The sequence below is a fragment of the Microbacterium sp. 01T413_2 genome (genome assembly GCF_056398985.1).
In genome coordinates this window covers 1-56,989 of sequence record NZ_JBFTQL010000014.1, presented here as the reverse complement: position 1 = coordinate 56,989, position 56,989 = coordinate 1, and the positions used below count along the sequence as shown (strand labels likewise).

56 protein-coding genes (1 of these 56 cut by a window edge) are annotated in these 56,989 nt (G+C 70.6%); 25 read left to right on the top strand and 31 right to left on the bottom strand.

Annotated elements, in window-relative coordinates; genetic code table 11:
* Both AC1DMN_RS09495 and purU read left to right on the top strand, forming a co-directional pair.
* A protein-coding gene (locus AC1DMN_RS09495) for a discoidin domain-containing protein (RefSeq protein ID WP_477384150.1) crosses the window boundary here: on the top strand, positions 1-811 show its end. It extends 1,586 nt beyond the left edge of the window; 811 of the gene's 2,397 nt are visible here — the last part of the coding sequence; its start codon lies off the left edge, out of view; the stop codon is at positions 809-811.
* Positions 812-988: 177 nt separating this feature from the next.
* Complete coding sequence (gene purU / locus AC1DMN_RS09490) at positions 989-1,852, top strand: formyltetrahydrofolate deformylase (RefSeq protein WP_440734918.1); 864 nt, start codon at positions 989-991, stop codon at positions 1,850-1,852.
* A gap of 15 nt (positions 1,853-1,867) precedes the next feature.
* On the opposite strand, the gene AC1DMN_RS09485 is transcribed toward purU, so the two are convergent.
* From AC1DMN_RS09485 to AC1DMN_RS09450, 8 genes are all read right to left on the bottom strand, one after another.
* Entirely contained in the window at positions 1,868-2,911 is a 1,044-nt protein-coding gene (locus AC1DMN_RS09485) for an NAD(P)H-dependent flavin oxidoreductase (protein ID WP_477230383.1), read from the bottom strand.
* 157 nt (positions 2,912-3,068) lie between these two features.
* Positions 3,069-4,001, bottom strand: a complete 933-nt coding sequence (locus AC1DMN_RS09480; RefSeq protein ID WP_440734916.1) for an EamA family transporter — start codon at positions 3,999-4,001, stop codon at positions 3,069-3,071.
* Between the two features lie 123 nt (positions 4,002-4,124).
* A complete protein-coding gene (locus tag AC1DMN_RS09475) occupies positions 4,125-5,282 on the bottom strand; it encodes an alcohol dehydrogenase catalytic domain-containing protein (RefSeq protein WP_477230384.1) in 1,158 nt (385 codons plus the stop codon).
* A 1-nt stretch (position 5,283) separates the two neighbouring features.
* Complete coding sequence (locus AC1DMN_RS09470) at positions 5,284-6,006, bottom strand: phosphonatase-like hydrolase (RefSeq protein WP_477384148.1); 723 nt, start codon at positions 6,004-6,006, stop codon at positions 5,284-5,286.
* Positions 6,003-7,274, bottom strand: coding sequence for a TIGR03364 family FAD-dependent oxidoreductase (locus AC1DMN_RS09465; RefSeq protein WP_441975676.1), 1,272 nt, complete (start codon positions 7,272-7,274; stop codon positions 6,003-6,005). The genes AC1DMN_RS09470 and AC1DMN_RS09465 overlap by 4 nt, the downstream gene beginning before the upstream one ends.
* Positions 7,271-9,010 carry a phosphonate ABC transporter, permease protein PhnE gene (phnE, locus tag AC1DMN_RS09460; RefSeq protein WP_477230385.1) on the bottom strand — a complete coding sequence of 580 codons (1,740 nt, stop codon included), beginning with the start codon at positions 9,008-9,010 and terminating at the stop codon, positions 7,271-7,273. Before phnE ends, AC1DMN_RS09465 begins: the two co-directional genes overlap by 4 nt.
* Complete coding sequence (phnC, locus tag AC1DMN_RS09455) at positions 9,007-9,858, bottom strand: phosphonate ABC transporter ATP-binding protein (RefSeq protein ID WP_477230386.1); 852 nt, start codon at positions 9,856-9,858, stop codon at positions 9,007-9,009. Before phnC ends, phnE begins: the two co-directional genes overlap by 4 nt.
* A 75-nt stretch (positions 9,859-9,933) precedes the next feature.
* Positions 9,934-10,860: a phosphate/phosphite/phosphonate ABC transporter substrate-binding protein gene (locus AC1DMN_RS09450; RefSeq protein WP_477230387.1), complete on the bottom strand. Its 927-nt coding sequence runs from the start codon at positions 10,858-10,860 to the stop codon at positions 9,934-9,936.
* A gap of 173 nt (positions 10,861-11,033) precedes the next feature.
* Between AC1DMN_RS09450 and AC1DMN_RS09445 the strand changes: the two genes are divergently transcribed.
* Positions 11,034-11,780 carry a GntR family transcriptional regulator gene (locus AC1DMN_RS09445; RefSeq protein ID WP_477230388.1) on the top strand — a complete coding sequence of 249 codons (747 nt, stop codon included), beginning with the start codon at positions 11,034-11,036 and terminating at the stop codon, positions 11,778-11,780.
* 31 nt (positions 11,781-11,811) lie between these two features.
* On the opposite strand, the gene AC1DMN_RS09440 is transcribed toward AC1DMN_RS09445, so the two are convergent.
* A complete protein-coding gene (locus tag AC1DMN_RS09440; protein WP_477230389.1) occupies positions 11,812-12,702 on the bottom strand; it encodes an EamA family transporter in 891 nt (296 codons plus the stop codon).
* A gap of 235 nt (positions 12,703-12,937) precedes the next feature.
* Here AC1DMN_RS09440 and kynA point away from each other — a divergent pair, with 235 nt between their 5' ends.
* Complete coding sequence (kynA, locus tag AC1DMN_RS09435; protein WP_441975670.1) at positions 12,938-13,801, top strand: tryptophan 2,3-dioxygenase; 864 nt, start codon at positions 12,938-12,940, stop codon at positions 13,799-13,801.
* Complete coding sequence (locus AC1DMN_RS09430) at positions 13,798-14,706, top strand: hydrolase (protein WP_441975669.1); 909 nt, start codon at positions 13,798-13,800, stop codon at positions 14,704-14,706. The genes kynA and AC1DMN_RS09430 overlap by 4 nt, the downstream gene beginning before the upstream one ends.
* 39 nt (positions 14,707-14,745) lie before the next feature.
* Here AC1DMN_RS09430 and AC1DMN_RS09425 read toward each other — a convergent pair whose 3' ends face one another.
* Together AC1DMN_RS09425 and AC1DMN_RS09420 are read right to left on the bottom strand one after the other, a co-directional pair.
* On the bottom strand, positions 14,746-15,369 hold the full coding sequence (locus AC1DMN_RS09425; protein ID WP_441975668.1) for a histidine phosphatase family protein: 624 nt from the start codon (positions 15,367-15,369) through the stop codon (positions 14,746-14,748).
* A gap of 19 nt (positions 15,370-15,388) precedes the next feature.
* Positions 15,389-15,784: a DUF5684 domain-containing protein gene (locus AC1DMN_RS09420; RefSeq protein ID WP_440734904.1), complete on the bottom strand. Its 396-nt coding sequence runs from the start codon at positions 15,782-15,784 to the stop codon at positions 15,389-15,391.
* 137 nt (positions 15,785-15,921) lie between these two features.
* Here AC1DMN_RS09420 and aspS point away from each other — a divergent pair, with 137 nt between their 5' ends.
* Complete coding sequence (gene aspS, locus AC1DMN_RS09415) at positions 15,922-17,721, top strand: aspartate--tRNA ligase (RefSeq protein ID WP_441975667.1); 1,800 nt, start codon at positions 15,922-15,924, stop codon at positions 17,719-17,721.
* A gap of 117 nt (positions 17,722-17,838) precedes the next feature.
* Positions 17,839-18,357 (top strand): GNAT family N-acetyltransferase, encoded by a 519-nt coding sequence (locus AC1DMN_RS09410; RefSeq protein WP_440734902.1) that lies wholly within the window; start codon positions 17,839-17,841, stop codon positions 18,355-18,357.
* A gap of 16 nt (positions 18,358-18,373) precedes the next feature.
* Here the strand turns inward: AC1DMN_RS09410 and AC1DMN_RS09405 are convergent, their stop codons facing one another.
* A complete protein-coding gene (locus AC1DMN_RS09405; RefSeq protein WP_477384146.1) occupies positions 18,374-18,835 on the bottom strand; it encodes a hypothetical protein in 462 nt (153 codons plus the stop codon).
* Between the two features lie 257 nt (positions 18,836-19,092).
* Between AC1DMN_RS09405 and AC1DMN_RS09400 the strand changes: the two genes are divergently transcribed.
* Genes AC1DMN_RS09400 through AC1DMN_RS09385 form a run of 4 tightly spaced genes read left to right on the top strand, consistent with a single transcriptional unit; the run spans position 19,093 to position 23,064 of the window.
* Complete coding sequence (locus tag AC1DMN_RS09400) at positions 19,093-20,238, top strand: ABC transporter substrate-binding protein (RefSeq protein WP_441975665.1); 1,146 nt, start codon at positions 19,093-19,095, stop codon at positions 20,236-20,238.
* Positions 20,235-21,185, top strand: a complete 951-nt coding sequence (locus AC1DMN_RS09395; RefSeq protein WP_441975664.1) for an ABC transporter permease — start codon at positions 20,235-20,237, stop codon at positions 21,183-21,185. The genes AC1DMN_RS09400 and AC1DMN_RS09395 overlap by 4 nt, the downstream gene beginning before the upstream one ends.
* Entirely contained in the window at positions 21,182-21,979 is a 798-nt protein-coding gene (locus tag AC1DMN_RS09390; RefSeq protein WP_441975663.1) for an ABC transporter permease, read from the top strand. Before AC1DMN_RS09395 ends, AC1DMN_RS09390 begins: the two co-directional genes overlap by 4 nt.
* Positions 21,976-23,064, top strand: a complete 1,089-nt coding sequence (locus AC1DMN_RS09385) for an ABC transporter ATP-binding protein (RefSeq protein ID WP_440734897.1) — start codon at positions 21,976-21,978, stop codon at positions 23,062-23,064. The genes AC1DMN_RS09390 and AC1DMN_RS09385 overlap by 4 nt, the downstream gene beginning before the upstream one ends.
* A gap of 128 nt (positions 23,065-23,192) precedes the next feature.
* On the opposite strand, the gene AC1DMN_RS09380 is transcribed toward AC1DMN_RS09385, so the two are convergent.
* From AC1DMN_RS09380 to AC1DMN_RS09330, 11 genes are all read right to left on the bottom strand, one after another.
* The gene (locus AC1DMN_RS09380) at positions 23,193-25,655 is read right to left on the bottom strand and encodes a bifunctional lysylphosphatidylglycerol flippase/synthetase MprF (RefSeq protein WP_477384144.1); all 2,463 of its coding nucleotides are present in this window, start codon (positions 25,653-25,655) and stop codon (positions 23,193-23,195) included.
* Positions 25,652-26,953 (bottom strand): alpha/beta hydrolase, encoded by a 1,302-nt coding sequence (locus AC1DMN_RS09375; protein WP_441975661.1) that lies wholly within the window; start codon positions 26,951-26,953, stop codon positions 25,652-25,654. Before AC1DMN_RS09375 ends, AC1DMN_RS09380 begins: the two co-directional genes overlap by 4 nt.
* A 194-nt stretch (positions 26,954-27,147) precedes the next feature.
* Positions 27,148-27,903, bottom strand: a complete 756-nt coding sequence (locus tag AC1DMN_RS09370; protein ID WP_440734894.1) for an amino acid ABC transporter ATP-binding protein — start codon at positions 27,901-27,903, stop codon at positions 27,148-27,150.
* A complete protein-coding gene (locus tag AC1DMN_RS09365; protein WP_477230390.1) occupies positions 27,900-28,697 on the bottom strand; it encodes an amino acid ABC transporter permease in 798 nt (265 codons plus the stop codon). The genes AC1DMN_RS09370 and AC1DMN_RS09365 overlap by 4 nt, the downstream gene beginning before the upstream one ends.
* A gap of 34 nt (positions 28,698-28,731) precedes the next feature.
* A complete protein-coding gene (locus tag AC1DMN_RS09360) occupies positions 28,732-29,553 on the bottom strand; it encodes a basic amino acid ABC transporter substrate-binding protein (protein ID WP_440734892.1) in 822 nt (273 codons plus the stop codon).
* 233 nt (positions 29,554-29,786) lie between these two features.
* On the bottom strand, positions 29,787-30,089 hold the full coding sequence (locus tag AC1DMN_RS09355; RefSeq protein WP_477230391.1) for a Dabb family protein: 303 nt from the start codon (positions 30,087-30,089) through the stop codon (positions 29,787-29,789).
* The gene (locus AC1DMN_RS09350; RefSeq protein ID WP_477230392.1) at positions 30,086-30,400 is read right to left on the bottom strand and encodes a glutaredoxin family protein; all 315 of its coding nucleotides are present in this window, start codon (positions 30,398-30,400) and stop codon (positions 30,086-30,088) included. The genes AC1DMN_RS09355 and AC1DMN_RS09350 overlap by 4 nt, the downstream gene beginning before the upstream one ends.
* Positions 30,397-30,699, bottom strand: a complete 303-nt coding sequence (locus AC1DMN_RS09345; protein ID WP_440734889.1) for a rhodanese-like domain-containing protein — start codon at positions 30,697-30,699, stop codon at positions 30,397-30,399. The genes AC1DMN_RS09350 and AC1DMN_RS09345 overlap by 4 nt, the downstream gene beginning before the upstream one ends.
* Positions 30,700-30,825: 126 nt before the next feature.
* A complete protein-coding gene (locus tag AC1DMN_RS09340) occupies positions 30,826-30,924 on the bottom strand; it encodes a 30S ribosomal protein bS22 (protein WP_003792170.1) in 99 nt (32 codons plus the stop codon).
* Between the two features lie 160 nt (positions 30,925-31,084).
* The gene (locus AC1DMN_RS09335) at positions 31,085-31,279 is read right to left on the bottom strand and encodes a helix-turn-helix domain-containing protein (RefSeq protein WP_440734888.1); all 195 of its coding nucleotides are present in this window, start codon (positions 31,277-31,279) and stop codon (positions 31,085-31,087) included.
* 107 nt (positions 31,280-31,386) lie between these two features.
* Positions 31,387-32,337: a TetR/AcrR family transcriptional regulator gene (locus AC1DMN_RS09330; protein ID WP_477230393.1), complete on the bottom strand. Its 951-nt coding sequence runs from the start codon at positions 32,335-32,337 to the stop codon at positions 31,387-31,389.
* Positions 32,338-32,419: 82 nt separating this feature from the next.
* Here AC1DMN_RS09330 and AC1DMN_RS09325 point away from each other — a divergent pair, with 82 nt between their 5' ends.
* Positions 32,420-33,316, top strand: coding sequence for an ATP-binding cassette domain-containing protein (locus AC1DMN_RS09325; RefSeq protein ID WP_477230394.1), 897 nt, complete (start codon positions 32,420-32,422; stop codon positions 33,314-33,316).
* Complete coding sequence (locus AC1DMN_RS09320; RefSeq protein ID WP_477230395.1) at positions 33,313-34,143, top strand: ABC transporter permease; 831 nt, start codon at positions 33,313-33,315, stop codon at positions 34,141-34,143. The genes AC1DMN_RS09325 and AC1DMN_RS09320 overlap by 4 nt, the downstream gene beginning before the upstream one ends.
* A 70-nt stretch (positions 34,144-34,213) precedes the next feature.
* Here the strand turns inward: AC1DMN_RS09320 and AC1DMN_RS09315 are convergent, their stop codons facing one another.
* On the bottom strand, positions 34,214-34,636 hold the full coding sequence (locus tag AC1DMN_RS09315; RefSeq protein ID WP_477384142.1) for an ArsR/SmtB family transcription factor: 423 nt from the start codon (positions 34,634-34,636) through the stop codon (positions 34,214-34,216).
* Positions 34,637-34,712: 76 nt separating this feature from the next.
* On the opposite strand from AC1DMN_RS09315, the gene AC1DMN_RS09310 reads away from it, so the two are divergent.
* The 4 genes from AC1DMN_RS09310 to AC1DMN_RS09295 all read left to right on the top strand — a co-directional run bounded on the left by AC1DMN_RS09310 (position 34,713) and on the right by AC1DMN_RS09295 (position 39,472).
* Positions 34,713-36,143, top strand: coding sequence for a TrkH family potassium uptake protein (locus AC1DMN_RS09310; RefSeq protein WP_441975654.1), 1,431 nt, complete (start codon positions 34,713-34,715; stop codon positions 36,141-36,143).
* A 100-nt stretch (positions 36,144-36,243) separates the two neighbouring features.
* Positions 36,244-36,915 (top strand): potassium channel family protein, encoded by a 672-nt coding sequence (locus AC1DMN_RS09305; protein ID WP_045272962.1) that lies wholly within the window; start codon positions 36,244-36,246, stop codon positions 36,913-36,915.
* Between the two features lie 194 nt (positions 36,916-37,109).
* Positions 37,110-37,898 (top strand): ABC transporter ATP-binding protein, encoded by a 789-nt coding sequence (locus AC1DMN_RS09300; RefSeq protein WP_440734882.1) that lies wholly within the window; start codon positions 37,110-37,112, stop codon positions 37,896-37,898.
* Positions 37,880-39,472 (top strand): hypothetical protein, encoded by a 1,593-nt coding sequence (locus AC1DMN_RS09295; protein WP_477230396.1) that lies wholly within the window; start codon positions 37,880-37,882, stop codon positions 39,470-39,472. Before AC1DMN_RS09300 ends, AC1DMN_RS09295 begins: the two co-directional genes overlap by 19 nt.
* Before the next feature lie 33 nt (positions 39,473-39,505).
* On the opposite strand, the gene proC is transcribed toward AC1DMN_RS09295, so the two are convergent.
* Positions 39,506-40,342: a pyrroline-5-carboxylate reductase gene (proC, locus tag AC1DMN_RS09290; protein ID WP_477230397.1), complete on the bottom strand. Its 837-nt coding sequence runs from the start codon at positions 40,340-40,342 to the stop codon at positions 39,506-39,508.
* A 107-nt stretch (positions 40,343-40,449) separates the two neighbouring features.
* On the opposite strand from proC, the gene AC1DMN_RS09285 reads away from it, so the two are divergent.
* Both AC1DMN_RS09285 and AC1DMN_RS09280 read left to right on the top strand, forming a co-directional pair.
* Positions 40,450-41,421 (top strand): cation diffusion facilitator family transporter, encoded by a 972-nt coding sequence (locus tag AC1DMN_RS09285; protein ID WP_477384140.1) that lies wholly within the window; start codon positions 40,450-40,452, stop codon positions 41,419-41,421.
* Positions 41,422-41,436: 15 nt separating this feature from the next.
* Positions 41,437-42,327: an alpha/beta hydrolase gene (locus AC1DMN_RS09280; protein WP_477230399.1), complete on the top strand. Its 891-nt coding sequence runs from the start codon at positions 41,437-41,439 to the stop codon at positions 42,325-42,327.
* Positions 42,328-42,360: 33 nt separating this feature from the next.
* On the opposite strand, the gene AC1DMN_RS09275 is transcribed toward AC1DMN_RS09280, so the two are convergent.
* Positions 42,361-42,810: a nucleoside deaminase gene (locus tag AC1DMN_RS09275; protein WP_477384138.1), complete on the bottom strand. Its 450-nt coding sequence runs from the start codon at positions 42,808-42,810 to the stop codon at positions 42,361-42,363.
* Positions 42,811-42,884: 74 nt separating this feature from the next.
* Between AC1DMN_RS09275 and upp the strand changes: the two genes are divergently transcribed.
* Entirely contained in the window at positions 42,885-43,517 is a 633-nt protein-coding gene (gene upp, locus AC1DMN_RS09270) for a uracil phosphoribosyltransferase (protein ID WP_440734876.1), read from the top strand.
* Positions 43,518-43,526: 9 nt separating this feature from the next.
* Here upp and AC1DMN_RS09265 read toward each other — a convergent pair whose 3' ends face one another.
* From AC1DMN_RS09265 to nadE, 3 genes are all read right to left on the bottom strand, one after another.
* Positions 43,527-44,300 carry a GNAT family N-acetyltransferase gene (locus AC1DMN_RS09265; RefSeq protein ID WP_477230401.1) on the bottom strand — a complete coding sequence of 258 codons (774 nt, stop codon included), beginning with the start codon at positions 44,298-44,300 and terminating at the stop codon, positions 43,527-43,529.
* A complete protein-coding gene (locus AC1DMN_RS09260) occupies positions 44,284-48,042 on the bottom strand; it encodes a TM0106 family RecB-like putative nuclease (RefSeq protein ID WP_477230402.1) in 3,759 nt (1,252 codons plus the stop codon). Before AC1DMN_RS09260 ends, AC1DMN_RS09265 begins: the two co-directional genes overlap by 17 nt.
* Before the next feature lie 80 nt (positions 48,043-48,122).
* Complete coding sequence (gene nadE / locus AC1DMN_RS09255; RefSeq protein WP_477230403.1) at positions 48,123-48,941, bottom strand: ammonia-dependent NAD(+) synthetase; 819 nt, start codon at positions 48,939-48,941, stop codon at positions 48,123-48,125.
* Between the two features lie 94 nt (positions 48,942-49,035).
* On the opposite strand from nadE, the gene AC1DMN_RS09250 reads away from it, so the two are divergent.
* From AC1DMN_RS09250 to AC1DMN_RS09230, 5 genes are all read left to right on the top strand, one after another.
* The gene (locus AC1DMN_RS09250; RefSeq protein WP_477230404.1) at positions 49,036-49,593 is read left to right on the top strand and encodes a phosphorylase family protein; all 558 of its coding nucleotides are present in this window, start codon (positions 49,036-49,038) and stop codon (positions 49,591-49,593) included.
* 100 nt (positions 49,594-49,693) lie between these two features.
* A complete protein-coding gene (locus AC1DMN_RS09245) occupies positions 49,694-51,319 on the top strand; it encodes a carboxyl transferase domain-containing protein (protein ID WP_477384136.1) in 1,626 nt (541 codons plus the stop codon).
* A gap of 5 nt (positions 51,320-51,324) precedes the next feature.
* Positions 51,325-53,388, top strand: a complete 2,064-nt coding sequence (locus AC1DMN_RS09240; RefSeq protein ID WP_477384134.1) for an ATP-binding protein — start codon at positions 51,325-51,327, stop codon at positions 53,386-53,388.
* Complete coding sequence (locus tag AC1DMN_RS09235; RefSeq protein ID WP_477230407.1) at positions 53,385-53,870, top strand: MaoC family dehydratase; 486 nt, start codon at positions 53,385-53,387, stop codon at positions 53,868-53,870. The genes AC1DMN_RS09240 and AC1DMN_RS09235 overlap by 4 nt, the downstream gene beginning before the upstream one ends.
* Positions 53,867-54,682 carry an HpcH/HpaI aldolase/citrate lyase family protein gene (locus AC1DMN_RS09230; protein ID WP_477230408.1) on the top strand — a complete coding sequence of 272 codons (816 nt, stop codon included), beginning with the start codon at positions 53,867-53,869 and terminating at the stop codon, positions 54,680-54,682. The genes AC1DMN_RS09235 and AC1DMN_RS09230 overlap by 4 nt, the downstream gene beginning before the upstream one ends.
* A gap of 44 nt (positions 54,683-54,726) precedes the next feature.
* Here AC1DMN_RS09230 and AC1DMN_RS09225 read toward each other — a convergent pair whose 3' ends face one another.
* Together AC1DMN_RS09225 and AC1DMN_RS09220 are read right to left on the bottom strand one after the other, a co-directional pair.
* Entirely contained in the window at positions 54,727-55,881 is a 1,155-nt protein-coding gene (locus AC1DMN_RS09225) for a DmpA family aminopeptidase (protein WP_477230409.1), read from the bottom strand.
* The coding region (locus tag AC1DMN_RS09220) for an APC family permease (protein ID WP_477384132.1) at positions 55,878-56,989 on the bottom strand (1,112 nt) is incomplete at its 5' end. The genes AC1DMN_RS09220 and AC1DMN_RS09225, both read right to left, overlap by 4 nt.

Below are 56,989 nucleotides of genomic sequence, written 5' to 3'. Positions count from 1 at the left end.
CTACGACGCCTACCTCGGGCTGTACATCGGACAGCCGCAGAACCCCGACCAGTCGGGCAACGCACCGCAGGAGTTCTACGCCACGAAGAATCTGGCGACGCAGAAGTGGTTCCGCCTCGGCGACACCGGATCCGCGTACACCACGGCCTCCTGGTACCGATGGTTCGTGGATCCTGCCAACAAGACGAGCTCGGCGATCGTGGGCAAGTCCTTCCGGTCGTACTGCTCGTTCGGGTGCATGGGCGATGCCTACGCACAGCTCGCCAACGTCACGATCGACGCCGGCTCCTCGGTCTCGCCTGCGTCTGCGGTCGACACGACGAAGGCGTACACGATCGCCAACGCGGACGGGCGCAAGCTCTCCGCGTCCGGCAACGGAAAGAAGGTGACGACGGCCGGATCCGTGAACCGCAAGAACGGCGCCTGGACCTTCACGGCGACCGGCGACGGCGCGTACACGATCGCGACGCAGGCAGGCTCGCTCCTGGGCGTCGATGCCTCCTCGACCGCCGGTCGCGCATGGGGCGCCGGGCTGACGCTCACCGACAAGGCGGCGGCCGGCGTCGGGCAGCAGTGGTTCGTCGTGCCGAGCACCGATCCGACCAGCGGAGAGGCGACCGGATCCGTCCGGCTCGTGAACCGCTACTCGGGGCTCGTGCTGGGCATCGACACCTCCGCCGCGGCGACGACCCCGGGCCGCACCTGGGACAAGCCGGCGTCGCACGGWGCCTCGAGCRCCGSGCAGGCSGGSCTGTTCACCCGCCCCGGMGACCAGACGCTGAGCCTGGCCGAGTTCGGCGGCGGGAACTGATCAGCGAGGTGCTCTGACGAAGGATCCTCGACGGAGGGGGCCCGGGCCATGCGCTCGGGCCCCCTCTGCGTCTGCGGATCCGCCCCGGCACTCGGCACGCGAAGGGCGGGCACGATTCGCCTCGCGCCCCGGGGCGCGGCAGAATCGACGCACACCCGCTTGCAAGGAGACGACGCCATGGCGCAGCCCGATACCGCACGACTGCTCATCGCGTGCGACGACCAGCCCGGAATCGTCGCCGCCGTCGCCGGAGTGCTCGCCGCGCATGAGGCGAACATCATCTCCCTGGACCAGCACTCGACAGACGCGGCCGGCGGACGCTTCTTCCAGCGCACCGTGATCCACCGCGACGGGCTCGCCGCCGCACGCCCGGCGCTCGAGGCGGACCTGGCTGCGGTCGCCGAGCGCTTCGGCATGGAGTGGTCGCTRCACGACGCCTCCAAGCGCAAGCGCGTCGCGATCTTCGTGTCCAAGTACGACCACTGCCTCATGGAGCTGCTCTGGCGCACGCAGCGCGGCCAGCTCGACATCGACGTCACCATGGTCGTCTCCAACCATCCGGATCTGGCCGAATCGGTGCGCTCGTTCGGCGTGCCGTTCGTGCACATCCCTTCCGGTTCGGGCGCCGAGGGCAAGGCCGAGATGGAGCGGCGCCAGCTCGAGCTGCTGCAGGGCAACGTGGATCTGGTCGTGCTCGCGCGCTACATGCAGATCCTCACCGACGACTTCATCGGGAGCCTCGGCGCCCCGGTGATCAACATCCATCACTCGTTCCTGCCGGCGTTCATCGGGGCGAACCCCTACGCGCGCGCCAAGGATCGCGGTGTGAAGCTCATCGGCGCCACCGCGCACTACGCCACGGCCGACCTCGACGAGGGGCCGATCATCGAGCAGGACGTCACCCGCGTGACCCACGCCGATTCGGCCGCCGAGCTGCAGGCCCGCGGCGCCGATGTGGAGCGCCTGGTGCTCGCGCGCGCCGTGCAGTGGCACGCCGACGATCGTGTCATCGTGCACGGCCGCTCGACCGTCATCCTCTGAGGCCGGACGCCCCGTTCAGACGCTCGGCACCCCTGCAGCCAGTTCGGCGAACGCCTCCGCGGCGGTCTCATAACGGGCCAGCGACGCCGACTGCCCCATCCACAGCGACTGCAGCTCTCCGTTGTTATGCTGCCCGGCAGCGGTGCGGAAGCGGCCGGTGATCCAGTTCTGCGCCGGGAACGGGGCGATCGATCCGGCGGCCTCGATCTCGGCGACCACCCTGTTGCGTGCGCCACGGGCGAGCCGGCCGCTCATCGCGCGGGTGAGCATGGTGCCCTCCGCGGGCGTCGCCCGGATCGCCGCCCGATGCGCCTCGTTCGCGGCCGACTCCGCCGTGCCGAGGAAGGCGGTGCCGACCTGCACGCCCTGTGCGCCGAGCGCGAAGGCGGCGGCGACACCGCGCCGATCCGAGATCCCGCCGGCGGCGATCACGGGCACGTCGACCGCGTCGACGACCTGCGGCAGCAGCGAGAACAGCCCGACCAGCGATTCCTCGGCCGGCCGCAGGAACGACACCCGGTGTCCCCCGGCCTCGGCGCCCGTGGCGACGATCGCGTCCACCCCGACCTCGGCGAGGGCGCGCGCCTCGGCGACCGTGGTCGCGGTGCCGACGACGCGGATCCCGCGGCCGTGCGCGTCGTCGACGAGCGACGCCGAGGGCACGCCGAACACGACGCTGAGCACGGCGGGGGCCGTCTCGAGGATCGCGCCGAGCTGCTCGTCGAGCGAGGGCAGATACGCCTCGGGACGGGCCGGAACCTCGACGCCGACCTCGGCGAAGAACGGAGCGAGCGCCGCCGCATAGTCGTCGTGCTCGGCACCGGGCTCGACCTCGTCGCCCCGGGGCAGCCAGATGTTCACCGCGAACGGCCGGCGGGTGGCCGCCCTGATCCCCGCGATGGTCGTGCGGATCCGCTCGCTGTCGTAGCCGTACAGCCCGTACGCTCCGAGGCCTCCCGCGGCGCTGACCGCCGCGACGAGCGGGATCGAGCTGAGCCCGCCGAACGGCCCGAGCAGGATGGGCGTGCGGATGCCGAGGACGTCGGTCAGGGAGGTCATGCTCCCGAGGCTACGCCTGGCCGTGGGCGCCTCGGCGAGTGTGACGGCACGGCGGCTTCCCCTCCGCTCACTGGTCGCGAAGTGCGGTCATCCGGCCGCCAGAACCGCATTCTGCGACCAGCGAGCGGACGGCGGCGATCGTCGCCGACGGGTCGGTTCAGTCCGGCACCACCGAGATGGATCCGGTCAGCGGCGACGGCGGCTCCTCGTCGGGTCCGGCGCCGCGACGACGCCGCGCACCCGCCGTGACCCCGATGCTCGCGACCACGACCAGCGCGATCGCGGCGAGCCGCAGCGGCGACGCCTGCTGGCCGAGCACGAGCAGCCCGGCGATCGTCGCGAAGACCGGCTCCAGGCTGAGCAGGATCCCGAACACCCGCTGCGGCAGCCGGCGCAGGGCCGCCAGCTCGAGGATGTACGGGATGACCGACGCCAGCAGCGCGGTGAGCGCGGCGAGGCCCAGCACCCGCGGATCGCCGACCGCGGTGACGGCAGCCGGCACGCCGAACGGCAGCAGCAGTACGGCGGCCACGGCGAGCGCGACCGCCAGCCCCTCGGTCCCTGTGGTGAGCGCGCCGACGCGGGTGCTCATCCGGATGTACATGATCCAGAACCCCGCCGCGATCAGGGCGAACAGCACGCCCCAGGGGTCCAGCGCCTCCGCGCCGGTGAGCCCGTCGACCCCGAGCAGCGCCATGCCGACCAGGGCGATCCCCACCCAGATCGCGTCGGCCAGGCGGCGCGTGAGAAGGGCGGCCAGCACGAGCGGGCCGAGGAACTCGATCGCGACCGCGGGCCCAAGCGGGATGCGGTCGATCGCSGCGTAGTAGGTGCCGTTCATGGCGGCGATCGAGACGCCGAACAGGACTGCGGCAGTCCATTGCGCGCGGTTCCACCGGCCCAGGCGCGGGCGCGCGATGATCCACACCACGACCGCGGCGATGAGCACGCGCAGGCCGGTGACACCCCAGGATCCGAGGGCGGGGAAGATGGTCGTGGCGACAGCCGCGCCGAACGGCAGGGAGAGGCAGGATCCGACGACCAGCAGCACGCCGAGCGCAGGCTGCTGCCGCGGTTCCGGGGAGTTCACCTCTCAAGCCTGGCACGGTCCGGGCCCGCACCACGCCGCCGCACCCGCCGCACCCGCCGAGTCGCCCGTGACGCCGCCCGCGATCGCCCGCCCGCAACCGGGAGCGGCGCAGCGAGCCGGCTCTCAGCGCGGAGTGAGCCCGACCCGCAGCGGAGCCCCCGGCGCAGCGGCCTGCACCAGGGCGGTGTCCACCGCGGCAAGCGGATGCACGACCCCCACGGCGTCGGCGAACGGGTGCGCGCGCCCGCGGCCCGCCATGAACGCAGCCGCGGCATGCAGCTCGGCACCGGTGTAGTTGTGCACCCCCGCCACCGTCACGAGCCCACGGACGATGCGCTCGGCGTCGAGCGGCACCGGGTCCGCGGGGAAGACGCTGCCCAGCAGCACCACGGCGCCGCCCACATCGACGGCGTCCAGCGCCGCCCCCACGGCGTGCCCCGAAGCCTCGATCACCAGATCGAACCCTTCCTCCGTGACATCGTCCGGGGCGAGCGCAGCGAGCGCGAACCGCTCGGCGAACGCGCGCCGAGCCGGATCCGGATCCGCGATCTGCACGCGGCCGCCCAGCTCCGCGGCGATCACCGCCGCGGTCAGCCCGACCAGGCCCGCACCGAGCACCAGCACCCGCTCGCACGCGAGCACCTCCGCGTCCTCCCCCGCGGTGGGGGACGGATCCGGCAGCCGGCGTCCGCGCAGCGCAGCCCCGCGCGCGACGCCCGCCCAGGCGGTCGCCGTGGCGCACGAGACCGGTGCGAGCGCGGCGGCCGGCAGCGCCTCCGGCACGCGCACGATCCCGGTGCCCGCGCGCAGGTGCACGTGCCCGGCGAACCCGCCGGTGAGCTCCCATCGCGGTTCGATGCGCGCGTGCCCGTACTTCGCGAGATGGCGGCACTTCTGCGTGACCCCCGCGAGGCAGCGGTCGCAGTGCCCGCACGAGACGGTCACCGACCAGACCACGCGATCGCCGACGTGCAGTTCCCCGCCGTCGACCGCGCGTGCGCCCTCGTCACCGATCGCGATGATGCGGCCGACGCTCTCGTGCCCGAGCACGAGGGGCGTCGGCGCATGGCGGCGGCCCTGCACGGTGTGGATGTCGGATCCGCAGATCGTCGACATCTCCACCGCCACGAGCACGTCGTGCGGTGCCAGGGCGACGCCGGGCACGGCCAGCGCCTCATGCGGGAGGCCGACGCCGAGCCAGGCCATCGCGACGGCGGCAGGGCGCAGCGGTACGTCGTGCCGATGCACCTCGTCGGCGGGGCGGACCAGCGCCGCACGCATGTCAGCCGGCCGCGATCGGCGCGAGAGCCGGGACGAGCCCGCGCTCGGTGAGCGCCGCGAGCAGCGTGGTCACGTCGGGTAGCACCGCATCCGGTTCGGCGCTCTCCAGCGCCACGGCGTCGTGCGCTCCGCTCAGCACGCCGGCCACGAAGCCGGCGCCGGCACGCCGACCCGACTGCACGTCGCTGACGGTGTCGCCGGCGACCGCGACGGCCTGCACCGAGGAGACGCCCGCGCGCAGCAGCGCGGTGAGCACCAGGTCGGGSGCGGGGCGWCCGCGGCCCGCRTCGAYCGGGCTCAGCACGCCGTCGACGAGGTCRTGCCAGSCCAGCGCRTCCAGGAKCGCRTCGCGGGTSACCGGGGCGAACCCGGTCGTCAGCCAGACCTTCAGGCCGGCGGCGCGCAGCGCGCGGATGGCGTCGGCCGCACCGGGAATCGCGGTCGCGCCCTGCTCGGTCACGATCTCGGCGTAGGCGGCCTCGAACTGGGCCGTGGCGCGCTCGGCGGACTCCACGTCACCGTCGGCGAGGTGCGTGAACACGTCGATCTTGGACTGCCCCATGGTGTCGCGCACGTACTGCAGCGCCTCGTCCCAGCCGATCCGCGCGGCCACCCCGGTGCGCTCGGCAGCGCGCTGGAACGCCTGCTCCACGACGCCGTCATCGAGCACGGTGGTCCCTGCCATGTCGAGCACGACCAGTTCGATCGGGGTGTGCGGGTTCATGCGTTCTCCTCCTGTGCGATGCCGCCGACGATGGCGGTCGTTCCTGCGCCGCCGACGATGGCGGGGGTCTGGGTGCCGCCGAGGGCGGACGTGCCGACATTCGCGGATCCGGATCCGCCCCAGCCGAAGACGCGGGCGGTCTCGATCTCGGCGAGGCCGAGCCCCGTGGTCATGCCGATGCCGGTGGTCGCGGCGAGCGCGAGCACGCGCGGTGCGACCTCCTCGATGAGGAACTCCTCGGCCGCGGCGGCGTACACCCCCTGCCAGCGTTCGAGCACGCGCATGCCGCCGACGTCCAAGAGCTCGCGCGCCTCCGCGAGGAACGCGTCGAACGCGGCCTCGGGCTGGAACGGATCCGGCTGCACGGCTTTGTGGTGCGAGTCGCCGAGCAGCAGCGTCCCGTCGGGCAGCTGGGTGTACATCTGGTTCAGATCGAGCGCGGCCAGCTCCGGGCGCTCGGCGTGCAGACGCTCGCGCAGCCCCGCCGCCGAACCCAGACCGGCGAAGCGGCGGTACCGCACGAGCGACCAGCCGGTGAGCAGAGGCGCCTGCAGCGGCGACGGCAGATCGGCCGAGACGCGCATCATGTCCAGCGCGCAGCGGACCACACCCGCGCGCTCGGCGAGAGCAGGCAGCAGCTGGTCGACGTCGTGGTTCACGGCCACGACCACGTCGGCCGCCGCGATGTCGCCGCGGGTCGTGCGCACGAGCCCTGTCTGCACCGCGGTGACCGCGGTACGGAAGCGGAACTCGACGCCGAGAGCGGCCAGGTGCCGCACGATCGCACCGGCGGCCTCACGCGGGTTCACCTGCAGATCGCCGGGCACGAGCGCACCACCGCGCACGACCTCCGGGCGCACGGGGGCGAGCGCGGTCACCTCGGCGGGCGAGAGCACGCGGATCCCCGCGGCCTCGTCATCCTCCGCCCGGGCGGCCTCCTCCAGCAGCGCCAGCTCGTCCTGCGCACGCGCGACGACCAGCGTTCCGCTCTCCCGCGCCCAGAAGCCGGCGTCGGCCGCGAGGCGCAACCAGATGCTGCGCGACGCCTCACCGTAGACGCGGGCGGGTCCGTCCTGCGCGCCGATGCAGAGGTGGCCGAAGTTGCGGATCGTGGCACCCACCGGCCGGTCGGTGCGGTCCACGACCACGACGCGCAACCCGCGACGCACCGCGGCATACGCCGCGCCGAGGCCCACGATGCCGGATCCGACGATCGCGACGTCGAACCGATCGTCCGGCGTGACGGTCATGGCCTTCACGTCCCTCATCGGAAGACCCGCCGCATCCACATCGCGAGGCCCTCGACCACGAGCACCGTGGCGAGGATCATCAGCACGATCGCCGTGACGACCTCGTAGCGCGAGCCCTGCCCGGCGTTCAGCAGGTAGTAGCCCACCCCGCCGCCGCCGACGATGCCGAGGATCGTCGCCGCGCGGATGTTCGTGTCGAGCATGTAGAAGCTGTGCCCGATGAGCGCGCGCGTGCCCTGCGGCACGGTCGCGGCGGCGTAGGTCTGCATCCGGGTCGCGCCGACCGCGCGGAGCGCGCGCTCGGGGCCGCGGTCGACCTCCTCGAACGAGTCGGCGACGAGCTTGCCGAGCAGGCCGATGCCACCGATCGCCAGCGCCACGATGCCCGCGGTCGGCCCGAGGCCGGTGACCACGATCAGCACGATCGCCAGGATGAGCTCGGGGATGCCGCGGATGCCGACGAGCAGGAACCGGGCGATGCCGCGCACGGTGCCATTCGGAGCGACGTTGCGGGCGGCGAAGGAGCCGAGCAGCAGGGAGGGCAGCAGCGTCAGCACGGTGGCGGCGAGCGCGATCGCGATCGTGTCCCGCATGGCGCCGAGCATCACGGCCGCGTCGTAGTTGCCGAAGTCCGGCGGCCAGAACTTCGCCGCGGTCTCGGGGATCTTCGCCCACACCGTGATCAGGTCGCCCCACTGGATCTGGCACACGATGAGGCTGCCGATCACGATCGCGACGGCGACCCAGCCGGCGACGGTGTTACGGCGGCGCTCACGCGTCCACGGGCGACGCACCGCAGTGGCGGGCGACAGGGCCCAGGACGGCTTCGCGTCCGCGAATGCGGTGCTCCGAGCGACTGCGCTGCGGCTCAGGCGCGGGTGCAGGATCCGGTCGATCCACGAACGCGTCTGCGCGGTCTCGCCGAGCATCGCGCCGCGCACGGCGCTGGAGACGATCTCCATGACGACGCAGAGCACGAAGATCACGAGCGCGATGCCCAGTCCGCGGCCGTAGTTGAGCGCCTTGAACGCGTACGACATCTCCAGGCCCAGGCCCGCGACGCCGACGTAACCGAGCACGACGCTGCCGCGCAGGTTGATGTCATTGCGGTGCAGCACGGTCGCGACCCAGCTGGGCAGCACCTGCGGCAGCACGCCCGCCGTGAACTGCTGCAGTTTCGTGCCTCCGGCGGCGCGGATCGCGAGGCGAGGGCCCTCGTCGATCTGCTCGATCGCGTCGGCGAACATCTTGGAGATCATCCCGATCGAGTGGATCCCGATCGCGAGGATGCCGGGCAGCGTGCCGAGCGAGAACATGAGCACGAAGGCCATCGCCAGCACCACGTCGGGGATCGAGCGCGTGAGCACGCCGATGAACCGGGCGATGCCGCGCCAGACGGGGCCGGGAGTGGTGTTCGAGGCGGCGAGATAGGCGATCGGCACCGAGAGCGCCGCGGCGACGAGCGTGCCGACCAGCACCAGGCCCACCGTGAGAGCGATCAGCCAGAGCAGGTCGAGCGGTGCGGGGAACGTCAGGGCCCCCACACGGGTCATGAAGCGCTGCGCATTCCCCCAGCTCGACAAGACGCCGGCGAGGGAGAAGCCGCTCTGCACCAGCGAGGCGATGCCGAGCCCGACCAGCACGATGAGTGTGAGCGCCGCCGCGATGCGCTCCGGCGACACCGGACGCTTCGGCGCGCGCGCCAGCAGGCCGCCGACATAGCCCTCGCGACGAGGGGCTGCGACTGCGGTCACGAGCGCGCTCCGGAAGGCGCAGCGGGCGTCGCGATCCCCTGCTCGATGAGCTCGGTGGTCACCGCGGTGAGGTCGGCGGTGGTCGTGGCGACCCGGCCGTAGATCTCCATGACCTCGGCCTTGCTGAGACCGTTGGTCGAGGTGTTCAGCACGACTTCGCCATGACGGAGGCCCACGATGCGGTCGGCCCAGCTGATCGCGAGGTCGACCTGGTGCAGGCTGCACACCACGGTGAGGCCCTGGTCGGCGGCGATCTCGCGGATGAGCGCCATGACCTGGTCGCTGGACTCKGGATCGAGCGAGGCGACCGGCTCGTCGGCGAGCAGGATCTCGGGACGCTGCATGAGGGCGCGAGCGATGGCCACACGCTGCTGCTGGCCGCCGGAGAGGGTATCGCTGCGCTGGTAGGCCCGATCGAGCAGGCCCACGCGCTCGAGGTGGCCGAGGGCGCGCAGCTTCGCATCCTTCGAATAACCCCAGAGGCCGAGACGCGGGCCGCGCACGGACGAGAGCGAGCCGGTCAGCACGTTCTCCAGCACCGTCAGCGAGGGCACCAGCTCGAACTGCTGGAAGATGAAGCCCACCCGGCTGCGCAGGCTCCGCAGCGCCTTGCCCTTGAGCGCGGGCACGGAGGATCCGAGCACCTCGACGGTGCCGGACGTCGGAGTCTCCAGGCCGTCGAGGTGCCGCAGCAGCGTCGACTTGCCGGATCCGGAGAGCCCGAGGAGCACGACGATCTCGCCGCGCGCGACCTCGAGGTCCGCACCCTTGAGGGCGGTGGTGGCGCCGAACTGCTTCGTGACGCCGGCGAGGTGGATGACCGGCTCGGACGAGGCGGGGGTGCTCATGATGTTGCGCTCCTGGTTCGGGGTAGGCAGGAGGGCCGCCGGACGATGCCGGCGGCCCGGGAAGGGATCCTCAGATCACTTCTTGCACTGGTCGGCCTTCGTCTTCTCGCAGATGTCGCGGATGATGTCGTAGTACTTGTCGTCGACCGGCTTGGTGGCGTAGAAGGTCGCCTTGAACGCGTCGCTGTCCGCGCCCTTGATCCCGGCCTTCACGATGTCGTCGATCGTGATCTCCTTGAGGGCGGTCACGACCTTGTCGGCGGTCTCCTTCGGCAGGGCCGAGTTGTAGACCAGCGGGGCGCCGGGGACCATCGTCTTGTCGACGACGGTGACCTTGTCGCTCTTGGCGACCTCGGAGTCTTCGGCGAAGCCCGCCTCGCACTCGGTGCCCTCGCCGACCTTCTGCACGCTGACGTCGTGCTTTCCGGCGAAGACCGGGGAGACGCCCGTCTTCGGGTCGATGCCGTCCTTGAGCAGGTTGTAGCTCGGGAACAGGTAGCCCGAGGTCGAGGACGGATCGACGAAGCAGACCTTCTTGCCCTTGAAGTCCTTGATCGAGGTGATCGAGGATCCCTTCGGCACGATCGCCTCGGAGTAGTAGCCCGGCTCCTGGCCCTGCTTGGTGACGATCGAGGAGATCGGGGTCAGCTTGGCGCCCGCGTTGGTGGCGGTGATGTAGGTGAAGCCGGAGAAGGACGCGACGTCGACTTTGCCGGCGACGGCGGCCTCGATGAGCGCGGCGTAGTCGGTCGACTCGTGGTACTCGACCTTCTTGCCGGTCTCCTTGGCGATGTAGTCCATGAGCGGCTGGTAATTGGTCTGCGTGTCGACCGAGTCGGGCACGACACCGAAGACGAGGGTGTTCGCGTCGACGGCGTAGCCGCCGTTCGCGGCGGCGGGCGCATCGGTGCCCGTGGCGGCGCCGGCGGTGCCGGAACACGCGGCGAGACCGAGAGCGAGCACGGCGGCGCCGGCCGCGACGGTGAGAGCGCGAAGCTTCATGAGGACCTTTCGGGTTCAGGTGCGGAGGGAATCCTCGAAGACTCTCTCAAGGCCGCGGTCGAGATGTATACCTACCTCGGCACTGTTCGCCGACTGTTCACCCGCGATTCGCTTGAATGAACACCACAGGAACAGGGGCGCGCCCGGCCAGTGCGACGAAGTAGTATGCCTACGTGCCCGAAGTTGTCTACACCCAGATCGCCGACGATCTGCGCGCCCGGATCGCGTCCGGTGCGCTGCGCCCCGGCGATGCCGTGCCGACCGAGGCCGAGCTCGCCGAGCGCTGGAGCACGTCGCGCGGCCCCATCCGCAACGCTCTCGCCGCTCTCCGCGCGGAGGGGCTCATCGAAACCGCCCGAGGAAGGCCCGCGCGCGTCGTGGAGCGCAAGGCGACGCAGGCCGTCGACGTGTCCGTGCCGTTCACGCGCTGGGCCCGCGAACTGGGCGCCCGGCCCGGAGCCCGCACCCAGGAGCTGAGTCTGCGGAGGGCGGGAACCGAGAAGGGCCAGGCCCTCGGCGTGGACCCCGGCGACACGATCGTGAGCGTCGTGCGGCTCCGTTTCCTCGACGACCGCCCCACGATGCTCGAGCGACTGTTCTACACCGAGGAGGTCGGCCGCCTGCTTTTCAGCGTCGACACCGATGCGATCTCGATCACGGAGTTCCTGGGTTCGCAGGGTCACCCGATCGTGGGCCTGCAGCACGAGATCGACGCCGTCGCCGCCGATGAACAGGACGCGGCGCTGCTCGAGGTGCCGCAGGGCACTCCGATCCTGCGCCTCAGCCGCACCTCGCGCGATGCGGAAGGCCGCATCTTCGAGGCCAGCGAGGACCGTTACCTCTCCAGCATCGTGCGGTTCACGGTCTCCGGATCCGGCATCTCCCCCGACGGCCAGTATCTCCGCGCGGTGGGTGGCTGAGCGCGTCGCCGACGGTCGAGACCGCGCGGCCTCACACGGCGAGCAGCGCGATCCCGGCGACGACGACGGCCGAGGCGCCGACCCGCCAACCCGGGCGTCCTTCGCGCAGCACGAACGCGCCGAACAGGCTCACCAGCACCACGCTCACCTCGCGCAGCGGTGCGACGAGGGCGACAGGGGCGATCCTGATCGCGTGGAGCACGAGGATGTAGGACAGCGGCGAGAGGATCCCGAAGGCCAGGATCCGGCGCCACTCCCTGCGCCCGAAGGCGGCGAGCGCCGCCCAGCGCCCGCGCACCGCCACCGTGTAGAACGGGATCTGCACGAGGGTGGTGCCGACCATGAAGGTCACCGGGTTCAGCGCCAGAGAGCGCACGACGAAGGCGTCCCAGATCGTGTAGACCGCGATCGCGACTCCAGTGAGCAGGCCGAACAGCAGCCCGGGATCGATCCGGCGGCGAGCCAAACGCACGCCCGAGTTGCCGAAGTCGGCCGATCCCGCCCGATCCACGAAGCCGATCGCGACGATCCCTGCGATGACCACGGCGACGCCGACCAGCGCGATCGGCGCGGGCCGCTCGCCGAACAGCACCATCGCGATGATGACCGACAGGAACGGCCCCGTCCCGCGCGCCGTGGCATAGACCGTCGAGAGGTTGCCGACGCGGTAGCCGTGCTGCAGCACGACCATGTAGGCCACGTGCAGCACGCTCGACACGAGTACGCCCCGCACGAACCCGCCGAGATCCCCCGTGCCGATGCCGCCGGTGAGCGGCACGGCGCCGAGCCAGACGAGGGTGCTGGAGACCGCGCCCCACCACAGGAACGGGTAGCCGGCGCGGCTCACGCCGTGGGCGAGCACGTTCCAGCTCGCGTGCGCGACAGCCGCGGAGAAGACGAGGACGAATGCGAGAAGAGACATGGGGGAACCTTCGGTCCGGCGCGGGCGCGACGGACGTGGTTCCTCCAGGCTTTTGTCCGTTCAGATGACGCCAGGCCCACGAAGGCCCGACGTGGCGCCGCTCGGACCAGTCGGGCGGACCCCGGAACCCTAGGCGCTGTCGAGATCAGCCTAGCCGCGCCGGAGGCACCGGTCACAGACGCTTCCGAACCGCCGGTGAAATACTGAACAGGTTCCACGACAAGGAGGTCGCCCTGTGCCGGACACGAGGACCGAGAACGAGCGCGCGCTCGAAGAGGGCATCGTCACCGATCTGAAGGATCGGATGACCTACGGGTCCTACCTCGACCTGGATCGCCTTCTCGGCGCGCAGCACCCGGTCAGCGTGCCCCAGCACCATGACGAGATGCTGTTCATCATCCAGCATCAGACCACCGAGCTGTGGCTGAAGCTCGTGCTGCACGAGCTCGGCACCGCGCGCGACCGGCTCGCCGAGGACGACCTGCGCTCGGCTCTCAAGCACATGGCGCGGGTGAAGCACATCCAAGAGGTGCTCACCCAGCAGTGGTCGGTGCTCGCGACGCTCACGCCCACCGAGTACGCGCAGTTCCGCGGCGACCTCGGCAACTCCTCGGGGTTCCAGTCCGTGCAGTACCGCGCCGTCGAGTTCGCGCTCGGCAACAAGAACGAGCGGATGCTGAGCGTGTTCCGCTCCCACCCCGAGAACCTCGCGATGCTCACCGCGGAGTTCGAGCGACCGACTCTGTACGACGAGTTCCTGCGGTTCGCCGCGCGCCGCGGCCTGCCGATCCCCACGGAGATCCTCGAYCGCGACGTGCGCCAGCCGTACCGCATGCACGATTCGCTGGTGCCGGTGCTCACCGAGATCTACGAGAACCCGCACGATCACTGGGATCTGTACGAGGCGTGCGAAGAGCTCGTCGATGTCGAGGACAACTTCCAGTTCTGGCGCTTCCGGCACTTGCGCACGGTGACCCGCACGATCGGACGCAAGGTCGGCACGGGCGGGTCCAGCGGCGTCGACTTCCTGCAGCGCGCCCTCGATCTGACGTTCTTCCCCGAGCTGTACGCGGTGCGCACAGAGATCAGGCAGCCGTGACCGAGGGCTCCTACATCGGCGGTTTCACCGACCACCACGTGCACCTGCAACTGGCCGATCACGAACGCCTCAGGGGCGGTCTGCTCGGCCGGGTGCTGGATCTCGGATCCGCTCCCGCGACGATCGCGTCGATCGCCGCCGATCCGCCGGGCGTCGCGGTCTCCTTCGCCGGAGCGTTCCTGACCCCGGTCGGCGGGTACCCCTCCGACCGGAGCTGGGCGCCGGAGGGATCCTTCCGCGAGATCGCCGACACCGACGCGGCCGAAGCCGCCGTCGTCGAGATGAAGGCGGCCGGAGCCTCCGTCATCAAGGTCGCCAGCAACAGCACGGCCGGCCCCGTCTTCGGCGATGACCTGCTCCAGACGATCGTGCGCATCGCCGATCGTCACGGCCTGCCGGTGGTCGCGCATGCCGAGGGCCCCGGCGAGGCGCAGCGCATGCCGCGGCTCGGCGTCAGAGCCCTCGCGCACACCCCGTTCACCGAGAGACTGAGCAACGCCGAGGTGTCCGCCCAGGCCGGCCGGATCGCGTGGATCTCCACACTCGCGATCCACGAGGGCGAGGCCCGCGCGATCGCCCTGGACAACCTGCGCCGCTTCCACGCGCACGGGGGCACGGTGCGCTACGGGACCGATCTCGGCAACGGCGATCAGCCGGTCGGCCTGAACCCCGCCGAGGTCGAGGCGCTGCGCGAGGCCGGCGTGCGCGGGGCTGCACTGATCCGCGCGCTCGTCCCGGTCGCGGCGACCACGGAACGCCGGTTCCTGCTTCCCGCCCGCGACGCGGATCCGTTCGGTCTCGAGCCCGTGCCGCACCCGCACGGGGCGGCGCGCCCGCACGGGCGCCCCCACGCGTACGGACCTACGCGGTCCGAGCATCTGACATCGCCTGAGGGCGCCCGATAGGCGCCCAGCCCGCGCTTCGGGCGACGCCGCAGGCGTGGGTCAGACCGCCCCCAGGTCGATGCCGGCCGCGGCCGGCTCCGCGTAGGCGACTTCGCGCCACACGTCGCCGACGCGCTCGAAGGACGTGACGCTCGACAGCGCGCACCGGCGTGTGCGCGGGTCGTGCCGCAACGGCAGACCCGCGACTGACAGGTGCGTGATCCAGATCGGCGCCTGATGCGAGACGAACGCCACGTCGCCGTCCGGGGCCTCGTGCCACGCCTCGTCCATGGCGGCGCGCATCCGTGCGGCCACGGCGACGTACGGCTCGCCCCAGCTCGGCACGGAGGGTCGGCGCAGATGCCGCCAGTTCCAGGGGTTCATCAGGGCGCGGCGCATCTGCGTGCCCTCGAACACGTTCCAGGGCTCGATGATGCGCTCATCGAGCCCTGGAACCAGTCCGAAACGGGCGGTGAACGGCTCGGCCGACTCCTGCGTGCGCTCGAGCGGTGAGCACCGCAGCGCGGTCACAGGACGGTCCATCGCCGCGACGTGGTCGGCGGCGGCCTGGGCCATCCGCCGACCCGCCTCGCTGAGGTGATAGCCGGGCAGTCGCCCGTACAGCACGTGCGCAGGGTTGAAGACCTCGCCGTGCCGGACGAGGTGCAGACGTTCCGCGGGCATCAGCTCGGATGACGTCCGCTCAGGCGCGGCGGTACTGAGCCGAACCGAACCCGATGATGAAGTATCCGATGAACGAGAACAGCCAGAGCAGGAAGAACGAGAACACGCCGCTCTTGCCGAAGTTCTTGCCGAGTTTGATCGCCACGATGATCGACATCACGATGTTCACGATCGGGATCAGGTAGAGCAGCACGAACCAGCCGCTCAGGCCCGCGATCTTGATGAGGAAGATCAGGTTGACGATCGGGATGATCGCGAGCCAGCCGGGGTGACCGGCCTTGGTGAAGACCTTCCACAGCGCGATCACGACGATCACGTAGAAGATCAGCGAGACCGTGATGTTCGCGCCGGAGAACAGCGCGGCGTAGATGTTGCCCGCGGCGTCGGTCGGGTCTTCGGTGGGGAGGATGTGCATGTGTAGCGCCTTCCAGGGTCGATTCGATGGGTGGTGCCTGCCGCGAGTCTAGTGATGCGCTCGTCCTCCCCACGAGGGATTCCTCGCGTCCCCGTAGAATGGCGGGGTTCCCTTTTCCCTAGTTGGAGGCGTATTCCGTGCTTCGCACCCACACGGCAGGCTCACTGCGAGCCGAGCACATCGGTCAGACCGTCACCCTTGCGGGGTGGGTCGATCGCCGTCGTGATCACGGAGGAGTGGCCTTCATCGATCTTCGGGATGGATCCGGGATCGCCCAGATCGTGATCCGCGACGAGGAGATCGCGCACCCGCTGCGCAGCGAGTTCGTGCTGCAGGTGACCGGCGAGGTGTCGCGCCGCCCGGCCGGAAACGAGAACCCGAACCTGCCCTCGGGCGAGATCGAGATCGTGGCGCAGGACGTCGTCGTGCTGAACGAATCGGCCCCGCTGCCGTTCCAGGTCTCCACGGGCCTCGCCGAGACCGACCCGGTCGGCGAGGACGTGCGCTTCAAGCACCGCTACCTCGACCTGCGCCGCCCCGCCGCGATCGCGCCGCTGCAGCTGCGCTCGAAGGTCTACAAGGCCCTGCGCGACGTGCTGCACGAGCGTGACTTCGTCGAGGTGGAGACACCGACGCTGACCCGCTCCACCCCGGAGGGCGCCCGCGACTTCGTCGTGCCCGCACGCCTGCACCCGGGCAGCTGGTACGCCCTGCCGCAGAGCCCGCAGCTGTTCAAGCAGCTGCTCATGGTCGGCGGCGTTGAGAAGTACTTCCAGATCGCGCGCTGCTACCGCGACGAGGACTTCCGCGCCGACCGGCAGCCCGAGTTCACCCAGCTCGACATCGAGATGTCCTTCGTCGACCAGGAGGACGTCATCGAGATGATGGAGGCCGTCATCCGCGCGATGTGGGCCACCATCGGTGTCGAGGTGCAGACCCCGCTGCCGCGGATGACCTACGCCGACGCGATGGCGAAGTACGGGTCCGACAAGCCCGACCTGCGCTTCGGACTCGAACTCGTCGAGGCGACCGAATACTTCTCCGAGACGACTTTCCGCGTGTTCCAGGCCGACTACGTCGGCGCGGTCGTGATGCCCGGCGGCGCCTCGCAGCCCCGCAAGGTGCTCGACGCCTGGCAGGACTGGGCCAAGCAGCGCGGCGCCCGCGGCCTCGCCTACGTCCTGTTCAACGAGGACGGCACCCTGGGCGGCCCGGTCGCGAAGAACCTGAGCGAGGCCGAGCAGGCTGGTCTCGCGGAGTTCGTGGGCGCGAAGCCCGGCGACTGCGCGTTCTTCGCCGCCGGTTCGGTCAAGGACTCCCGTGCCCTCCTCGGCGCCGCACGCGTCGAGATCGGCCGCCGCCTGGGTCTGCTGGACCCTGACGTTTTCGCCTTCACCTGGGTCGTCGACGCGCCGATGTTCGAGCCGGCCGCCGACGCGGTCGCCTCAGGCGACGTCGCCGTGGGTGCCGGCGCCTGGACCGCCGTGCACCACGCCTTCACCGGGCCGAAGCCGGAGTTCGAGGCCACCTTCGACACCGACCCCGGATCCGCTCTCGCCTACGCGTACGACATCGTCTGCAACGGCTCCGAGCTCGGTGGAGGATCCATCCGCATCCACCGCGAGGACATCCAGAAGCGCGTCTTCGAGGTCATGGGCCTCGCCGACGACGTCGCGCAGGAGCAGTTCGGCTTCCTGCTCGACGCGTTCAAGTTCGGCGCTCCGCCGCACGGCGGCATCGCCCTCGGAATGGACCGCGTGCTGCAGCACCTCTCGAAGACCGAGTCGATCCGCGAGGTCATCGCGTTCCCGAAGACCGGCAACGGCTTCGACCCGCTGACCGCAGCCCCGGCGCCGATCACCCCGGAGCAGCGCAAGGAGGCCGGCGTCGACGCCGTGGCCGAGCCGGTCGACGCACCGGCGCTCGCGGAGGCCTGAGCCGATCGCTTCACACGGAATTGCGCGCTTCGCTCGGACGGATCCCCGGATTCCGTCCGAGCGAAAGCGCTCTTCTCCGTGCAGAGCGCCCGCGATCGGGCGTGAAAGGATCGGACCATGCTCGCCGATCTGACGCTTCCGGTCCCGCTCGACACCCGGATCGGGCCGGTGACGCTGCGCCGGGCGCACACGGACGACACAAGCGCGATCGTCGCACTGCTCGCCGACGACGCGATCAGCGCGGCGCGCGGCGACACCGCCTCCGACGATGACCTGCCTGCCTACGCGGCGGGCCTGGAGTCGGTGCTCGCCGACGACTCCAACGACCTGCTCGTGGCCGAGCACGACGGCGCGGTCGTCGGCACCTTCCAGCTGACGCGCATCCCCGGGATGTCCCGCCGCGGCTCAACCCGGTTGCTGGTCGAGGCGGTGCGGGTGCATTCCGATCTGCGCTCGAGCGGCGTCGGATCCGCCCTCATGCGCTGGATCATGGAAGTCGCGACCGTCGAGCTGGGCAGCCCGCTGGTGCAGCTCACCTCGGATGCGCAGCGCGTCGAGGCGCACCGCTTCTACGAGCGCCTCGGATTCGCCGGATCCCACAAGGGCTTCAAGTACAACGCGCCCCTCAGGGGGTGACGAAATCGACCGGCGCTCAGGCCTCGTCCGGATCTGACAGGTCCTCGACCGCGACGGGGGTGCGGCCGGCGAACATGACGCCCACGCCGTACTCGTCGCCGATGCTCAGGCCGCACTCCGCGAACCGCATCATCCACGTCCCGTCCTGCCACACGACCGCCTCGGGCGCACCGAACGGCGGCTCCGATTCTGCGAGCCGCGCCCGATCGGCGTCCGACAGCGCGSCGCGCGGCCCCGCCAACTCGTCCACCAGGTAGCGGATCGCGGACTCGGTGAGCGCCGCGAACTCCGTCACGACGCCCTGGGCCGTCTCGCGCGCCTCCGCGCTGGGTTCCTCGGCCGGTTCCGCGATGACGCTCACCGTCCAGCCGCCCTCCCCGCCCTCGACCCCCGCGGTCCAGCAGGCGATGTCCTCCGGCGCGTCGATCCGGATCAGGGTGGCGCCGTCGAGCTCGATGGCGTCGGGAAGAGTGCTCATGCTCCGATCCAACCAGACCGGGCCCCGACATGCAGTGCGCCGTTCCCGATGACGGATCAGGCCCGACAACGGACCCGGCCCGACAACGGACCCGGCCCGACGAAGGATCAGGCACGACGACGGATCCGGGTCCCACCCGCCCTGGACTCGAATCGTTCACCCCGCATTCACCCCGGTCCGCCTCACCGGTAACTCCRCCGCCGTACATTCCCTCTCGACCCGACCCCGGCGGYKRCGCCGGACACCGAGAGGAAAMCATGCTCATCAGCAACCGTCGTGCGCGCATCGGCGCCGGCATCGCGCTCGCGACCAGCGCCGCGCTCCTGCTCTCCGCCTGCTCCGGATCCGCCTCCGCCGACCCGACCAGCTCGGGCGGTTCGGGCGTCAAGGCCGCCACCGCCACCTCCCTCAAGGACTTCGGCACCCTGGCCGACCTCGAGAAGGCCGCCGAGGCCGAGGGCAAGCTCAACGTGATCGCACTCCCCCACGACTGGGCCAACTACGGCGAGATCCTCGCGGCCTTCACCAAGAAGTACCCGAAGATCACCGTGAACGAGGCCACCCCCGACGCGTCCAGCGCCGAAGAGATCCAGGCCGCGAAGACGAACGAAGGCCTGGACACGGCTCCCGACGTGTTCGACCTCGGTCTCACCGTGACCCTGCAGAACACCGACAAGTTCGCCGCCTACAAGGTCGAGAAGTGGGACGAGGTGCCGGCCGAGCTGAAGGACAAGGACGGCCTGTTCACCGGCGACTACGGCGGCTACATGTCGATCGGCTACGACTCCTCGAAGTTCCCGGAGCCGAAGACTCTGGCCGACCTGAAGAAGTCCGAGTACAAGGGCGCCGTGGCGCTGAACGGCGACCCGACCCAGGCCGGCGCCGCCTTCGCCGCCGTGGGCCTCGCCACGGTGCAGTCGGGCGGGAAGCTCGACGACTACCAGAAGGGCATCGACTTCTTCTCCGAGATGCAGAAGGCCGGCAACCTGCTCAAGGTGGACGTCACCACGGCGACCGTCGCCAGTGGCGAGACCCCTGTCGTCTTCGACTGGGACTACCTGAACGCCGCGCACGTCAAGGACAACAAGAACTGGAAGACGGTCGTCCTGCCCGGCACCGGCTACGCCGGCTACTACAACCAGGCGATCAACAAGGCGGCCCCGCACCCGGCCGCCGCGCGCCTGTGGCAGGAGTTCCTCTACAGCGACGAGGGCCAGAACCTCTGGCTCAAGGGCGGCGCCCGCCCCGTGCGCATGGACGCGATGACCAAGGCCGGCACGGTCGACAAGACGCTCGCCGCTGCCCTGCCCGCCGCTCCCAAGGAGACGGTCGTGCCGACGGAGGCGCAGAGCACCGCTGCCGGCAAGCTCCTCGGCGAGAAGTGGGCTGCGGCCGTCCAGTGATCTCCGACACCGCTGCGGCGCCCGCCGCATCCCGTGCCGGGTCGGAGCTGCGCGCTCCGGCCCGGCACGGGTCGTCCGGAAGGCATTGGACGAGCCTGTTCCGTCGCGGCCTCGCCGCCATCGGGCTCGTACCTTTCGCCGCCTACCTGCTGCTGTTCCTCGTGCTGCCGACCATCCTCGCCGTCGCGACGGGGTTCTTCACCCGGGCCGGAGCGTTCACGTGGAGCAACGTCTCCGCCCTGTGGGATCCGACGGTGATGCTCACCTTCGCGAACTCCGCCGGGCTCTCCCTGCTCACTGCCGCGATCGGCGCGGTGGTCGGCGCCCTCGTCTGCTACGCCCTGCTGGGTCTGCGCGCAGACAGCGGAGTGCGCACGGTGGTGGATGCCGCAAGCGGCGTGCTGGCGCAGACCGGCGGCGTCATGCTCGCGTTCATGTTCATCGCCACCCTCGGACTGCGCGGCGTGGTCACCGGACTGATGAAGGACGCGTTCGGCATCGACCTGTTCGCCCGGGGCCCATGGATCTACGAGCTGCCCGGACTGATCCTGCCCTATCTCTACTTCCAGATCCCGCTCATGGTCATCACGTTCATGCCCGCCCTCTCGGCGCTGAAGCCGCAGTGGGCCGAGGCCAACGTCACCCTCGGCGGCACCCGCGCGAGCTTCTGGCTGCGCATCGGGATCCCCGTGCTCGCCCCGTCGTTCCTCGCGAGCTTCCTGCTGCTGTTCGCCAACGCGTTCTCGTCCTACGCGACGGCGGCCGCCCTCGCGAGCCAGGGATCGCAGATCGTGCCGCTGCAGATCCGCGCCGCGCTCACGAGCGAGACCGTGCTGGGCAGGGAGAACCTCGCCGGCGCCTTGGCGCTCGGCATGATCGTCGTCGTCGGGATCGTCATGTGGCTGTACTCACTGGTCCAGCGCCGGGCAGCGAGGTGGCAGGCATGAACCGGCTCGCCCCATCCGCGCTCACCCGATGGATCATCGGGATCCTGGTCGGGCTGTTCTTCCTGATCCCTCTCGTCGCGACCCTCGCCTACACGTTCCGCGGTGAGGACGGCGCGTTCACCCTCTCGCACTGGGCCGGCCTCGGCGATCCCGCGAAGGCTGCGGTCTACCAGCCGATCTGGACGGGCCTCGGCAACTCGCTGATCCTCGCGATCGTCACCGTCCTCATCGTGCTGCTCGTGCTCGCGCCGACGATGATCCTGGTGAACCTGCGGTTCCCCCGGCTGCGCCCGGTGTTCGAGTTCGTCGTGCTGCTGCCGCTCTCGATCCCGGCGATCGTGCTCGTGGTCGGCCTCACGCCGATCTACCTGCAGATCGGGCGCTCCTTCGGCACCGGCGCCTGGACGCTCGCCTTCGCGTACGGCATCACCGTGCTGCCCTTCGCGTACCGCTCCATCCAGGCGTCGATCGACGCCGTCGACATGACCACCCTCGCCGAAGCGGCCCGCTCCCTGGGCGCCGGGTGGGGCACGGTCGTGCTGCGCGTGCTCGCGCCGAATCTGCGCCAGGGTCTGCTCGCCGCATCCCTCCTGTCCATCGCGGTCGTGCTCGGCGAGTTCACGATCGCGTCGCTGCTGAACCGCGATGTGCTGCAGACCGCGCTCGTCGTCGTGCAGAAGCAGGACGGCTGGGCCCCGGCGATGTTCGCCCTGATGGCGCTGACGTTCAGCTTCCTCCTGCTCCTCATCATCGGACGGGCCGCCCGCGGCCGGTCTGGAAAGGCCGACTCATGAGCGACATCGCGCTCCCCCGCACCGCGGACAACCCCCTGCTCGCGGATCGGGCCGACGGCACCCGCGTCCAGTTCGACGGCATCGTCAAGAGCTACGGCCGCACCCAGGTGCTGCACGGCATCGACCTCGACATCGCGCCCGGCGAGTTCGTCTCCCTGCTCGGACCCTCCGGCTGCGGCAAGACCACCCTGTTGCGCGTGCTCGCAGGCCTCGAGGAGGCGGACGGCGGCGCCGTGCTGCTCGGCGGCAAGGACGTCTCCGGCGTGCCGACGAACAAGCGCGACCTGGGCATGGTGTTCCAGTCGTACTCGCTCTTCCCGCACCTGCGCGTGGTGGACAACACCGCGTTCGGCCTGCGCCGGCGCAAGGTCGCCACCGCCGAGGCCCGGCGGCGCGCTCTGGATGCGCTGGCCCTGGTCGGGCTCGACGCGCATGCCGACAAGTACCCGCACCAGCTCTCGGGCGGTCAGCAGCAGCGCGTGGCCCTCGCCAGGGCGCTCGTGACCGAGCCGCGCGTGCTGCTGCTGGACGAGCCGCTCTCGGCGCTGGACGCCAAGGTGCGCGTGCAGCTGCGCGACGAGATCCGCCGGCTGCAGCTGCGACTCGGGATCACGACGGTGTTCGTCACGCACGACCAGGAGGAGGCGCTGAGCGTCTCCGACCGGATCGCCGTGATGAACGCCGGCCGGATCGATCAGATCGGCACGCCCGAGGAGCTCTACCTGCGCCCCGCCACGGCGCACGTCGCATCCTTCGTCGGGCTGTCCAGCGTGGCGCGCGGTGTCGCCGACGGCGCGAACGTGCGGGTGTGGGGCGCCGAGATCCCGCTGCAGCTCCCGGCGACCGGCGAGGTGGACGTGCTGCTGCGGCCGGAGAACGTGCGCCTGGTCGAGCCCGCCGGGGCCGCCGTGACCGGAACGGTCGAGGAGAGCATGTTCCTCGGGAGCATGCGACGCACGCTGGTGCGCACCGAGGATGGCCTGCTCGTGCGCGTGCAGCACGCGGCGCGGATCCACCCGCAGTACGGCGACATCGTGGGGCTCGCGGTCGATCCCGAACCGGTGGCGGTGCGTCAGGCCGGCTAGCCTGCGGCAGGCGCGAGGCCGAGGTGCGGGTAGAGCGCGCCGAACGTCATCAGCAGCCCCTGGGGGAGGATCCGACGTGGTCCTCCCCCGGGACCGTGAACACCTGCGTCTCGAATCCCGCCCGAGGTTCAGCCCGCGAGCGACCGCGCCAGCGCCATGTACTCGGCCGGCGACGCGTTCGGAAGGTACGCACGGCCGATCGCCAGGCCGATCGCGGGCAGCTGCCCGTTGTCGGCGTAGAACAGACGCATCGGGCGGTACTCGGGGTTGAACTTGCCCTTGTAGCGCAGCAGCGAGGCGAAGCCGTAGGCGGGCTCGAGCACCCGGCTCAACCAGCCCAGCAGCCGGGTGATCGCGGGGTCCGCGTCGGCGTCGCCGTCGACGGTCTGCGCGAGCGGCGCACCGGAGAGGCTCATCACCTCGAGCCCCTGCTCCTTCATGTGCAGCGCCGCCGAGGCGATCGCGAACTCCATCACGCCCGGCATCGCACCATCCGCGCGGCGCATGAAGTCGARGGTGCGTCCGATCAGCCGCCCCTCGCGCCATACGGGCATCCAGCTCGTCACCGCCTGCAGCTCGCCCTCCGGTCCGATCGCGAGCAGGATCTCGACCTCCGGATCCCTGAGCTCGTCCATGCCGCCGAGGGTGAAGCGCATCTCCGGCAGCGCCTTCTCCGCGATCCACTGCTCGCTGAGCGCGTCCAGCTGGGCGACCAGCCCGGCGGGCAGCTGCTCCCACGTGGTCCACAGCGTGGTCAGCCCGTCGCGCTGTCCGCGGTTGTACGGCTGGCGCACCTTGGTCCACACCTTGCCGGTCAGCTCGAAGCGCTCGAGCGGCACCACGGTCTCCTCGGCCACCGAGATGCTCTTCCAGCCGAGCTCCCGGAAGGCCGGGGCGAACTCCTCATGCGTGCTGTAGAAGACGGGCGTCCAGGCGTTCGCGTCGCAGAAGTCCAGGAACCCGCGGATGGTCTGCGCGGTGTCTCCCGCGGTGCAGACCGGATCCCCCACCGCGATCGCGATGTCGTTGACCACGCGGTAGGCCACGGCACCGCGGCCGTCCGCCGTGAACCAGTGCTCGTTGCCCTCCCACGTGCCCATGAACCCGAGGGTGCCGCCGTCCGTGGTGCGCAGCTGGGTGCGGAAGCGCTCCGCGTGGTCCGCCGTCCTGCGCGAGCGTCCGAGCAGGAGCCCCACCATGGCGATCGCGAAGACGAGCCAGAACAGCGCTCCCACATCGCGGTGCAGTGCGAGCGCGAATCCGGTGAGCGGGGTGCGCCCGCCGGGGTGGCCGATGATGGTGGGCAGGAAGCGACGCAGCGTGGTGCCCAGGGCGGACCAGAACGACGGCGAGTGCGAGACGACCGACACCAGGATCATGTTCGCGGTGGCCAGCACGACGAAGGCGATCCCGATCGTGAGCGAGAACCGCCGTACCGCGCGGCGCGATGCGCGCACCGCGAACCGGCGATGGGTGATCGCGAGTACGATGCACATCCCGACCGGGATGAGGATCGCCAGCACGGAGAAGCCGGGGAACTGGCGGTCGATCTCGACCACGTCGGTCGGCTCCTTGAGCGAGTGCGCGGCCACGCTGAGCCCCGTGAGCAGCGCCATCACGGCGTTCACGCCGATCGCAAGGAACCAGGCCGCGCGGCGTCCCGCGCGCAGGCCCCACGCGGCGATGAGGCTCAGCAGCAGCGGCACCAGGCTCATCAGCACCACACCGGTGCCGGCGGCGACCGCCGTGCTCACTCCGGCGACGCAGTGCGCCGACGCGTTGTTCCGCGCGCAGGCGTCGGTGATCCCGGAGATGTCCACGCCGCGGAGGCCCGCGACCACCGGCGCCAGCGGCCCGATGCCGACCCCCGTCAGCAACACGATCAGCGGGCCGAGGCCGGTGACGGCGACCATCGCCGCGATGAGGGTCCTGGTCTCGCGGTAGGAGCTGCGGTACCAGGCGGGCCGAGGTCGGCCGCTCGTGAGGATCACGCCCAGCACAAGGCCCGTCAGCCCGGCCAGCAGCCGGTACACGCTGTCCGCATCGCCACCGTAAAGCGTGTAGGTGACCAGCAGCGAGAGGCCGAGCAGGCGGATGCGCCGTCGATACAGCGCGGGGGCGAAGGCGCTGCCCGCCATGATCGCCCCGAGTATTCCGATCGACGGATCGAGCACGGCGCCTCGCGCGTCCACGCGCGCCCACACCTGCCCCCAGGACCACGCCAGCGACTGGATCCCCAGACCGAGCAGGCCGCCGAGCATGCCCGTCATGAGGAAGGCGCCGACGACGCGCCACGTTCCCATCAACCGCTCCGCGTAGGCCAGCAGCGTGAGCGCGAGCAGCCCGGCCAGCAGCAGGCCGCCCCACGAGTCCGGCACGAGCAGCGCGGTCAGCGGCGTCCACCACTCGCGCTCCCGGCCGAACGCGAGCGGACTGAGCCCGACTCCCACGGGGCGATGACCCCGCAGCGGACCGAGCACCAGACCGCTGACCAGCAGCAGGACGCTCAGCACCATCGCGAACGGATGGCTGCGCGCATAGCGCCCTGCCCTGCGGCCCACGGCCGCCGCAGTCTCGCGCCAGGCGGTCATCGGGCGAGCCCCAGGTGCGGATACAGCACGTCGAAGGCCTTCTCCAGGCCGCCCCGCAGCCCCGGCCCGGTGTGCGTGGCGTTCGGCACGAGATAGTAGGTCGTGGTGAATCCGGCCGCTTCGGCGAGGCCGGCCGACACCTTGTTCGCGGGTCCGTACTTCTTGTCGAGCGCTCCGGCGGCGAAGATCGCGTAATGCCCGTCGTAGGCGCCGGGGTGCTCGGCGAGGATGGCCTGCGGCTTGCTCGCGTCGAACAGGGCCTTGTCCCCCCGGAACGCCTTCTCCACCGACTTCGGATCCCCGAAGCCCGACCATGGTTCACCGGACGCGGTGGCGATGTTGCCCCAGATGTCGGGATGCCGTGCGCCGTAGATGAACGCGCACGCTCCGCCGTTGGAGTAACCCGAGATGGTCCAGTACTTCGGATCCTGCAGGACGCGCAGATGTCCGCGGATCCAGTTCGGGATGTCGGTGTTGAAGTACGTCTCGACGCCCCCGTAGGCGGCGGAGTCGATGCAGCCCGGATTCTGATCCTGCGCGCCGAGCTGGTCGGCGATGATCACGATCGGCGCGAGGCCGTCGTGCTTCGCGGCGAACTCGTTCATGACGTCCACCATCGGATGCGGGTTCGGATAGCCCGGAAGGCCCATCATGAACACGACGACGGGCAGCGGCGGCGGATCCTTGACCAGGGCGGCCGGTGGCAGGTAGATGGTGGCCGCCCTGGGCCGGAAGCCCGCGGAGGACTTCAGCGCGTTGGCGCCGATGAGCGCGCCGTAACGGCCGTGCGCAGGCATGTCGGCCGGCGGTGTCCACGTGTCCGCGAGCGGCTGGGCGGGATCGGCCTTGCCGGGCAGCGGAGGAGCGAAGTGCGTGAGAGGACCCAGCGTGTTGATGCCGAGGATGTCGCCGAGCGTGCGATCCAGAGCGAACGCCTGGTTGACGCCGATGCCCATGGACAGCACGGAGCCGATCACCGTCACGATCGCGACGACCTTGCGCCACCAGTGCGAATCCCACAGGCTCGCGATCGCGAGACCGATCGCGGCGAACCCCGCGGTCGTCCACCAGTGCACAGCGCCCGGCATCGGAACGCCGAAGACGTCGGCGACGTCCACGAACACGACCAGGAACCAGCCGATCAGTGCGCCTGCCACCACCGCGATCGAGGCGCGCACGATCCAGCGCCGTCGCAGCGGCCGGATGAGAAGGGCGACGAGGCCCGCGGCAGCGAGCCCCCAGATGATCCACGGCACCGGCCCGTCGGCGAGATCCAGCTCCAGCAACCAGCGCGGCATGAAGGGCGTGCTCCGTTTCCCGCCTCCGGACGGGGCGACGACCCATCGTAATCCGTGCCGACCTGGCAGAACCGGTGCCGGCGCTCTGACCGGGCTTGGAGAAGCCTATGAGACGCGCCGGGGGCGCATAAGTCCCCCGGCGCGTCTCACAGCGTCCGGCTCCCGCGCCTCGGGGGTCGCCCCGAGGCACGGGTTCACAGCACGCGCGCGAGGAAGTCCTTCGTGCGCTGGTGCTGCGGGTTCGCGAGCACCTCGCGGGGGTCGCCCTCCTCGAGGATGTGCCCGCCGTCCATGAAGATCAGGCGCGAGCCGACCTCCCGGGCGAAGCCCATCTCGTGGGTGACCACCATCATGGTCATGCCCTCATCGGCGAGCGTGCGCATCACCTGCAGCACCTCTCCGACGAGCTCGGGGTCGAGCGCCGACGTGGGTTCGTCGAACAGCATCATGTCGGGGTTCATGCACAGCGCCCGTGCGATCGCGACGCGCTGCTGCTGGCCGCCGGAGAGCTGACCGGGAAAGGCATCGGCCTTGTGCGCCATGCCCACGCGCTCCAGCATCGCCTTCGCGACCTTGTCCGACTCGGCCTTGCTGCGCTTCTTCACCTGCCGCTGCGCGATGGTGAGATTGCCCAGCACCGACATGTGCGGGAACAGGTTGAAGCTCTGGAACACCATGCCGATGCGGGTGCGCACCCGGTCGATGTCGACGTCGGGGTCGGTGACGTCGATCCCCTCGATCAGGACCTCCCCGCCGGTCGGCTGCTCCAGAAGGTTCACCGAGCGCAGCAGCGTCGACTTCCCGGATCCGGAGGGGCCGATCACGCAGACGACCTCCCCGGCATGCACGGACAGGTCGATGCCCTTGAGCACCTCGTTGTCGCCGTAGCTCTTCACGAGCCCGCGGATGTCGATCGCGGGCGCGCTCAGGTTGATCAGGTCGGTGCTCATCGTTCCCTCGCCATCCGACGCTCGAGCCACGCGGTGAAGCGGGTCAGCGGAATCGTCACGATCAGGTACAGGATCGCGGCCATGATCAGGGGCGTGCCGTTGCTGTTCTGCGTGCTCGCGTCACGGGCGAAGGTCGTGAGCTCCTTCGACCAGATGAACGTGCCCACCACGAAGAGCAGCGACGTGTCCTTGAGCAGCAGCACGAACTCGTTCGTGAGCGGCGGGATGATGATCCGGAAACCCTGCGGCACGACGATCCAGAAGGTCGTCTTCATGGGCGACATGCCGAGCGAACGCGCGGCCTCGGTCTGGCCCTTCGGCACCGCCTGCAGCCCTGCGCGGATCGTCTCCGCCATGTAGGCGGAGGCGACCAGGATCAGGCCGACGAGACCCAGCACGACGGGGCCGCCGAGTTTGGTCCCCGGCACCCCCGCCGCGATCGGCACGATGAACCCGATGGCGAAGATCGTCAGGATCGCGGGAAGACCGCGGAACAGTTCGATCCAGGCCGTGGCGATCCACCGGAAGGGTCCGATGCTGCTCATCTTCAGCAGCGCCAGGAACACGCCGAGCAGCAGACCGCCCGCGAACGCCACCGCCGTGAACCACAGCGTGTTCACCAGCGCCACGGTGACGATGCTCGGGAGCATCTTGGCCGCGACCGCCGGGTTGAAGAACAGCGGGCCGAGCTTGGCCCAGTTCGCGGTGAACGCCACCCACAGGACGATCGCGATCAGCACGACGTAGACCGTGTAGCGGTACAGCTTCTGTTTCTGAGTGCGTCTCAACGCCATCGCCGAGATCCTCCCGTCGCCGACCGTGTGGCGATCACTTGGCGGTGAAGTACGTGTCGTAGATCTTCTTGGCCTCGCCGCTGTCCTTGAGGTCCTTCAGCGCGCCGTTGACGGCCTTCAGCAGAGCCGTCTTCTGGCCCTTCTGGAACGCGAAGCCGTAGGACTCCTTGGTGTTGTACGTCTCGACGATCTTGTACGACTTGTCGGCCTTCTCGTGCTCGAGGTTCACCGGCTGGTCCTGCAGGATGGCGTCGATCTGCCCGGCCTGGATCGCCGGCCACAGCTCGCCGTCGGAGGGGTACTGCACCAGGTTCGCGCCCTTGGCGTGCTCCTTGGCGTAGCTCTCGCCCGTGGTTCCCTGCTGCACGCCGACGTTCTTGCCGGACAGACCGTTGATGTCCTTGATGCCGGAGTCGGTCTTCACCAGCAGCGACTGCAGGGAGTCGTAGTACGGGTCGGAGAAGTCGATGTTCTTCTTGCGGTCCTCGGTGATGGTCATCGCCGATGCGCCCACGTCGCAGGTGCCGGAGGCCAGCGTGGTGCCGGACTGCAGCGCGTCGAAGCCCACGTCCTGGACGGCGAGCTTCAGGTCGAGCTTCTTGGCGATCGCGCCGAGCATGTCGATGTCGAACCCAGTGTAGCCGGTGCCGTTGTCACCGCCCTCGAACTCGAAGGGCGGGTAGGGGATGTCCGAGCACACCGTGAGCGTGCCGGCCGTGACGAGACCGTAGTCCGCGCCGGCGGCTGCGGTGGACCCGCTTTCGGACGGGGTGCCGCTGCCGGAGCAGCCGGCGAGGGCGAGGGTGGTGGCCGCCGCGAGGGCGAGTCCGTAGGCGATCTTCGAGCGACGTTCCATGTGCGACTCCTGTGTCGAGGACGCGGGCGTCCTGGTGCGGGTTGCCGACAATCTTGACATGGTGCGGTTACCGCCGTGTAACACCGAGAGTCTCGAAGGCGTCTCGGTTCGGTATCGGCAGGTCGGAAGCCCCGGATTCCCGCGGTTCTCGGCTCTTCCGGACCGTCCAGAATGTCTGAGATCCGAGACGATGCCTGGGGAGACTGTCCGGTGACGCCCAATCCCCCCGCTAGTCAGACCTCGAAGTCGACGGCCGAACGTCCGCCCGAGACCGAGCGCACATAGCCCACGACCTCCTGGTGCGCCGGGTGCACCTGGTACGCATCCAGGCCCGCGGCATCGTCGAAGTCGGCGATCAGGGTCACATCCCAGTTGCCGTCGATCGCGAGAGCGTTCACACCGGCGGTGAGCGCGCGGATCGACGGAACGACGCCGACGAGGCCCTCCAGCCGTGAGGCGACCCCCGCGGCATGCTCCGCACGCTCGGCGCGATCCGTCGTCGCCATCTTCCAGGTCACCACATGCCGCAGCGTCATCGCTTCTCTCCTTCCGCCGCGTCCGCGGCTCGTCCTGCATCTCCCGCTGCGCCGGCCTTCTCGGCGAGGGCCTCGCGCAGCCGCTCCGGCGAGATGCGCCAGTGGCCGTGCAGCTCGCCGTCGATGAGGAGCACGGGGATCTTCTCCCAGTACTTCTCGTAGAGGACGGGGTCGTCGAGGATCGACAGCTCGGTGATCTCCATGTCCTCGGCGAGCGCATCCGGCAGCTCGGCGACGACCGCGTCGACCACGTCCGACGCCACGTCGCACAGGTGGCAGTCGGGCTTGCTGATCAGGGTCAGTGCGATCACGGCGCGGGGGTCTCGATCGCGCGTCCGTCCGCGATCCACTCGGCCGTGCCGCCCTCCACGTTCGTGGCGTCGTAGCCGCGGGCCTCGAGGGCCTCCACGACACGAGCCGAGCGCCCGCCGAGCTGGCAGATCACGTCGAACGCGCCATCCGGAAGCTCATGCAGCAGGTCTCCGAGCTCCGACATCGGCAGGTTCACGGCGCCGGGCACGTGCCCGGTGGCGAACTCGTTCCTCTCGCGCACATCGATGAGGGGCGTCTCGGTGCGCTCGGCCAGCTGGGCGACGGTGATCGTCTTCATGGATCCGATTCTTCCAGACGCCCGTGTCCGCGGGCGCGCCGGACCATCGGTGCCGGAAATGCACGAAGCGCCCCGGCGATCCGAAGATCGGGGGCGCTCAGTGACTTGCGCGCTACGCGCGGCCGCTTACTTCTTGTTGCGGCGCTGGTGGCGAGTCTTGCGAAGCAGCTTGCGGTGCTTCTTCTTCGCCATGCGCTTGCGGCGCTTCTTGATGACAGAACCCACGGAAACCTCACTAAGTCAGGGGCTGGGCGTCGCACACGGACGATGCCCGGGATCGGGGCATGAAAAAATGCCTCGGAACAGTCTAGCGCACGGCGCCGCCGACGTTGACGCACGAGCGTTCGAGACGCTCCGCGGCGGTCCGGGCGGGACTCGCRCGCGCTCAGCCCGCGTCGGCGATCGGAGTCTGCAGGGCCGCCGTGACGGCGGACTCGGGCACTCTGTAGCTGCGGCCGAAGCGGATCGCGGGCAGTTCGCCGGCGTGCACCAGCCGGTACACGGTCATCTTGGACACGCGCATGATGGCCGCCACTTCGGCGACGGTCAGGAACTTCACGTCCGGAAGCTGTTCGGGCATCCCCATCCACCCCTCTCCCGTCGCGCGAGCTGCACGGCGGGTTGCGACAACTGTAGGGGCTGCTGGCGACACGTGTAAACCCATGTGAACGTTGTGACAGAGGACGCTCAGACCGCGGCCGATCTCGCGATGCGCTCCGCGGCGTCCTTGCGCACCTGGCGCTCGTTCTTCTGCGCCGCCCGCAACGCCTTCTCGGCCTCGCGCACGCTCTTCACCGCCGCACGCACGCGCTTGTCTGCGGCGAGCGCGGGGTCTTCCGGGACGAAGACGGGAGAAGTCCGAGCGCCGTCCGGCCGCGCGGCGGCGAGACGATCGATATGGGCGGCGATCCCGTCCAGGACGCGTTCGATGCCGAACAGCATCGGGTCCCGGTCGCCGTCGATCGCCCCCTCGTCCAGCGCGGCGCGCGTGTGCGGATAGGCGTCCGCGTCGATCAGCGCCCGGAACAGGGCCGCCTCCTGCGCACCGACCTCCTCGAGCGTCCGCCCGCTCGAGCGCGCGGCCTCCGCATAGCCTGCCGCCACCGTGCCGAACCACCGAGCCTGTCCCATGATGGCGAGCATCGCACCCATCCGATCATCCTGATCGAGCGGCGTCTCTGCGAAGGCCGCAAGGTACGCATCCATCCAGGCGGCGGTCCCCGGAGTGACCGGGGTACCGCTGATCGGCAGGCTGAGCAGCCAGGGATGCCGCAGGTAGACGTCGAGATGCGCGCGGTAGAGCCGCTCCGCCTCCTCCCGCCAGCCCGGATCGGCCGCACCGGGCTCCGGGAGCGGCGGGAGTCCCGACGCCTCCTCCTGCATGAGCAGCAGAAGGTCGTCCTTCGCGGTGACATAGCGGTAGAGCGACATCGGCGTGAATCCGAGCGCCTTGGCGACGGCCGCCATCGACACGGCTCCGAGCCCGTCGCGATCGGCGAGCGCGACCGCCTCTTCGACGATGCGCTCCACGCTCATCTCGCGCTTCGGCCCGCGTTGCGGACTGGCCGCCATACCCCAGGCCAGTGCGATGCCGCGCGGCAGATCGGGCAGGTCGACGGGATCCGGCTCTTCGGTCATGAATCCAGAATAGGACTGTTTACGATGTAAACAGTGTGTTATGGTCATAAACAGTTTCATCCGTACACAGAAAGGAACGGCGATGACCACGGCCATCGAAGTCGCAGGACTCACCAAGCAGTACCGCGGCACCCCCGTSCTGCGCGGCGTCGAYCTCACCGCAGAGCAGGGCGAGATCGTCGCCCTGCTCGGTTCCAACGGCGCCGGCAAGACCACCACCATCTCGATCCTCACCACGCTCACCCGTGCCGACGCCGGCACCGCCGTCGTCGCCGGGTGCGACGTGCGGCGCGACCCCGAGGGCGTGCGGCAGCGCATCTCCCTCACGGGGCAGTCCGCCGCGGTCGACGACGCGCTCACCGGCGTGGAGAACCTCGTGATGCTGAGTCGGCTCTCCGGGCTGAGCCCGCGTGCCGCCCGCCGCCGTGCGGACGAGCTGCTCGTGCAGTTCGCCCTCACCGAAGCGGCGGGGCGCAAGGTCTCCACGTACTCCGGCGGCATGCGGCGCCGGCTCGATCTCGCGCTCAGCTTCGTCGTCACCCCGCAGGTGCTCTTCCTCGATGAGCCCACGACCGGCGTGGATCCGCGCAGTCGCCTGGACCTTTGGGCGGTCATCCGGGGTCTCGCCGACGCGGGCACCACCGTCTTCCTCACCACCCAGTACCTCGAAGAAGCCGACCAGCTGGCGGATCGCATCGCGGTCCTGCACGAGGGGCGCATCGTCCGCACCGGCACCGCGTCGGCGTTGAAGGCGCAGTTCGGCAGCGACGTGCTCGTCGCGGAGGGCGCCGACGGGGCCTCGCTCGCGGAGATCGCGACCGACGGATCGATCGACGGTATCCGCCGCGCGCTGGACGAGCTCGAGGCCGCGCATCCGACGGCACGCGTTCAGCTGCGCCGCCCCACGCTCGACGATGTCTTCCTCACCTTGACCGCGACCGGCGACGCCGACCGCACGACCATCCGGGAGTTCGCATGACCGCTCTGTCCGCCCCTGTCGCCCCGCGCCCGCTGGATCCGGTCCCGTCGCCCGCGTCGGGGATCCGCCCGCGCCTGCGCGGCTTCGCCGCCGAGCGCGTGTTCGTCCGCCGCAGCCTCATCCTGTCGCTGCGCGACGGCGAGACCCTGTCGATGTCGATCATGCTGCCGGTCACGCTCATGCTGCTGTTCACCTTCGTCTTCGGCGGGGCGATCGAGGACGACGGCAGCTACGTCGACTATGTCGTGCCCGGCATCATCCTGCTGTGCGCCGGCTTCGGCGCCGCGTCGACGGCGACATACGTGTCGCGCGACATGTCCACCGGGATCATCGACCGGATCCGCACCATGCCGCTGCGACCGGGATCGGTGCTCACCGGCCACGTGATCGCGAGCCTGGCGCGCAACCTGGTGTCGACCGCCGTCGTGTTCGGTGTCGCGCTGCTGCTCGGCTTCCGCCCGAGCGCGGGTGTTCTGCAGTGGATCGCCGCGTTCGGCGTGATCGCGGTCTACATCCTCGTGATCACGTATCTCTACGCCGCCATCGGCCTCGCCGCGGGCAGCCCTGAAGCCGCCGCGGGATACGGGTTCATCCTGATGTTCGTGCCGTACCTGTCCAGCGCGTTCGTGCCGGTGGACACGATGCCGACCTGGCTGCAGTGGGTGGCGGAGAACCAGCCCATCACGCCGATCATCGAGACGATCCGCGGCCTGCTCATGGGCACGCCCCTGCACGCCCAGCCGTACTGGGCACTGGGCTGGTGCGCCGCGATCCTCCTGATCTCCGTGCTGTGGGGTCGCTGGCTGTTCGGCAAGGCGCGGCGCTGAGCAGCTGCTCGCTCACCCTCGCAGGATCGACGCGACGCCCGGATCCGCCCGGATCCGGGCGTCGCGCGCGTCAGGCTCCGAGCCGCTTGAGTGCGGTCTGCACGACGTGCTTGGCGGATGCCGCGGCGCGACCGACCACCTCGGCCGCGTGCGCGGCGCCGTCGGGCAGGGGCGGGACCCCGATGAGCCCGGAGATGTCGGGCGCGGAGTCCCCGTACGCGTYGGCGAGGAACGGGACGAGCCAGTCGTCGACCTCTTCCAGAGGCGCGGCCTCGATGCTGTAGAAGCGGCGCTGTCCGTCTTCGCGCACGGTGACCAGCTCGGCCTCGCGCAGCACCTTGAGGTGCTTCGAGACGGTGGGCTGACTGATGCCCAGCTCGCTGACGATCTGCGTCACGCTGGTACCGGCGTCCCCGTCCTCTGACCGCTGGCGCAGGAGTTGCAGGATGTCCCGTCTCGTGCCGTCGGCGATCACGTCGAAGATGTCGGTCATGCCTTCACAGTAGCCGCGCCGAGGGCGGAGTACCATGACGAAGGCTTGGCGGACGGAGGATCGGAGGGGCTCGACCATGGCGCGCACCGCTGCCCCGCGATCCTTCTCCGAGATCGCCCGACGGACCGTTCGTCTCGGCAAGACCCTGACGACCTCATCGCCCTCTCGGTTCGCGATCGTCGTGTTCTCGGCGCTCATCCTGATCACCACGGCGCTGCTGTCGCTGCCGATCGCGAGCGCCGACCGCACGGTGACGCCGCTCGCGGACGCGCTGTTCACGGCGGTCTCCACGATCTGCGTCACCGGCCTGTCCACCGTCGACATGTCCACGCACTGGTCGGGCTTCGGGCTCGGCGTGATCTTCGTGGGTGTCAACATCGGCGGCCTCGGCGTGCTGACCCTTGCCAGCGTGATGGGCCTGGCGATCTCGAAGCGGCTGGGGCTGCGCGCCAAGCTCATCGCGGCGGGCGACACCAACCCGATGCGAGCGCACGGCGGCCCCGTGAACGAGAGCCAGACCGTGCGCCTCGGCGAGGTCGGATCCCTGCTGCGCACCGTGGCGATCTCGGCGTTCACGATCGAGGCCGGGCTCATGGTGCTGCTCTACCCCGCGCTGCTGACCGCGGGGGTGCATCCGGTCAACGCCCTGTGGGAGGCGCCGTTCTACGCGGCGATGGCGTTCACGAACACCGGATTCACCCCGAACCCCGGGGGGCTCGAGCCGTTCGCGCAGAACTACTACGTGCTCAGCGTGCTCATGCTCGGCGTATTCCTGGGCAGCCTCGGCTTCCCGGTGATCTACACGCTCACCCGGCAGCGCTGGCACGTGCGGCGCTGGTCGCTGCACGCGAAGCTGACCATGCTCACCACGATCGTGCTGTTCGTGGTCGGCGCCGCCGTGTTCCTGCTGCTCGAGTTCGACAATCCGAAGACCTTCGGATCCATGGATGCCGGCGACACCACGTTCCAGGCGTTCTTCCTGTCCGCGATGACGCGTTCGGGCGGCTTCAGCGTGGTGAACATGGGGGATCTGAATGGATCCTCGATGCTCGCCGCCTCGATGCTCATGTTCGTCGGCGGCGGCTCCGCGTCCACGGCCGGCGGCATCAAGGTCACCACGCTCGCCGTGCTCGCCCTTGCCGTGATCAGCGAGGCCAAGGGACGTCCTTCGGTGCAGGCGTTCGGGCGCCGGATCCCTTCGGACGTGCAGCGCGTCGCCCTCAGCGTGGTGGCCTGGGGGGCCACGACGGTCGCGCTGTCCACGATCGCCATCAGCCAGATCACGAAGTACCCCGTGGAGGAGGTGCTCTTCGACGTGGTCTCGGCCTTCGGCACCGTGGGCCTGTCGACGGGCGTCACCGAGAGGCTGCCGGATGCGGCGACCTACATCCTCGCCGCGACGATCTTCATGGGACGCGTCGGCACGGTGACCCTCGCGGCCGCGGTGGCCGCGACGTCGCGCAATCAGTTGTACTCGCTGCCCGTGGAGCGGCCGATCGTCGGCTGACCCGCAGCAGCCGCGGTCGGCGGAGTCGCGGGGGGCGTCACGTCCTCCCCCGATTCGGCTGACGCGGAACGCCCCAGCGGCGGACAGTAAAGTGGGCGGCATGGTTGAAGTGCTGCGCAACGACGCTCCGGTGCTCGTGATCGGCCTGGGCCGCTTCGGCGCCGCCTGCGCCGGCGAACTGGACCGCCTCGACCGGGAAGTGCTCGCGATCGACACCAACCTCGAGCTGGTGCAGAAGTGGTCGGAGCGGGTCACGCACGCCGCGCAGGCCGACACCCGCAACATCGACGCGCTGCGCCAGATCGGCGCCCAGGACTTCCAGGTCGCCGTCGTCGCCGTCGGATCCTCGATCGAGGCCTCGGTGCTCATCACCGCGAACCTCGTCGACCTCAAGGTGCCGCAGATCTGGGCGAAAGCGGTGTCGCAGTCGCACGGCAAGATCCTCGCCAGGGTGGGTGCGAACCACGTCGTCTACCCCGAGCGCGAGGCCGGGGAGCGCGTCGCGCACCTCGTGTCGGGCCGCATGCTCGACTTCATCCGGTTCGACGACGACTTCGTGCTGGCCAAGATGTATCCGCCGAAGTTCATCCGCGGCGTGGGCCTGAACCAGTCCGGTGTGCGCAGCAAGTACAACGTGACCGTGGTCGGCGTGAAGAGCCCCGGCAAGCCGTTCCGCTACGCCGAGGCCGACACCGTCGTCACCAACCACGACCTCATCATCGTGTCGGGCACGAACAGCGACATCGAGCGGTTCTCCTCGCTGGATCGCTGAGCCTGCGCGGCACCGGGCCGGCACCTCCGTCGGTACGTGGCGCCCGGCGTGCCCGGCGTGACCGCGAGACCGAACCCTCGTCCCGAGACCGACGTTCTGATCTGCTGTCTCGGCACGCAGAATCGGTTTCGCGGTCACGGCATGTCCGTCGCGAGGGGGATGCCGACCGCGCCGGCGCGTGGTCGGATGGAGACATGACCGACTTCACAGCGCCCTTCGCCGCCGCGCCGCCGGTGCTCTCGCTGCAGGGCCTTCGCAAGCAGTTCGGGCAGAAGGTCGCTGTCGACGACCTCTGGCTCGATGTCCCCGCCGGGTCCATGCTCGGCCTCCTCGGCCCCAACGGCGCCGGCAAGACAACGACCCTCGCGATGACCACGGGACTGCTGCGCCCCGATGCCGGCTCCGCCCAGGTGCTCGGTGCGGACGTCTGGCGGGATCCCGCCGCCGCCAAGGGCCGCATGGGGGTGCTGCCAGACGGCGTGCGGATGCTCGATCGCCTCACCGGCGCCGAGCTGCTGCGCTACACCGGTCTGCTGCGCGGCATGACCGAGGCCGAGGTCGTCGCCCGGACCGGCGAGCTGCTGGACGCGCTGGGGCTCGCCGACGCCGGCAGCACGCTGGTCGTGGACTACTCCGCGGGCATGCGCAAGAAGATCGGCCTCGCGTGCGCGCTCATCCACGCGCCGCGCCTGCTCATCCTGGACGAACCGCTCGAGGCGGTCGATCCCGTCTCGGGCGAGACGATCCGGCAGATCCTTCGGGCGTTCGTCGACGGCGGCGGCACGGTCGTGCTGTCCAGCCACGTCATGGAGCTCGTCGAGTCCCTGTGCGATCGGGTCGCGATCGTCGCCGATGGGCGCCTTCTCGCGAACGGCACCCTCGACGAGGTGCGCGCGGGCGAGACGCTGCAGCAACGCTTCCTCTCCCTGGTCGGCGCGCACGAACTCGGATCGGAGACGCTCGCATGGTTGCGCTCCTCGTAGGCTTGCGCTGGCGCCAGCTCGGCCATCAGCTCGGGCGCAACCCGTGGATGATCGTGTCCCTGATCATCTCGGGGATGATCGCCCTCGGCCTTCTCGCCGCCCTCGCGGCGGGTCTTGTGGCGCTGCGGATCGCGGCGCCCGATGCGGCCGTGCGCACGCTGGTCGTCGTCGGCTCCGGCATCGTGCTCGTGTGGTGGATCGGCTCGATCGTGGTGAGCGTCGACGACTCACTCGCCCCCGAACGCTTCGCCCTGCTGCCGGTCACGGCACGATCGCTGCTGCCGGGGCTCGTCGTCGCGGGCGCCACCACGATCGGCGGCATCGGCACGACCGTGGCGCTGCTGCTCATGCTCGTCGGGTGGTCGGTGAGCCCGCTCGCGCTCGTGGCCGCCGTGGTGCTGATCCCGCTCGCGCTCGCGACGTGCGTGCTCGGCGCCAGGGTGGTCAGCGGCGTGCTCGCCGGGTGGCTGGCCGGACGGCGGACGCGCGACCTGGTGATCACGCTCGGCGTGCTGCTCGTCGCCTGCTCCGGTCTGCTGATCAACGTGCTCGTGCGCGCTTTCGCCCGGCTCTCGGACCCCTCGGCGGTCCTGCCCGCGATCGCCGACGCCACCGGATGGACGCCGCTGGGCGCCGTATTCGGCGTCTCCGCCGCGCTCGCCCAGGGCGATCTGCTCGCAGCGGGCCTTCGGCTGCTCATCGCCCTCGCGACGGCCGCGGCCCTGTGGTTCGCCGCGCGCGGGCTGCTCGCCGCACGCCTGGTCGCGCCGATCCAGAGCCGCAGCGGCGGCCGCGTGCGCTCGGGCGGACTGCTCGATCGCGTACTCCCCGCCTCCCCGGTCGGAGCGATCGCGGCCCGCACCCTGCGCTATGCCACGCGCGATCCGCGCCAGGTCATCAACACCGTGATGATGGTGCTGCTGCCCGCGCTCCTGATCGGGATGACTCTGATGAACGGACGCGGGGAGGGCTCATTCGCGCTGGGCCCCGCCGCGATCCTCATCCCGGCGATCAATGCGCTGCTGATCGGCACGATCCTGCAGCTCGGCATCGCCTACGACAACGACGCGATCGCCCTGCATATCCACAGCGGCGTGCCGGGACGGGCGGATCGCGCGGGCCGTCTGCTCGGGTTCGGGATCATCGCGGTGCCCGTGACGATCGTGCTGTGCGTCGCGGCGAGCATGCTCGCGGGGCGGATGGACCTCATCCCGGCCAGCCTGGGCGCGGCCCTGGGCCTTGGCACGGCGGCGGCCGGCCTCGGGGTGTGGGTGGGCGCATTCCTGCCCGGCCGCGCACCCGCCCCTGAGGCGAATCCGTTCGGACGCGGATCCTCCGGCGGGGTGCAGTCGATGGTCGCGATGATGATCATCACGCCGCTGAGCCTGGCGATAGGAGGGCCCGCGTTCGGCCTTGCGATCGCCGCGATCTGGACGCCGTGGCTCGGCTGGCTGAGCCTCGCATTCGGCCTGGTGTGCGGAAGCCTCGCCATGTGGGGCGGCGCGGTGCTGGGCGGACGGATCCTGGAGCGGCGCTGGCCCGAGGTGCTCGCCGAGGTCGCCAGCGAGGCGTGAGGACGGAGGGCCCGGTACATCGGGCCCTCTGCGTCAGGCCCCGGCGGCGAGTTCGCGTGCCCGCGCGAGCGCGGCGTCGGTGGCGCGGGCGAACAGGCCGTCCAGAGCGGCGTCCTGCAGCACGGCGATGGCGCGCTCGGTGGTGCCCTTGGGGCTCGTCACGCGTCGGCGCAGCTCTGCAGGATCCTCGCCCGACGCCTCCAGCAGCGCGGTCGCGCCGATGAAGGTCTGCTCGGCCATCAGTCTCGCCTCGGGCTCGGCGAAGCCCTTGCCGATCGCGGCCTTCGTGAACTCCTCGATGAGCAGGAAGACGTAGGCGGGACCGGATCCGGAGATCGTGGAGAGCGGGTCGATCTGCTCCTCCGCGACCTCGATCACGGATCCGACCGTCTCGAACAGTCGGCGCACGAGGGCGCGCTCCTCGTCGGTGACGCCGGGAGCCGCGGCGAGACCGGTGACCGCGCGGCCCACGGTGGCCGGTGTGTTCGGCATGGACCGGAGCACGCTCGTGCCGGCCGGCAGGTGTGCGGCGAAGGTCGCCAGGGTGACGCCGGCCGCGATGCTCACGACGATCGCGTCCTCCCGCAGATGCGGGGCGATCTCGTCGAGCAGGTCGGGCACCATGGCCGGCTTGACGCCCACCACCACGATCCGCGCGCCCGCTGCCACGTCGTTGCCGGAGGGCTCCTGCTCCAGCGCGATCGAGCGCACACCCGGCAGACCCTCGAGCTCGGCCGCGCGCACCGAGGTCCGATTGGTGGCGGTGATGCCGCCGTCGACAGAAATCCCGCTCGCGACGAGGCCACGCAGGATCGCGCCTCCCATCGAACCGGCACCGAGGAACGCGACAGAGGGRAGKGCATCGACCATGCSGCCATCCTACGAGCCCGCTCCGTGCGGTGGCAGGGCCGGCGTCCGCCCGCTGCAGATGCCGGTCGGGCCGTCATGCGTCCCGCCGCCGCGCATAGACTCGTGGCATGAGTGCATCCGGTGGTGGCAAGGCGATCCTGGCGGCGTTCCTCGCGAACATGGGCATCGCTCTCGCGAAGCTCGTGGCGTGGCTGCTCTCCGGATCCGCCTCGATGCTCGCGGAGGCCATCCACTCCRTCGCCGACTCGGGCAACCAGCTGCTGCTGATGCTCGGCGGCCGCAAGGCGCAGCGCCGCGCGGATCGCGAGCACCCGTTCGGCTACGGCCGCGAACGCTACGTGTCCGCGTTCGTGGTGTCGATCATCCTGTTCTCCGTCGGCGGCGTGTTCGCGATCTACGAGGGCGTGCAGAAGCTCATCGAACCGCACGAACTCGACAAGACCTGGTGGTGGCTGCCGCTCGCCGTGCTGATCGTGTCGATCGTGCTGGAGTCGTTCTCGCTGCGCACCGCGATCAAGGAGAGCAACCACGTGCGTCCGAAGGGGCAGTCGTGGATCTCGTTCATCCGGCGCGCGAAGGCCCCCGAGCTGCCCGTCGTGCTGCTCGAGGACACCGGCGCGCTCGCGGGTCTGCTCTTCGCCCTGCTCGGCGTGGGGCTCACCCTCCTCACGCACAATCCGGTCTTCGATGCTCTCGGCACCCTGATGATCGGCCTCCTGCTCGTGCTCATCGCGATCGTCCTGGGCATCGAGACCAAGAGCCTGCTCGTCGGCGAAGGGGCCAACGAAGCCGACTTCGACCGCATCGTCGATGCGATCCACGCGGGCGACGAGGTCGAGAAGCTCATCCACATCAAGACCCTCTACCTCGGCCCCGACGAGTTGCTCGTCGCCGCGAAGATCGCCCTGACCTCGGACAAGACCGTGCGGGCGGCGGCCGACGACATCGACACGATCGAGGCGCGCATCCGCGAGGCGGTTCCGGCCGCACGGGTGATCTATCTCGAGCCCGACATCTACCGGCCGGCTCAAGACCCCTCCCCCTCCACCGACGCGTTCGTGCTGCGTTCGGCCGACTGACCTGGCGGATCCGTCGTGGTCGACCCGCTCGCGGCCGCACTCGCCGACCCCACGGTCTCCGCGGACGCGCGGCAGAAGCTGCAGCACGTGCAGGATGTGCTGCGCGAGGATCCGCAGGCTCGCCTGATCTCGCTGTTCTTCGAGGGCGAGGAGCCCCGCGCCGCCGTGGCGTTCGGCGACGTCGACGCGGCGGAGCTGATCGTGGTCGTGCTGCACGGGATCGACACGGATCTCGCCGCGTTCGCGGGCTGGGCGGGCATCACCCAGCGGCTGTGCGCCGACACGATCCGCGCGAGCACGCTGCGCGGGGGGACCGCCCGGATCGCGACCGTCGCCTGGTTCGGCTACGACTCCGGCACCCACCTGTCCGCGCTCGCGACSAAGCAYGCGACCGTGGGGGCGGCGCGGTTGGCCGGCGATCTGGTGCGGATGCGGCACGGCCATCCGCAGGCGCACATCGCACTGCTCGCATACTCGTACTCGTCCACGCTGTTCGGCGAGCTGGTGCTCTTGGACGGCGCGGGCCCCGTATCCATGGGGTTCTCGATCGCCTCGGCCGGAATGACGCACATGGCCGCGGATGCGGTGGCCGAGGCGATCTCGAAGCGCTCCTTCTCGTTCTACGCGACGGAGGCCTCGAGCGACGCGACCGCTCCCCTCGGACGGCTCGGCGCGCATCCGGTCGACCCCCGCGACATCGAGGGCGCGATCGTCTACTCCTCCGACGGCGGCCCCATCCCAGGGTCAGGTGGCGAGCAGGGCGAGCCCACCGACGGGCATGCCTCGCAGACCGAGGTCGACGAGCACGGTGAGCGGCACCGCGGCTACTTCGATCCGCGTGCGCAGGCGTATCTGTTCGCCGTGCAGCGCCTGGCCAGGCTGGCGTCGCGACACCCCAAGGCCTGATCCGGAACCTCGCGAGCGTCTCGTGCGCCGGGGTCAGCGCCGCTCTGCGAAGAACGCGCGCAGCTGCTCCACAGCCTCGTTCTCACGGACGCCGCCGATGACCTCGGCCCGGTACGGCAGCCGGCGGTCGCGCAGCACGTCGTAGAGCGACCCGGCGGCTCCTGCCTTGTCGTCCCAGGCGCCGAACACGACCCGGCCGATCCGGGACTGCAGGATCGCGCCGGCGCACATCACGCACGGCTCCATGGTGACGACGAGCGTGCAGCCGGTGAGGTTCCAGGACCCGTGTGCGGCGGCGGCCGCGCGCAGGGCGATGATCTCGGCATGGCCGGTCGGATCCGTCGTCTCCTCACGGTTGTTGCGCCCCTCCCCGATGGGCCGGCCCTCCGGGTCGAGCACGACGGCGCCGACCGGGATCTCGTCCGCGACTGCGGCTGCGGCGGCGAGGGCGAGGGCGCGCCCCATCGCCGTGTCGTCCGTCACGGGTCGTGCTGCGTTCACCGGTCCTCCCGACGGTCGAGCCTAGCCGCATGCCCCTCACCGGATACGCTGTCCCTATGCGCGTTCACGTGGCCGACCACCCCCTCATCACCCACAAGCTGTCGGTGCTGCGCGACGCGCGCACGCCGTCGCCGGTGTTCCGCCAGCTCACCGAGGAGCTCGTGACGCTGCTCGCCTAYGAGGCGACGCGCAACGTGCGGGTGAGCCCGATCGAGATCACSACYCCGGTCACCACGACSATGGGCGTGAAGATCTCSGAGCCGCGGCCGATCGTSGTCCCGATCCTGCGYGCCGGTCTCGGCATGCTCGAGGGCCTCGTCAAGCTGCTTCCGACCGCCGAGGTCGGCTTCCTCGGCATGGTCCGCGACGAGGAGACCTTCGAGCCGACGACCTACGCCGAGCGCCTGCCGGATGACCTCAGCGGACGCCAGTGCTTCGCGATCGACCCGATGCTCGCGACCGGCGGATCCCTCGCCGCCGCGATCCAGTTCCTGTTCGATCGCGGTGCGGACGACGTCACCGCGATCTGCCTGCTCGGCACGCCCGAGGGGGTGGCGGCGATCGAAGCACTCGTGGGCGACCGCAACGTCACCCTGGTGCTCGGCGCCCTCGATGAGCGTCTGAACGAGAAGGGGTACATCGTGCCCGGCCTCGGCGACGCGGGCGACCGCCTGTACGGCACGGTCTGAGACCGGCGATCACACGGCCAGCACGTAACAGCGATCCTCGCCGTAGGCCGTGAACCCGCAGCGCGCGAGGATCGGCGCCGAGGTCTCGACGCGCCCCTTGACGAGCGCCGTGGTCGCCCCGAACTCGGCACCGATGCGCAACCGCTCGGCGAGCACCGCCCGGTAGGCGCCGCGCCCGCGGAAGTCGGGCAGCGTCGCCGCGCCCCAGAGACGGAGGAAGCCGTCGACGACGGTGCAGCCGCCCGTGCTGATGGGGCGCCCGTCGATGCGGGCCAGTGCGCGGGCCCCCGTGCGAGCTTCGAGCTCGGCCGTCACCTCGGCGACCTCGGTACGCAGGCCGGCCTCGCTCAGCGGCTCCTGGCCCCAGACAGGGACGTTGACAGTGTCGACATCTCGCACGTCGAGCACGGTGCGCACCGCAGCGACCTCGACGCCGACCGGCACTGCGATCGGATCGCCCGGGATCGGGCGCGCGAACACGGTCACGGTGTCGTCGTGCACGGCTCCGCGCCGTCGCAACTCGTCCTCGAGGTCGGGACGGTCGGCGGCGTTCGTCCAGAACGTCAACCGGTCCTCGTCCCACGCCCGGGTGCGTGCGATCGCGTGGTCCAGCACCGACGGTGCGTCGAGGTCGGATGCGACCTGCGAAGCGCGCACACCGCCGCCGAACCGGGCCGGGTAGCGGACCAGCTGCAGAGCGGACTTCTCCTGCTCGCTCCCACGCGGGAACCACACCCAGGCTGCCGAGGCGCGGGCGATCTCGGTCTCAGAATGCATCGGCATCCCGGGAGGATCCCGCCGCGACGAGCGCATCGCCGGCGACATCGTGCTCATCGCCCTGTGCCTCTGCGTCCTGATCGGCGCCGACGAGGTGCGCGAACGCGCTGAGCCGGGCSACRCCCTCGGGCGTCCACGGCAGGTCGTCCAGCAGGGCCGGCGAGTGCACCAGGTAGGCGGCGACCTTGGCCCGCGAGATCGCGACGTTCAGCCGGTTCTGCAGCAGCAGGAACTCCGGCCCGCGCGGGGCATCGCGTCCGCTCGATGCGGCCAGCGACGTGATCGAGACCACCGCCTCCCTGCCCTGGAAGTTGTCGACCGTGCCCACCGCGACCTCCTCGAGGCCGGCATCCGCGAGCGCGTCGAGGATCAGCTGCTTCTGGGCGTTGTACGGCGCGACGACGATGATGTCGGCCTGCTCGAGCGGGCGCGGCAGTGCGCGCGCCATGCCGTCGGTGTAGTCCCGCCCGATCAGGGCGCGCACGATGCGGACGACCTCCGCGGCCTCCTCGGGCGACTGCGTGGCGTTGCCGCGATGCCGGATCGGCCGCACGTGCAACCCTGGCTCGATACCGTCGATCACGCGGCGCTCCGTGCCGGGCGCCGATGCCAGCGCGCCCGCGTAGGCGAGCTGCGAGACCGGGGCGGCGACCTCCGGATGCATCCGCCAGGTCCGGGCGAGGAACGCTCCGTGCGCCGGGTCGATGACCGCCTTGTCGTGCATGACCCAGCCCAGAGCCGAGGTGTCGACGGGCTCGGGGTGCGTGCCCTGGCTCACCTGCGGCAGCTGCTGCGGATCCCCGAGCAGCAGCAGCCTCTGCGCGGCCACCGCCACGGCGATCGTGGAGGCGAGCGAGAACTGCCCCGCCTCGTCGATCACGAGCAGATCGAGCTCGCCGCGCTGCACACGCCTGGTGCTGGAGAAGTCCCAGGCCGTGCCGCCCACCACGCAGCCGAGGCCGGCGGCGCCCTGCTCGGCGAGATACGCGGCCATGCCGTCCTTGCGGATCGCGGTGAAGACGGGCTCCGGCCCGTGCGGATCCTTCGGCGCCTTCGCCACCTGGGCGGCCGGAACCCCGGCAGCGACCACCCGTTCGAGCAGGTTCTCCACGATCGCGTGCGATTGCGCGACCACGCCGATGCGGTAGCCGTGCTCGTTCACGAGCCGGGCGATGACGTGCGAGGCGGTATACGTCTTGCCGGTGCCGGGAGGGCCCTGGACAGCGAGGTAACTGCGGTCCAGGTCGAGCACACCTCGCGCGATCGCGTCAGCAGCCTCCGGCAGACGATCGTCCGGTGACGTGGCGCTGTCCGCGGTGTCGGTGCTTCCGTCGGGATGCCCGTCCGGCCCTGTCCCCAGGACAGGCAGCGGCTCGCCCGAGACCGTCCGCGGCACCACACGGCGCAGCACGTCGGTCGCCGCATCCTGCGGGAACGCGGGGGCCGCCGACAGCACGGATCCGGCCCATTCCTCGATCGCTCCCTGCAGGGAGTTCACTCGGGGTGGCGAGGCAGGGGTGAGGGCGAGCGGCAGCTCGTCCCAGGTCTGCCCGCCGATCGAGCGCTCGCGGATGCGGTAGCCGTCGTCGAGCACCTCGACGATCTCCACCTCGTGCGGCACGTGGATCACACGCGCGGGGAACTCACCGAAGAACGGCGCGGGAGCCTCGTAGAGCGCGAACGGACTGCCGCCGACATTCAGAGTGCTGCCGGGCGCGACCTCACCGTGCAGGTCGACGAGACGCGTGACGGCGCGGGCGCCTTCCTCCATGCCCCAGTCCTGCGCGACGGCCGAGCGATCCGGGTCCACCCGCAGCACATCGCGCGTCGACTCCCACAGCGTCACCGGTTCGCGCAGGCGCTGGAAGTGCGAGATCCAGAAGCTCTTCGCCTCGCGCGGGAAATAATCGATCGCGGCCGCCGCGACTCGATGGAACTGACCGGCCTGCTCGAGTGCAGCGCCCGTCGCGCCCGCGCCCCGAGCCTCATCCTGCTCACGCTGCCCCTCGGCCTGCAGGGCGAGCGACAGCGGCGCGGGTTCGTAGGCGCGCGTCTCGGGCTCGTCCGGCGGAGCCGGCAGCACGCCCGCCTCGCGCGCGAGGCCGACGAGCCAGTTGCGCAGCCGCCTCGTCGAGACGCAGTCGTAGCGGTTGTAATCGGCGAGGTCGGCGAGGATCCCCTCGGCCTCGGCGGTGCGGCCCGAGGCGGCGAGCCCCCGCGCCTGCACGTACTGGACGATCGAGTCGTCGCCCTTCTGCACGTCGCTCGTGCGCACCTCGGCCCCCATGTAGAGCGGCTCGAGCTTCTTGATCGAGTACGACCGCGATCCGATGCGCACCGTCCGCAGCACCAGCGGATACAGGTCGACGAACACGCCCTCCCGGAGCAGCCGGTCGACGTCGGCCTCGCCCACGCCGTAGCGCTCCGCCATGTTCTGCAGATGCGAGGTCTCGTAGGGGGCGTAATGGTAGATGTGCATATCGGGGTGCGCCGCCCTGCGCGCCTTCACGAAGTCCAGGAAGTCCTGCAGCGCCTGCCTCTCGGCCGCGAAGTCGTGCGCCCACAGCGCGGTGTACTGCTCGGCGTCGTCGACCCAGCCGAACAGGTAGTCGAGCCCCCAGTGCTTGTTCTCCCGAGCCTGCCCTTCGCCCGGCTCGGTGTAGAGCGGATCCCCCTCGAAATCGAAGAACAGGTCGCCGCGGCTGGGCCGCGGCATCAGTCCGATCGCCGCCGCCGAGACGACCTCGAACGGCGGCGCGGGGTGTGCGCCGTCCCGTCCAGGCTCGCCAGCGTCTTCGGCCGCCATCGCGGCGAGCTGCAGCCGGGCCTGCGCACGGAGCGCCTGGAACGTCTCGACGTTCATGCCCTCCGGCGCATCCTCCGCCGGGGCAAGGTCGTCGATGGTCCTGATGCCGGAGGCGCGGAGTCGCGCCCGCTGCACCGGGCGCATGCGCGCGACGAGCAGCAGATCCCGGTGGGCGACCACCTCGAGCTCGCAGGTGGCGCAGCGCCCGCAGGCGACGATCTGCAGATCTCCGCGGTCGTCGCCCCAGGCGAGCGGCGCACCCGCCGCGCCCTCGTCGATGCGGCGGTCGGCGATGAGGGCGCGCAGGCGCGCACGGCGCACGTGGAACAGCGGCAGCAAATCGCTCACCGCATGCGTCGAGATGCTGCGGTCGCCGAGGATCAGATCCACTTCGTCGGAACGCGGGATGCCGACGCGGTCGAGTTGATCGACATATGCCGCCAGCTGCATGAGCGCCGTCACGCGCGCGGTGCGGGCGAGCTTGGAGTCCTGCACGCGCCACCGCCCATCGGGGTCGCGCCGCAGGAAGTCCGCGAACCCGACGAACTCGGGCGTGGAGAACGCGGCCTGGTAGATCACCGTCGCGTCGGACCGCAGCGCGCGCAGCGTGTCAGCGACGACCTCCGCCAGCGCCTCGGCATCGGTCGAGGACACCTTGGGCAGCTCGATCACGCCCGGCCCGCCGTCGACGGATCGCCCGAGCTCCGCGATGTAGTCGTCCAGCACCACGAGCTCGTGCGCGTCGCCCATCGCCGCGGCGCGGGCGAGCGTCGCGTCCTCCGGATCCTCGACCGGCTCGATCCTCCCGAGCTTGGCGTCGACCGCGCGCGCCCAGGCGAACTCGCACTCGGCCGCGAGCTTGAGATCCGTGGCACTCCAGATCACGCGCTTCCGGTCGGATCCGACGTTCTGATCGGATGCGGAAGCGGTGATCACGCGCACGAGGGCTCCTGTCGTTCGGGGGCGACCGATCGGGCCGTCGCTTCGACCCTAGACGGGACCCCCGACATCACGGGCCGGCGTCAGCGCCACCAGGTGTCGTCGGGCGTGACCGGCTGGCGGCGCTTGTGCGAGGTCGCGAGGTAGCGCGCCTCGATGCGCTGCGCCACGTCGGCCGCCACCTCGCGCCCCTCCAGATAGTCGTCGATCTGCTCGTAGGTGAGGCCCAGCTCGTCCTCGTCGGCACGGCCGGGCGTGCCGTCCAGCAGGTCGGCCGTGGGCACCTTGTATGCCAGGCGGTCCGGCGCGCCGAGCGCCAGCAGCAGCGCCCTGCCCTGGCGCTTGGAGAGCCCGGCGAGCGGGGTGAGGTCGCAGGCTCCATCGCCGAACTTGGTGAAGAAGCCGGTCACCGCCTCCGCCGCGTGATCCGTGCCGATCACGAGCATGCCGCGCTGGCCGGCGATCGCGTACTGCGTGACCATGCGCAGACGCGCCTTGATGTTGCCGCGGTGGAAGTCCGCCACGTCCTCCAGGCCCGCCGCCTCGAGGTCGTTCTCGAGCCCGTCGACACCGTGCTCGATGTTGACCTCGACCCCCTCGTCCGCGGCGATGAACGCCATCGCCGCGGTCGCATCGTCGGCGTCGTGCTGCACCCGGTAGGGCAGGCGCACGGCGATGAACGTCGCCTCGCCGCCCTCGGCGCGCACCTTCTCGACGGCGAGCTGCGCGAGCCGCCCGGCGAGCGTCGAGTCCTGTCCGCCCGAGATGCCGAGCACATAACCCTTGGCGCCCGTGTGCTGGAGGTAGTCGACGAGGAAGCCGACCCGGCGGTCGATCTCCGCGGCGGGGTCGATGTCGGGGCGCACCCCGAGGCCTGTGGCGATGTCCTGCTGCAGGGTCATGCTTCTCCTTCGGTCGTGGAACCAGTATCCAACGGCGACGTTTCGCGCGCGTGAACGCCGCCGTGGCTCCGGCGGCGCCTGCGAGGATGGAGGCATGAGACTCCTCGTCGCCGCCCTCGCGTCCGAACTGCAGGCCTTCCCCGAGGAGCTTCCGGGCTTCGACCGGCTCGTGACCGGCCCCGGCAAGCTCAAGGCCGCGTACGGCCTGACCCGCGCGCTGGACGCGGCCCCCTACGAGGAGATCGTGGTCGTCGGCACGGCGGGAGGCGTGGATCCGGATCTCCCCGGCGGCGTGTACGAGATCACCGCGGCGATCCAGCACGACGTCCAGGACCTCGACGGCGTGATCGGGCAGCACGTCTCGCTGCCGCCGCGTGTCGCGACCGGCCGCGACGGACTCGTCATCGCGACCGGGGACAGCTTCGTCGATGACGTCGCCGTGGTCGAGCGGATCCGCGGCCTCGGCGGGGTGCTCGTCGACATGGAGACCTACGCCTACGTCTGGGTCGCCGACCAGTTCGACGTGCCGATCCGCGTGCTGCGCGCGATCTCCGACACCGCTCAGGACGGCGCCACCACCGTCTGGGACGAGACCGTCGCGGCCTGCAGCGTGCAGTTGCGCGAGCAGATCCGGGACGAGTACGGAGTCTGAGAACGCACCGCAGTCGACCGGTCGTGGACATTTCAGTTAACGCTCGCTAATCTGAATCACGAGTCCACGACCGCTGCGAAGTCGCCCAACGGAGGGTGCCGTGTCCGAATCAACCGCGCCGAGCATCGGTGCGCCGACCTACCGCGAGCTCGTCGACGAGCTGCGCGCCCGGCGCGCCGAAGCCGCCCTGGGCGGACCGGAGAAGAGCCGCCTCCGCCACACCGAGCGCGGCAAGCTGCTCGCCCGGGACCGGATCGATCACCTGCTCGACACCGGCAGCCCGTTCCTGGAGGTCGCACCGCTCGCCGGCTACGGTCTGTACGGCGGTGACGCCCCCTCGGGCGGCGTGGTCGCCGGGATCGGGCTCGTGCACGGGCGGCACGTCATGGTCGTCGCGAACGACGCCACGGTCAAGGGCGGCACCTACTACCCGATCACCGTGAAGAAGCACCTGCGCGCGCAGGAGATCGCGGCGGAGAACCGGCTGCCCTGCATCTACCTCGTCGACTCGGGCGGCGCSTTCCTGCCGATGCAGGACGAGGTGTTCCCCGATCGCGAYCAYTTCGGSCGSATCTTCTACAACCAGGCCAGGATGTCGCGGGACGGGATCCCCCAGATCGCCGCCGTGATGGGGTCGAGCACGGCCGGCGGCGCTTACGTGCCGGCGATGAGCGATGAGACGGTGATCGTGCGCAATCAGGGCACGATCTTCCYCGGCGGCCCCCCGCTCGTGAAGGCCGCGACCGGCGAGGTCGTCACCGCGGAGGACCTCGGCGGCGGCGAGGTGCACACCCGGGTCTCGGGCGTCGCCGACCACCTCGCGGAGAACGACGAGCATGCGCTGCAGATCGTCCGGGACATCGTGGCGACGCTGCCTCCCGCGCCGCAGCCCTTCGACAGGCTCAGGGACCGCGCAGATCCGACTGCCGCGGTCACGGATCCCCCCGTCGTCGACCTGCTCGACGTGGTCCCGGTCGAGCTGACCGTGCCCTACGACGCGCGCGAGATCATCCACGGCATCGTCGACGGCGGCGCATTCACCGAGTTCAAGGCCGAGTACGGCACCACCCTGGTGACCGCGTTCGCGCACATCCACGGCCACCGGGTCGGGATCATCGCCAACAACGGCGTGCTGTTCGGGGAGTCGGCGCTCAAGGGCGCGCATTTCATCCAGCTCTGCGAGCAGCGCCGCACCCCGCTGCTGTTCCTGCAGAACATCACCGGCTTCATGGTCGGTCGCGAGTACGAGGCGAATGGCATCGCCAAGCACGGCGCGAAGATGGTGAACGCCGTCGCGACCGCGACGGTGCCCAAGCTCACCGTCGTCGTAGGCGGATCCTTCGGCGCCGGAACCTACTCGATGTGCGGAAGGGCGTACTCGCCGCGGTTCCTGTGGCTCTGGCCGGGCGCCAGGGTCTCGGTCATGGGCGGACCGCAGGCCGCGTCGGTGCTGTCGACCGTGCGACGCGACCAGATCGAGGCGGCGGGCGGATCGTGGTCGGCCGAGGAGGAGGCCGAGTTCCAGGCCCCGATCCGGGCGGCGTACGACGAGCAGGGCAGCCCCTACTACTCCACCGCCCGACTGTGGGACGACGGGATCATCGAGCCCGGCCAGACCCGCGATGTGCTCGGCCTCGCGCTCGACGTCGTGATGCGGGCCTCTTCGACCGACCAGCCGGCCGCCGGCGCAGCGGCAAGCCGGCAATACGGCGTCTTCCGGATGTGAGTGAGATGCACCGCACTGAGCCTTACGTGTTCGACACCGTCCTCATCGCCAACCGCGGCGAGATCGCCTGCCGCGTCATCGCGACGCTGCGCCGTCTGGGGATCCGCTCGGTCGCCGTCTACAGCGACGCCGACGCGGGCTCCCGCCACGTCGCCCTCGCCGACGTCGCCGTGCGGATCGGCCCCGCGCCCGCGGCGCAGAGCTACCTGAACATCGACGCCGTGCTGGACGCCGCCAGGGCGACCGGCGCGCAGGCGATCCACCCCGGCTACGGGTTCCTCGCCGAGAACGCCGCCTTCGCGCAGGCGTGCGCCGACGCCGGGATCGTATTCATCGGCCCCACCGCCGAGGCGATCCGCACCATGGGCGACAAGATCACGGCCAAGCTGGCCGTCGCGGAGCGCGACGTGCCCACGGTTCCGGGGGTTGCACGCCCCGGCCTCACCGATGCCGACCTCATCGCCGCCGCCGGAGGGATCGGCTACCCGCTGCTGATCAAGCCCTCGGCGGGCGGCGGCGGCAAGGGCATGCACGTGGTCACGGACGAGGCGCACCTGGCCGACGCGATCGCCGCCGCTCGGCGCGAGGCCGCCGCGAGCTTCGGCGACGATGCGCTGTTCCTGGAGCGCTACCTCGCCACCCCGCGGCACATCGAGGTGCAGATCCTCGCGGACGCACGCGGCAACGTCGTGCACCTCGGCGAGCGCGAGTGCTCGCTGCAGCGCCGGCACCAGAAGGTGATCGAGGAGGCGCCGTCCCCGCTGCTCGACGAGTCCACGCGCGCGGCGATCGGCGCGGCCGCGTGCGAGACCGCCCGGAGCGTGGACTACCGCGGCGCCGGAACCGTGGAGTTCATCGTCGAGGCGGCGAAGCCGGACGAGTTCTTCTTCATGGAGATGAACACGCGTCTGCAGGTCGAGCACCCCGTGACCGAGCAGGTCACCGGGCTCGACCTCGTGGAGCAGCAGCTGCTCATCGCCGCCGGTGCTCCGCTCGGTTTCGGGCAGGAGGATGTCGTGCTGCGCGGGCACAGCATCGAGGCGCGCGTGTACGCCGAGGATCCGGCCTCCGGCTTCCTACCGACGGGCGGCCGTGTGGGGCGCGTGATCCACCCCGAGGGCGAGGGGATCAGGGTCGACACGGCGATCGCCGACGGCCTGGACGTCTCGATCGACTATGACCCGATGCTCGCGAAGATCATCGCGCACGGCGCGGATCGTGACGAGGCCCGSCGSCGMCTGGTGCGMGCGCTCGACGRGACRGCGGTGTTCGGCTTCCCGACGAACGTGGAGTTCGTGCGGGCGCTGCTCGAGCTTCCCGAGGTGGTCGCCGGCGACCTCGACACSGACCTCATCGCCCGCCGCTTCGACGATCTCGCCTTCGCCGAGGCCGGCGCACGCGTGTTCGCCGAGGCGGCGCTGCTGTTCGATGCCGCGCCGCGCTCCGAGGCCGCGACGGTGTCCGGCCCGTGGACTCGCCGCGATGGCTGGCGCCTCGGCGTTCCCGCCCCGCGTCGCTACCGACTGGTCTGCGGCGAGCACCATGCCGAAGTGCGCGTGACGGGATCCGGATCCCGCCTGTCGGTCGAGGTCGACGGATCCGGTCCGGTGGCCGCCTCCTCGCGCGCCGAGGGAGCCTCGCACCGCACGATCACGATCGATGGCATGACGCGGACGGTCGCCGCGCTCGAGATCGAATCCGGCCGGGTTGCCATCGCGCACAGCGGTGCAGTGTTCGAGGTCGCCGTGGAGCGGGTCTCGCATGCGGGTGCGACGGCGGCGGAGAACCGCCCGCATCTGGACTCCCCCATGCCCGGGACGGTCGTGCTCGTGCACGCCGCCGACGGCGCGCACGTCGCGGAGGGCGATCCGGTGCTCGTGGTCGAGGCGATGAAGATGGAGCACGTGCTGCGCGCCGGGGTGGCGGGCACGGTCGCCGTCCACGTCGCGCAAGGCGACACGGTGGCCCGAGGGCAGACCCTGGCCGTGATCACTCCGGACCCTTCGGCAAGCTCAGGGACCGAACCGGGTGCCGGTTCGGGGACCGATGTCGAGGAGGTCGCGGARTGACGGGGAAGCGCATCGAGCAGCGGGGACTCTACTTCGAGGAGTTCGAGGAGGGCGCGGTCTACCTGCACCGCCCGGGGCGCACCGTGACCGAGGCCGACAACGTGCTCTTCACGACCYTGACCATGAACACCCAGGCCCTSCAYCTGGAYGCSGCSTGGAGCGCCGGMACCGAGTTCGGCGAGCGSCTSGTGAACAGCATGTTCACCCTGTCCACGCTCGTGGGGCTCTCCGTCGCGCAGCTCACGATGGGCACGATCGTCGCGAACCTCGGCTTCTCCGACGTGTCCTTCCCCGCGCCGGTGCGCATCGGCGACACCCTCTACGCCGAGACGCTGATCGTGTCGAAGCGGCTGTCGTCGTCGCGCCCCGGGCAGGGCGTCCTTCAGTTCGCGCACACCGGGCGCAATCAGGACGGCACGGTGGTCGCCCTCGCAACGCGGTCCACCCTCATGCAGTGCCTTCCCGCGGAGGCCGCGCGATGAGCGCGCTGCAGGGCCCCGCACTGCTGTTCTGCCCCGCGGACCGCGACGACCGGTACGCGAAGGCCCTCGCCGCCGCCGACTCCGTGATCCTCGACCTGGAGGACGCGGTCGCCCCCGCGGACAAGCCCGCCGCCCGTGTGCGCCTCGCCGCCGCGGGCCTGGATCCGCGGCGCACGATCGTGCGGGTGAACCCGGCGGACACCCCCGATCACGCGCTCGACCTCGCCGCCCTCGCCGGCACCGTGTACCGCACGGTGATGCTGGCCAAGGCCGAGTCCGCCGCCGACCTCGACGCCCTGCATGCTGCGGGGCACCGCGTGCTGGCGCTGTGCGAGACCGCGCGCGGTGTCGTCCACGCCGAGGAGATCGCCGCGCACCCCGCGACGATCGGGCTCATGTGGGGCGCGGAGGATCTCGTCGCGAGCATGGGAGGACGCTCGAGCCGGTTCACCGCGGGCGCCCACGCGGGCCGCTATCGAGACGTCGCACGCCTCGCGCGCTCTCGCGTGCTGCTGGCCGCGAAGGCGTTCGGGAAGGCCGCGATCGACTCCGTTCACCTCGACATCGCCGACGTCGACGGTCTGCGCGCCGAGGTTCTCGATGCCGCGGCGAGCGGCTTCGACGCCACCGCGTGCATCCACCCGAGCCAGGTCGCCGTGATCCGCGAGGGCTATGCCGCCACCCCGGCCGAGCGCGACTGGGCCGAGCGCGTGCTCGCCGAAGCAGAAGGACAGCCGGGGGTGTTCCGGTTCGAAGGCCGCATGGTCGACGAGCCCGTACTGCGGCAGGCCAGGGCGATCCTCGGGCGCTGATCGCCGCGCCCGAGCATCGCCCACCGTCGACCCCGACCTCGCCCCTATCTCGTCAGCGCCCGTTCCTCGAGCAGCTCGCGCACCCGCTCGATCGGCAGTCCTCGCACGCTCTGCCGGTGCCCGGCCATGTCCTCCCCCGCGACCAGAACGTTGAGCACCGCCTCCTCCGTCGCCTCGACCACCGCCGTGTAGAGCAGATCCATCCGCCCCCAGGGCACGGCGCGCACCTCGTCCAGCACGACCTCCTCGCCCTCCGCCGGGAAGCGGCTGGCGAGCGCACCCGGATTCGCCGTCGAGAAGGCGAGGAAGATGTCGCCCGAGAAATGCGATCCCGCGGTCCCCGTGCGCGCGAGGCCGAGAGAGACTCTCCGCGCCAGCGCCGTGCATTGTCCGGGCAGCAGCGGCGCATCCGTCGCCACGACCACGATCACGCTGCCGGCGCCCTGCGGCGGCGTCGCCGATCCCGCCGCGGACGATGCGACGTCGCCCGATTCCGCGGCCACCTCGTTCTTGAGCACCGAACCCACCGGCTCCCCGCGCACCGTCAGCTCCGACATCTCGCCGAAGTTCGCCTGCAGGAAGACGCCGACCGTGTACTCGGCATCTCCCAGCACGACCCGGCGCGAGGCCGTCCCGGATCCACCCTTGAATCCGTAGCAGATCATGCCGGTGCCTCCGCCGACGGCTCCCTCGTCGACGACCCCTGACCGGGCGGCGTCCAGCGCCGCGACGGCGTGCCGGGGCCGCACATGCAGACCGTTGATGTCGTTCAGGCGTCCGTCCCAGGTCTCCGCCACGACCGGCAGGAGCCATTGATCCGCCGCGCCCGGAACCGTGTCGAGCATCCAGCGGATGGCGCCCTCATGCGCGGCTCCGACGGAGTGCGTATTGGTGATGAGAACCGGGGTACCGAGGCTCCCCGACTCCGCGATCCACACGGATCCGGTCATCTCGCCGTTGCCGTTCAGCGAGTGCACTCCGGCTGCGACAGGAGTTCCGGCGCCGGCGCGGCCGCGCGGCAGGATCGCCGTGACGCCGGTGCGGACGACGACGGCCTCGCCGCCCTCGATGAGAGCCTCGCCGTCCTCGATGAGAGTGGTGTACCCGACTTCGACGCCCGGCACGTCGGTGATCGCATTGTGCGCACCAGGGATCCCCCCGCGCACCAGCCCGAGATCCCGCGCGCGTGCCCGGCTCATCCGCGCACCTCGTCCTCGAGCTCCTCGTCCGCGGGCAGCGGCAGCGTCCAGCGATCCGGCTTCCCGCGCAGGTAGAGCGCGTAGTAGAGCATGCCGAGGGCGAAGATCCCGACGGCGACCGCGACCGGGATCCAGTCGGCGATCAGGCTCATCACCAGGATCACGAGGGTTGCGAGCGTCATCAGGATCGGCGCGACCGGCCACATCGGCATCCGGTACTCGGCGGCGTCGGTCGTGTGGTTGATCCGGCCGACGAACGCGGCGAGACCGACCAAGGCGTAGAGGATCACAATCCCGGCGCTGGTGGCGACGAGCAGGACGTTGAATGGGACCAGCCACAGGCAGAGCGCGGCGATCACGCCGACGATGATCGTCGCGATGACCGGGGTGCGCAGCGTCGGATGGATCCGGCCCAGCGGGCGGTTGATCGCGTCGGGCCAGGAGCGGTCGCGTGCCGAGGAGAACAGGGTGCGGCCGAACTGCAGGATGATCGCGAGCACCGCGTTGATCACGGCGACGGCGATCCCGACGCTGACCAGGGTGTTGACGACCGGCCCCGCACGCTCGGTGAGGAACTGCGTCATCGGCGAGGGAGAAGCGACGAGGGCCGCGAGGTCCTTCGAGCCCAGCAGCACGGCGATCGTGGGGACGATCTCCGCGACCACGGCGATGAGCAGCGACCACAGGATCGCGCGACCGATCGTGGAGCGGGCGTTCTTGGTCTCCTCCGCGTAGTACACCGCGGCGCCGTAGCCGTTGAAGGCGAACAGGGCGGTCGCCGTGTAGGAGACCACGAGGCCGGCGGAGGCGCTCACGAGCACGCCTCCCGGCCCGCTCGTGGCCACCGTCCACAGCGTGGAGATCGGCTGACTCACGTGCAGGAAGCCCACCACTGTGAGCACCACCAGCGCGCCGATCTCCAGGATCAGGAAGACGCCGGTGACCCACGCATTGGTCCTGATCCCGAGGCAGGCGATCACGGTGGTCACCAGGATCACCACGATCCCGACCCACCCGCCCCCGAGAGCCTCCGAGAGCACCCCGAGGTACTGGCCCGCCCCCGAAGCGATCACGCCGATGATGAGCACGCCGCTGACCAGGTTCAGCA

Coding starts and splice junctions, on each gene's coding strand:
- AC1DMN_RS09485 (WP_477230383.1), bottom strand. CDS start 2,911: ATGACCTCCCTGACCGACGTCCTCGGCATCCGCACGCCCATCCTGCTC.
- AC1DMN_RS09475 (WP_477230384.1), bottom strand. CDS start 5,282: ATGCGTGCGGCGCTGGTCCGCCCCGCCGACGAGGTGCATCGGCACGAC.
- AC1DMN_RS09465 (WP_441975676.1), bottom strand. CDS start 7,274: ATGAGGGACGTGAAGGCCATGACCGTCACGCCGGACGATCGGTTCGAC.
- AC1DMN_RS09450 (WP_477230387.1), bottom strand. CDS start 10,860: ATGAAGCTTCGCGCTCTCACCGTCGCGGCCGGCGCCGCCGTGCTCGCT.
- AC1DMN_RS09440 (WP_477230389.1), bottom strand. CDS start 12,702: ATGTCTCTTCTCGCATTCGTCCTCGTCTTCTCCGCGGCTGTCGCGCAC.
- AC1DMN_RS09425 (WP_441975668.1), bottom strand. CDS start 15,369: ATGCCCGCGGAACGTCTGCACCTCGTCCGGCACGGCGAGGTCTTCAAC.
- AC1DMN_RS09420 (WP_440734904.1), bottom strand. CDS start 15,784: ATGCACATCCTCCCCACCGAAGACCCGACCGACGCCGCGGGCAACATC.
- AC1DMN_RS09410 (WP_440734902.1), top strand. CDS start 17,839: ATGCTCGCCGATCTGACGCTTCCGGTCCCGCTCGACACCCGGATCGGG.
- AC1DMN_RS09400 (WP_441975665.1), top strand. CDS start 19,093: ATGCTCATCAGCAACCGTCGTGCGCGCATCGGCGCCGGCATCGCGCTC.
- AC1DMN_RS09390 (WP_441975663.1), top strand. CDS start 21,182: ATGAACCGGCTCGCCCCATCCGCGCTCACCCGATGGATCATCGGGATC.
- AC1DMN_RS09385 (WP_440734897.1), top strand. CDS start 21,976: ATGAGCGACATCGCGCTCCCCCGCACCGCGGACAACCCCCTGCTCGCG.
- AC1DMN_RS09375 (WP_441975661.1), bottom strand. CDS start 26,953: ATGCCGCGCTGGTTGCTGGAGCTGGATCTCGCCGACGGGCCGGTGCCG.
- AC1DMN_RS09370 (WP_440734894.1), bottom strand. CDS start 27,903: ATGAGCACCGACCTGATCAACCTGAGCGCGCCCGCGATCGACATCCGC.
- AC1DMN_RS09365 (WP_477230390.1), bottom strand. CDS start 28,697: ATGGCGTTGAGACGCACTCAGAAACAGAAGCTGTACCGCTACACGGTC.
- AC1DMN_RS09360 (WP_440734892.1), bottom strand. CDS start 29,553: ATGGAACGTCGCTCGAAGATCGCCTACGGACTCGCCCTCGCGGCGGCC.
- AC1DMN_RS09355 (WP_477230391.1), bottom strand. CDS start 30,089: ATGACGCTGCGGCATGTGGTGACCTGGAAGATGGCGACGACGGATCGC.
- AC1DMN_RS09345 (WP_440734889.1), bottom strand. CDS start 30,699: ATGAAGACGATCACCGTCGCCCAGCTGGCCGAGCGCACCGAGACGCCC.
- AC1DMN_RS09335 (WP_440734888.1), bottom strand. CDS start 31,279: ATGCCCGAACAGCTTCCGGACGTGAAGTTCCTGACCGTCGCCGAAGTG.
- AC1DMN_RS09330 (WP_477230393.1), bottom strand. CDS start 32,337: ATGACCGAAGAGCCGGATCCCGTCGACCTGCCCGATCTGCCGCGCGGC.
- AC1DMN_RS09320 (WP_477230395.1), top strand. CDS start 33,313: ATGACCGCTCTGTCCGCCCCTGTCGCCCCGCGCCCGCTGGATCCGGTC.
- AC1DMN_RS09310 (WP_441975654.1), top strand. CDS start 34,713: ATGGCGCGCACCGCTGCCCCGCGATCCTTCTCCGAGATCGCCCGACGG.
- AC1DMN_RS09305 (WP_045272962.1), top strand. CDS start 36,244: ATGGTTGAAGTGCTGCGCAACGACGCTCCGGTGCTCGTGATCGGCCTG.
- AC1DMN_RS09300 (WP_440734882.1), top strand. CDS start 37,110: ATGACCGACTTCACAGCGCCCTTCGCCGCCGCGCCGCCGGTGCTCTCG.
- AC1DMN_RS09295 (WP_477230396.1), top strand. CDS start 37,880: ATGGTTGCGCTCCTCGTAGGCTTGCGCTGGCGCCAGCTCGGCCATCAG.
- AC1DMN_RS09265 (WP_477230401.1), bottom strand. CDS start 44,300: ATGCCGATGCATTCTGAGACCGAGATCGCCCGCGCCTCGGCAGCCTGG.
- nadE (WP_477230403.1), bottom strand. CDS start 48,941: ATGACCCTGCAGCAGGACATCGCCACAGGCCTCGGGGTGCGCCCCGAC.
- AC1DMN_RS09250 (WP_477230404.1), top strand. CDS start 49,036: ATGAGACTCCTCGTCGCCGCCCTCGCGTCCGAACTGCAGGCCTTCCCC.
- AC1DMN_RS09230 (WP_477230408.1), top strand. CDS start 53,867: ATGAGCGCGCTGCAGGGCCCCGCACTGCTGTTCTGCCCCGCGGACCGC.
- AC1DMN_RS09225 (WP_477230409.1), bottom strand. CDS start 55,881: ATGAGCCGGGCACGCGCGCGGGATCTCGGGCTGGTGCGCGGGGGGATC.